This window comes from Peribacillus sp. NPDC097224 (genome assembly GCF_044761985.1).
Taxonomy (GTDB): Bacteria; Bacillota; Bacilli; order Bacillales; family DSM-1321; genus Peribacillus.
On sequence record NZ_JBIWDK010000004.1, the window covers coordinates 115,344 to 173,014 of the forward strand.

General features: G+C 41.8%; 59 protein-coding genes (2 of these 59 cut by a window edge). 19 read left to right on the forward strand and 40 right to left on the reverse strand.

The features are described 5' to 3' along the window. Positions 1-41, reverse strand: the beginning of a protein-coding gene (locus ACIQXR_RS10005) for a cytochrome P450 (RefSeq protein WP_402871661.1). It extends 1,192 nt beyond the left edge of the window; 41 of the gene's 1,233 nt are visible here — the first part of the coding sequence; the start codon lies at positions 39-41; its stop codon lies beyond the left edge, outside the window. A 252-nt stretch (positions 42-293) separates the two neighbouring features. Next, positions 294-1,079 (reverse strand): SDR family oxidoreductase, encoded by a 786-nt coding sequence (locus ACIQXR_RS10010; protein WP_402871666.1) that lies wholly within the window; start codon positions 1,077-1,079, stop codon positions 294-296. Positions 1,080-1,394: 315 nt separating this feature from the next. On the opposite strand from ACIQXR_RS10010, the gene ACIQXR_RS10015 reads away from it, so the two are divergent. After that, positions 1,395-2,294, forward strand: coding sequence for a 3-hydroxyacyl-CoA dehydrogenase (locus ACIQXR_RS10015; RefSeq protein ID WP_402872301.1), 900 nt, complete (start codon positions 1,395-1,397; stop codon positions 2,292-2,294). 102 nt (positions 2,295-2,396) lie between these two features. Here ACIQXR_RS10015 and ACIQXR_RS10020 read toward each other — a convergent pair whose 3' ends face one another. Beyond that, a complete protein-coding gene (locus tag ACIQXR_RS10020) occupies positions 2,397-3,716 on the reverse strand; it encodes a sensor histidine kinase (RefSeq protein ID WP_402871668.1) in 1,320 nt (439 codons plus the stop codon). A gap of 1 nt (position 3,717) precedes the next feature. Next, positions 3,718-4,404 (reverse strand): response regulator transcription factor, encoded by a 687-nt coding sequence (locus tag ACIQXR_RS10025; RefSeq protein ID WP_402871671.1) that lies wholly within the window; start codon positions 4,402-4,404, stop codon positions 3,718-3,720. A gap of 230 nt (positions 4,405-4,634) precedes the next feature. Here ACIQXR_RS10025 and ACIQXR_RS10030 point away from each other — a divergent pair, with 230 nt between their 5' ends. Both ACIQXR_RS10030 and ACIQXR_RS10035 read left to right on the forward strand, forming a co-directional pair. Further along, positions 4,635-4,841, forward strand: coding sequence for a hypothetical protein (locus ACIQXR_RS10030; RefSeq protein WP_402871674.1), 207 nt, complete (start codon positions 4,635-4,637; stop codon positions 4,839-4,841). Positions 4,842-4,875: 34 nt separating this feature from the next. Continuing rightward, a complete protein-coding gene (locus ACIQXR_RS10035) occupies positions 4,876-5,880 on the forward strand; it encodes a DJ-1/PfpI family protein (RefSeq protein WP_402871677.1) in 1,005 nt (334 codons plus the stop codon). Positions 5,881-6,094: 214 nt separating this feature from the next. On the opposite strand, the gene ACIQXR_RS10040 is transcribed toward ACIQXR_RS10035, so the two are convergent. Beyond that, the gene (locus ACIQXR_RS10040) at positions 6,095-6,682 is read right to left on the reverse strand and encodes a TetR/AcrR family transcriptional regulator (protein ID WP_402871680.1); all 588 of its coding nucleotides are present in this window, start codon (positions 6,680-6,682) and stop codon (positions 6,095-6,097) included. A 129-nt stretch (positions 6,683-6,811) separates the two neighbouring features. Here ACIQXR_RS10040 and ACIQXR_RS10045 point away from each other — a divergent pair, with 129 nt between their 5' ends. Next, complete coding sequence (locus tag ACIQXR_RS10045; RefSeq protein WP_402871683.1) at positions 6,812-7,954, forward strand: YhgE/Pip domain-containing protein; 1,143 nt, start codon at positions 6,812-6,814, stop codon at positions 7,952-7,954. A 109-nt stretch (positions 7,955-8,063) separates the two neighbouring features. On the opposite strand, the gene ACIQXR_RS10050 is transcribed toward ACIQXR_RS10045, so the two are convergent. From ACIQXR_RS10050 to ACIQXR_RS10070, 5 genes are all read right to left on the reverse strand, one after another. Beyond that, positions 8,064-8,603 carry a DUF2812 domain-containing protein gene (locus tag ACIQXR_RS10050; RefSeq protein ID WP_402871686.1) on the reverse strand — a complete coding sequence of 180 codons (540 nt, stop codon included), beginning with the start codon at positions 8,601-8,603 and terminating at the stop codon, positions 8,064-8,066. Then, positions 8,600-8,917, reverse strand: a complete 318-nt coding sequence (locus ACIQXR_RS10055; RefSeq protein ID WP_402871689.1) for a PadR family transcriptional regulator — start codon at positions 8,915-8,917, stop codon at positions 8,600-8,602. The genes ACIQXR_RS10050 and ACIQXR_RS10055 overlap by 4 nt, the downstream gene beginning before the upstream one ends. 357 nt (positions 8,918-9,274) lie before the next feature. After that, complete coding sequence (locus ACIQXR_RS10060; RefSeq protein WP_402871692.1) at positions 9,275-10,612, reverse strand: MFS transporter; 1,338 nt, start codon at positions 10,610-10,612, stop codon at positions 9,275-9,277. Next, positions 10,596-12,230, reverse strand: coding sequence for a PEP-utilizing enzyme (locus ACIQXR_RS10065; protein ID WP_402871695.1), 1,635 nt, complete (start codon positions 12,228-12,230; stop codon positions 10,596-10,598). Before ACIQXR_RS10065 ends, ACIQXR_RS10060 begins: the two co-directional genes overlap by 17 nt. Before the next feature lie 22 nt (positions 12,231-12,252). Then, the gene (locus ACIQXR_RS10070) at positions 12,253-13,152 is read right to left on the reverse strand and encodes a PEP/pyruvate-binding domain-containing protein (RefSeq protein WP_402871698.1); all 900 of its coding nucleotides are present in this window, start codon (positions 13,150-13,152) and stop codon (positions 12,253-12,255) included. A 374-nt stretch (positions 13,153-13,526) separates the two neighbouring features. On the opposite strand from ACIQXR_RS10070, the gene ACIQXR_RS10075 reads away from it, so the two are divergent. After that, positions 13,527-14,324, forward strand: coding sequence for an alpha/beta fold hydrolase (locus ACIQXR_RS10075; protein ID WP_402871701.1), 798 nt, complete (start codon positions 13,527-13,529; stop codon positions 14,322-14,324). Between the two features lie 245 nt (positions 14,325-14,569). Here ACIQXR_RS10075 and ACIQXR_RS10080 read toward each other — a convergent pair whose 3' ends face one another. Continuing rightward, on the reverse strand, positions 14,570-15,481 hold the full coding sequence (locus ACIQXR_RS10080; RefSeq protein WP_402871704.1) for a VanW family protein: 912 nt from the start codon (positions 15,479-15,481) through the stop codon (positions 14,570-14,572). A 461-nt stretch (positions 15,482-15,942) separates the two neighbouring features. Between ACIQXR_RS10080 and ACIQXR_RS10085 the strand changes: the two genes are divergently transcribed. Further along, positions 15,943-17,073 (forward strand): YecA family protein, encoded by a 1,131-nt coding sequence (locus ACIQXR_RS10085; RefSeq protein ID WP_402871706.1) that lies wholly within the window; start codon positions 15,943-15,945, stop codon positions 17,071-17,073. A 154-nt stretch (positions 17,074-17,227) separates the two neighbouring features. Here the strand turns inward: ACIQXR_RS10085 and ACIQXR_RS10090 are convergent, their stop codons facing one another. The 7 genes from ACIQXR_RS10090 to ACIQXR_RS10120 all read right to left on the reverse strand — a co-directional run bounded on the left by ACIQXR_RS10090 (position 17,228) and on the right by ACIQXR_RS10120 (position 24,253). After that, a complete protein-coding gene (locus ACIQXR_RS10090; protein ID WP_402871709.1) occupies positions 17,228-19,168 on the reverse strand; it encodes a DNA/RNA helicase domain-containing protein in 1,941 nt (646 codons plus the stop codon). Positions 19,169-19,506: 338 nt separating this feature from the next. Next, entirely contained in the window at positions 19,507-20,040 is a 534-nt protein-coding gene (locus ACIQXR_RS10095; RefSeq protein WP_402871712.1) for a YehS family protein, read from the reverse strand. A gap of 203 nt (positions 20,041-20,243) precedes the next feature. Continuing rightward, positions 20,244-21,305, reverse strand: coding sequence for an LLM class flavin-dependent oxidoreductase (locus ACIQXR_RS10100; protein WP_402871715.1), 1,062 nt, complete (start codon positions 21,303-21,305; stop codon positions 20,244-20,246). Positions 21,306-21,505: 200 nt separating this feature from the next. After that, positions 21,506-22,090: a helix-turn-helix domain-containing protein gene (locus tag ACIQXR_RS10105; RefSeq protein WP_402871718.1), complete on the reverse strand. Its 585-nt coding sequence runs from the start codon at positions 22,088-22,090 to the stop codon at positions 21,506-21,508. Positions 22,091-22,242: 152 nt separating this feature from the next. Further along, entirely contained in the window at positions 22,243-23,001 is a 759-nt protein-coding gene (locus ACIQXR_RS10110; protein ID WP_402871721.1) for an SDR family NAD(P)-dependent oxidoreductase, read from the reverse strand. Between the two features lie 256 nt (positions 23,002-23,257). After that, positions 23,258-23,776 (reverse strand): spermidine/spermine N(1)-acetyltransferase, encoded by a 519-nt coding sequence (gene paiA / locus ACIQXR_RS10115; protein WP_402871724.1) that lies wholly within the window; start codon positions 23,774-23,776, stop codon positions 23,258-23,260. A 24-nt stretch (positions 23,777-23,800) separates the two neighbouring features. Further along, a complete protein-coding gene (locus tag ACIQXR_RS10120) occupies positions 23,801-24,253 on the reverse strand; it encodes a MarR family winged helix-turn-helix transcriptional regulator (RefSeq protein WP_402871729.1) in 453 nt (150 codons plus the stop codon). Between the two features lie 120 nt (positions 24,254-24,373). Here ACIQXR_RS10120 and ACIQXR_RS10125 point away from each other — a divergent pair, with 120 nt between their 5' ends. Then, the gene (locus tag ACIQXR_RS10125; protein WP_402871732.1) at positions 24,374-24,814 is read left to right on the forward strand and encodes a GNAT family N-acetyltransferase; all 441 of its coding nucleotides are present in this window, start codon (positions 24,374-24,376) and stop codon (positions 24,812-24,814) included. A gap of 280 nt (positions 24,815-25,094) precedes the next feature. On the opposite strand, the gene ACIQXR_RS10130 is transcribed toward ACIQXR_RS10125, so the two are convergent. From ACIQXR_RS10130 to ACIQXR_RS10165, 8 genes are all read right to left on the reverse strand, one after another. Further along, positions 25,095-25,760, reverse strand: coding sequence for a hypothetical protein (locus ACIQXR_RS10130; protein WP_402871735.1), 666 nt, complete (start codon positions 25,758-25,760; stop codon positions 25,095-25,097). A 151-nt stretch (positions 25,761-25,911) separates the two neighbouring features. Next, positions 25,912-26,652: a DUF1835 domain-containing protein gene (locus tag ACIQXR_RS10135; RefSeq protein ID WP_403079911.1), complete on the reverse strand. Its 741-nt coding sequence runs from the start codon at positions 26,650-26,652 to the stop codon at positions 25,912-25,914. Between the two features lie 250 nt (positions 26,653-26,902). After that, positions 26,903-27,550, reverse strand: coding sequence for a hypothetical protein (locus ACIQXR_RS10140; RefSeq protein WP_402871740.1), 648 nt, complete (start codon positions 27,548-27,550; stop codon positions 26,903-26,905). A gap of 233 nt (positions 27,551-27,783) precedes the next feature. Then, positions 27,784-28,761, reverse strand: a complete 978-nt coding sequence (locus tag ACIQXR_RS10145) for a tRNA dihydrouridine synthase (protein ID WP_402871742.1) — start codon at positions 28,759-28,761, stop codon at positions 27,784-27,786. A gap of 180 nt (positions 28,762-28,941) precedes the next feature. Further along, positions 28,942-30,324, reverse strand: a complete 1,383-nt coding sequence (gene rlmD / locus ACIQXR_RS10150; RefSeq protein WP_402871745.1) for a 23S rRNA (uracil(1939)-C(5))-methyltransferase RlmD — start codon at positions 30,322-30,324, stop codon at positions 28,942-28,944. After that, entirely contained in the window at positions 30,321-31,205 is an 885-nt protein-coding gene (locus tag ACIQXR_RS10155) for a DNA-3-methyladenine glycosylase family protein (RefSeq protein ID WP_402871748.1), read from the reverse strand. Before ACIQXR_RS10155 ends, rlmD begins: the two co-directional genes overlap by 4 nt. A 123-nt stretch (positions 31,206-31,328) precedes the next feature. Then, complete coding sequence (gene pdaA / locus ACIQXR_RS10160) at positions 31,329-32,114, reverse strand: delta-lactam-biosynthetic de-N-acetylase (protein WP_402871753.1); 786 nt, start codon at positions 32,112-32,114, stop codon at positions 31,329-31,331. 482 nt (positions 32,115-32,596) lie between these two features. Continuing rightward, positions 32,597-32,782: a hypothetical protein gene (locus tag ACIQXR_RS10165; protein ID WP_402871756.1), complete on the reverse strand. Its 186-nt coding sequence runs from the start codon at positions 32,780-32,782 to the stop codon at positions 32,597-32,599. A gap of 114 nt (positions 32,783-32,896) precedes the next feature. On the opposite strand from ACIQXR_RS10165, the gene ACIQXR_RS10170 reads away from it, so the two are divergent. Beyond that, positions 32,897-33,142, forward strand: a complete 246-nt coding sequence (locus tag ACIQXR_RS10170) for a hypothetical protein (RefSeq protein WP_402871759.1) — start codon at positions 32,897-32,899, stop codon at positions 33,140-33,142. A gap of 42 nt (positions 33,143-33,184) precedes the next feature. On the opposite strand, the gene ACIQXR_RS10175 is transcribed toward ACIQXR_RS10170, so the two are convergent. Next, positions 33,185-34,753, reverse strand: a complete 1,569-nt coding sequence (locus tag ACIQXR_RS10175) for a fumarate hydratase (RefSeq protein WP_402871761.1) — start codon at positions 34,751-34,753, stop codon at positions 33,185-33,187. 210 nt (positions 34,754-34,963) lie between these two features. Then, positions 34,964-35,152 (reverse strand): SE1561 family protein, encoded by a 189-nt coding sequence (locus ACIQXR_RS10180; RefSeq protein WP_402871764.1) that lies wholly within the window; start codon positions 35,150-35,152, stop codon positions 34,964-34,966. Between the two features lie 155 nt (positions 35,153-35,307). On the opposite strand from ACIQXR_RS10180, the gene yfkAB reads away from it, so the two are divergent. Next, a complete protein-coding gene (gene yfkAB, locus ACIQXR_RS10185) occupies positions 35,308-36,429 on the forward strand; it encodes a radical SAM/CxCxxxxC motif protein YfkAB (protein WP_402872303.1) in 1,122 nt (373 codons plus the stop codon). A gap of 30 nt (positions 36,430-36,459) precedes the next feature. Here the strand turns inward: yfkAB and ACIQXR_RS10190 are convergent, their stop codons facing one another. Then, positions 36,460-37,263: a YfkD famly protein gene (locus ACIQXR_RS10190; protein WP_402871767.1), complete on the reverse strand. Its 804-nt coding sequence runs from the start codon at positions 37,261-37,263 to the stop codon at positions 36,460-36,462. A gap of 490 nt (positions 37,264-37,753) precedes the next feature. Beyond that, a complete protein-coding gene (gene cax / locus ACIQXR_RS10195; RefSeq protein WP_402871770.1) occupies positions 37,754-38,818 on the reverse strand; it encodes a calcium/proton exchanger in 1,065 nt (354 codons plus the stop codon). 190 nt (positions 38,819-39,008) lie between these two features. On the opposite strand from cax, the gene ACIQXR_RS10200 reads away from it, so the two are divergent. Further along, positions 39,009-40,175: an MFS transporter gene (locus tag ACIQXR_RS10200; RefSeq protein ID WP_402871774.1), complete on the forward strand. Its 1,167-nt coding sequence runs from the start codon at positions 39,009-39,011 to the stop codon at positions 40,173-40,175. Between the two features lie 329 nt (positions 40,176-40,504). Continuing rightward, positions 40,505-42,424: a heavy metal translocating P-type ATPase gene (locus ACIQXR_RS10205; protein WP_402871777.1), complete on the forward strand. Its 1,920-nt coding sequence runs from the start codon at positions 40,505-40,507 to the stop codon at positions 42,422-42,424. A 347-nt stretch (positions 42,425-42,771) separates the two neighbouring features. On the opposite strand, the gene ACIQXR_RS10210 is transcribed toward ACIQXR_RS10205, so the two are convergent. Further along, positions 42,772-43,608 (reverse strand): YihY/virulence factor BrkB family protein, encoded by an 837-nt coding sequence (locus tag ACIQXR_RS10210; RefSeq protein WP_402871780.1) that lies wholly within the window; start codon positions 43,606-43,608, stop codon positions 42,772-42,774. Between the two features lie 16 nt (positions 43,609-43,624). Further along, a complete protein-coding gene (locus ACIQXR_RS10215; RefSeq protein ID WP_402871783.1) occupies positions 43,625-44,026 on the reverse strand; it encodes a YtxH domain-containing protein in 402 nt (133 codons plus the stop codon). 209 nt (positions 44,027-44,235) lie between these two features. Here ACIQXR_RS10215 and ACIQXR_RS10220 point away from each other — a divergent pair, with 209 nt between their 5' ends. The 3 genes from ACIQXR_RS10220 (at position 44,236) to mobB (ending at position 46,338) form a co-directional block, all read left to right on the forward strand. Further along, positions 44,236-44,460, forward strand: a complete 225-nt coding sequence (locus ACIQXR_RS10220; RefSeq protein ID WP_402871786.1) for a DUF1128 domain-containing protein — start codon at positions 44,236-44,238, stop codon at positions 44,458-44,460. A 97-nt stretch (positions 44,461-44,557) separates the two neighbouring features. Continuing rightward, positions 44,558-45,823: a molybdopterin molybdotransferase MoeA gene (locus ACIQXR_RS10225; protein WP_402871788.1), complete on the forward strand. Its 1,266-nt coding sequence runs from the start codon at positions 44,558-44,560 to the stop codon at positions 45,821-45,823. Next, positions 45,820-46,338 carry a molybdopterin-guanine dinucleotide biosynthesis protein B gene (gene mobB / locus ACIQXR_RS10230; protein ID WP_402872306.1) on the forward strand — a complete coding sequence of 173 codons (519 nt, stop codon included), beginning with the start codon at positions 45,820-45,822 and terminating at the stop codon, positions 46,336-46,338. The genes ACIQXR_RS10225 and mobB overlap by 4 nt, the downstream gene beginning before the upstream one ends. 46 nt (positions 46,339-46,384) lie before the next feature. On the opposite strand, the gene map is transcribed toward mobB, so the two are convergent. From map to ACIQXR_RS10270, 8 genes are all read right to left on the reverse strand, one after another. After that, entirely contained in the window at positions 46,385-47,131 is a 747-nt protein-coding gene (gene map / locus ACIQXR_RS10235; RefSeq protein WP_402871791.1) for a type I methionyl aminopeptidase, read from the reverse strand. 111 nt (positions 47,132-47,242) lie between these two features. Then, a complete protein-coding gene (locus tag ACIQXR_RS10240; RefSeq protein ID WP_402871794.1) occupies positions 47,243-47,758 on the reverse strand; it encodes a type 1 glutamine amidotransferase domain-containing protein in 516 nt (171 codons plus the stop codon). A 240-nt stretch (positions 47,759-47,998) separates the two neighbouring features. Continuing rightward, positions 47,999-48,280, reverse strand: coding sequence for a late competence development ComFB family protein (locus ACIQXR_RS10245; protein WP_402871797.1), 282 nt, complete (start codon positions 48,278-48,280; stop codon positions 47,999-48,001). Between the two features lie 45 nt (positions 48,281-48,325). After that, complete coding sequence (gene motB, locus ACIQXR_RS10250; RefSeq protein ID WP_402958915.1) at positions 48,326-49,081, reverse strand: flagellar motor protein MotB; 756 nt, start codon at positions 49,079-49,081, stop codon at positions 48,326-48,328. After that, positions 49,074-49,865, reverse strand: a complete 792-nt coding sequence (gene motA, locus ACIQXR_RS10255; protein ID WP_402871803.1) for a flagellar motor stator protein MotA — start codon at positions 49,863-49,865, stop codon at positions 49,074-49,076. The genes motB and motA overlap by 8 nt, the downstream gene beginning before the upstream one ends. 609 nt (positions 49,866-50,474) lie before the next feature. Then, positions 50,475-51,248 (reverse strand): YibE/F family protein, encoded by a 774-nt coding sequence (locus ACIQXR_RS10260; RefSeq protein ID WP_403079914.1) that lies wholly within the window; start codon positions 51,246-51,248, stop codon positions 50,475-50,477. Beyond that, positions 51,245-52,384, reverse strand: coding sequence for a YibE/F family protein (locus ACIQXR_RS10265; protein WP_403079916.1), 1,140 nt, complete (start codon positions 52,382-52,384; stop codon positions 51,245-51,247). The genes ACIQXR_RS10260 and ACIQXR_RS10265 overlap by 4 nt, the downstream gene beginning before the upstream one ends. Before the next feature lie 170 nt (positions 52,385-52,554). Next, positions 52,555-53,646: an AbrB family transcriptional regulator gene (locus ACIQXR_RS10270; RefSeq protein ID WP_403079917.1), complete on the reverse strand. Its 1,092-nt coding sequence runs from the start codon at positions 53,644-53,646 to the stop codon at positions 52,555-52,557. Between the two features lie 137 nt (positions 53,647-53,783). Here ACIQXR_RS10270 and ACIQXR_RS10275 point away from each other — a divergent pair, with 137 nt between their 5' ends. The 5 genes from ACIQXR_RS10275 to ACIQXR_RS10295 all read left to right on the forward strand — a co-directional run. Continuing rightward, entirely contained in the window at positions 53,784-55,040 is a 1,257-nt protein-coding gene (locus tag ACIQXR_RS10275) for an MDR family MFS transporter (RefSeq protein WP_403079919.1), read from the forward strand. Between the two features lie 87 nt (positions 55,041-55,127). Next, a complete protein-coding gene (gene mreBH, locus ACIQXR_RS10280) occupies positions 55,128-56,132 on the forward strand; it encodes a rod-share determining protein MreBH (RefSeq protein ID WP_402958904.1) in 1,005 nt (334 codons plus the stop codon). A 125-nt stretch (positions 56,133-56,257) separates the two neighbouring features. Beyond that, entirely contained in the window at positions 56,258-56,935 is a 678-nt protein-coding gene (locus tag ACIQXR_RS10285) for a hypothetical protein (protein ID WP_402871819.1), read from the forward strand. A 79-nt stretch (positions 56,936-57,014) separates the two neighbouring features. After that, on the forward strand, positions 57,015-57,578 hold the full coding sequence (locus tag ACIQXR_RS10290) for a tyrosine-type recombinase/integrase (protein ID WP_402871822.1): 564 nt from the start codon (positions 57,015-57,017) through the stop codon (positions 57,576-57,578). A gap of 51 nt (positions 57,579-57,629) precedes the next feature. Beyond that, positions 57,630-57,671 carry the 5' end (the start) of a cation:proton antiporter regulatory subunit gene (locus ACIQXR_RS10295; RefSeq protein WP_402871825.1) on the forward strand. Its footprint extends 456 nt past the window's final position, so only the first 42 of its 498 coding nucleotides appear in the window; its start codon is at positions 57,630-57,632; its stop codon lies off the right edge, out of view.

The window sequence follows — 57,671 nt, forward strand, 5'->3', positions numbered from 1 at the left end:
AAATTCGTAATTTCTTTAATAGGAATCACTTCTTTGTTCATTAAGTCATATTCCTCCTTCAAAACATCTAAAGATTCTCAGCCTTCTACATTTGCACGTATGTTCAGCTTACTCTAAACAGAGTATTTTGAAAAAAGCAATAAGTAATAGGGCATGAAACCCACATTTGAATACCTTTGGTTTTTTTGTAGGTAGTAGGTCTCTTCTATGTGGCGGTACAGGCGTGCCTAAAGACCACATAAAAAAAGCACTCATTTTGAATGGCTCAAAATGAGTGCTTTTTAGTCGTTTCATCAAATCTCCATGTCCCAACGATCCTGTTCGGTTTGCTTCATCTGTTTTTCCGTTTTTTCCGGATAGGCTGTACGGAATTTATGGTGGTCGGCCGGGATGATTTCAATCATCTTCTCGATCATATCTTCCGGATCAAGTTGGTTCTTTAATCCCGCATCCTGTTTCTCCATATCTTCCTTCCGTGTAAAGTTACGTTCCTCATCGAACCACTTCCATTTCTCCTCTGCAGCCCTGTCGTTGAAGCCCGTATTATAGGCACCCGGATTAATGGTCGCCACCTGCACCCCAAATGGCTCAAGCTCATCCTTCAAGGTTAACGCCATACCCTCGATGGCATGTTTGGTTGTCGCATATGGACCTCCGAATGGGGTCGTGATAATTCCGGCCATCGAACTCAAGAACACGATTTTCCCGCTTCCTTTTTTGACCAGCTTCCTTGCTGCGCGTTGGACGGATTCAAGTGTCGCAAATACATTCACTTCGAAAATCGCCCGGAACCGATCCATCGGCACTTCCCCTAGTGCACCGCCTTCGTTGATAGCAGCATTGGCCACAAACACGTCAAAATCATACACATCAATCAGAGCCCTGTCCCGTTCATTCGTGATATCCAATTTGAGCACGTCCATATTCAAGCCTTGCTCCTGTGCTTCTCGCATTAGATCCGTTTTCTGAGATGTGATTTCGGTCGTCGCAATCACGTGGTGCCCTCTCTTCGCTAATCCTAATGCCGTTCCTCTTCCAAGCCCACTGCCTGCTCCCGTGATGAAAATCGTTTTAGTCATCTACTATTCCTCCTATCGATATTCTCTATTATTTCTTCTTCCCCGTTGCTATAGACCTAAACAAAATAACGCTTTTCCCAAGGGCAAAAGACAAATAAGTCAGGGTCTAAAAAAGGGATAACAAGGTTTCCAAAAGGACTTTATTCCCCTTTTTTGTTAAAATTAAATAGAACTTTAGACATGCTTCCGGATTTGTCTTTGCGTTTATTAAGGTCGTTTACGGGAATACTTAAAAACATCAAGGCTATCCCTGCATTTCATTCATGAAAGCTTAAACAAACGAGGATAACTAACGAAAAAGGGGTTTTTACGATGATGAATTACAAAAACATCACAGTTGCCGGAAGCGGCGTTTTAGGAAGTCAGATAGCCTTCCAAACTGCTTATGTAGGAAAATTCAATGTAACGATATATGACATTAACGACGAAGCTTTAGAACGTGCCAAAGAAAGAATCACGAACTTGAAGCCGTATTATAAAGAAGATTTAGGGGCAAAAGACGAAGATTTAAACGTGGCTTATGACCGTCTTACCTTCCACTCTGATCTTGCAAAGGCTGTAGCGGATGCGGATCTTGTGATTGAAGCGATTCCGGAAGTCGTTCAGATTAAAACCGATTTTTATACGGAATTAGGAAGAGTGGCGCCTGAGAAAACCGTTTTTGCAACGAACTCTTCGACATTATTGCCAAGTCAATTTGCGGAAGCGACAGGCCGTCCCGAGAAATTCCTCGCCTTACACTTCGCGAATGAAATTTGGAAAAACAATACCGCTGAAGTCATGAAGCACCCTGGAACAAATGACCAGTACTTTGATGAAGTGATTGAATTCGCAAAAGCAATCGGAATGGTTGCCCTGCCATTACATAAAGAGCAACCCGGCTATATCCTGAACTCTTTATTGGTTCCGTTCTTGGAAGCAGGCCAAGGACTCCTATTGAATGAAGTCGCCGACCCTGCAACCATCGACAAGACATGGATGATTGCAACAGGAGCTCCACTCGGACCTTTCGCCATCTTGGACGTAGTGGGAATCACCACCGCCTATAACATTGCCAATGCCAAGGCTCAAGCAGGCGATCCACATTTCGTGAAATTGGCTAACCTCTTGAAAACGGAATACATCGACAAAGGGAAAACAGGCAGAGCAGCAGGAGAAGGCTTCTACAAGTACCCGAACCCTGCTTTCGCTAAAGCTGATTTCTTAAAAGGTTAATGAACATGAAGGAAAAAGCAGAAGGCGCTTAGGCACCTTCTGCTTTTTCATGGATGATTTGTTTCGATATACCTTCCAGCTGTTTGCGGAAAGCATGCTACACTAAAAATTTCCCAAAGGTAACCAACCATTTAAGATTGCACCACCTTCAGGGTTATTTCCTACTACCAACTCACCACCATGCTGTCTAATGATTCGCTGAGAAATCGTTAAACCTAATCCTGCTCCTCCGGTTGAGCGATTTCTCGATGCTTCCCCACGATATAGTGGTTCAAATACTCGCGGAAGGTCTTCCATAGAGAACCCCTTTCCTGTATCTTGTACCGTAAAGATCACTTGGTTATCCTCTCTATTGCAAGTAATGAATATTTCTCCATTCCTAGGTGTATGCCTTACCGCATTATCTAGCAAGTTATTCAGGGCTCGTTCCAATAAGTGCGAATCACCCTTGATGTAGCAACCCGTTTTTAAATGATCTGTCATGATAGAAATCCCCTTTTGCTGAGCCTGCAGGCGCAGACTTTCTATGGAGTTCTTGAGAACAAGACACAGATCAATCCTGTTTTCAGGCAGATTCACTTCTTGGTATTCCGTCTTAGCAAACGTGAAAAGATCCTCTACTAATCGATCCAACTGCGCCGACTTCTCCTTACATACCGCCAAATACTTTGCTTTCTTTTCAGGTGTATCAGCAATGCCTTGCTCTAAACCATCTAGGTAACCACGCAAAGCAAACAAAGGCGTTCGTAAATCATGTGCAACAGCAGTAATGACAAATCTCCTTTCAGCTTCCAATTCATCCTGTTTCTGAAAAGATTTTTTTAGACTATCTACCATAATAGTAAACCCGTCATGTACCTCATCAATTTCTGAAATCCTTGATGAAGGTAACTGGATATCCAGGTCTCCCTCTCCAATCTGTCGAGCACATAGACCCGTTTTCTCCAAAGGAATGAGAATATATCTTCGCATTGCATAGGTAATGACCAAAATCGCCACGATTAGGCCAGAAATGACTGCAATTATTTGAGTCATTTTTGAATGATCTTGATAGATGACAACCCTTCCAAGCACCTGCCCATCCTGTATGATTGAAAACTGTTCCACGCTCGCAGAGGACGGCCCTCGGTCAGAGTCCGATTGAAAAATCGCCTGATTAGATCCGGATAGTATCGACACGCCCATGTCTGCTTTCTCTAAAAGCCCGCTTAATTGGTCTTGCCAAGCAGGACTTTTCCATTTATCAGTATTTGTTTCAATCAAGTGAGTTATCGCTTCCATATTCTCCTGTTGTGGTTCATCCATTCCAAGATTGAATGACTTTGTTTCAAGAATATGCCCACCTACATAAAACACCCACGGGAAAGTAAGGATAATGAGTAGGCAGAGGATGGTGAAATGACGAATTCGAATGGTTTTCATTTTATTCTCCTTTAAAACGATAGCCTATACCCCATACATTGACTATAAATTTCGGTTCGTTAGGGTCCGCTTCAATTTTCTCCCGAAGTCGACTTAGATGGACACGAATAGTATGTTTGTCCCCAATCCCTTCCCAAAACTTTTCGAGTAATTGCTCGTATGTAAAAACATATTTCGGATGTTCCGCGAATAATTGCAGTAAATCATACTCTTTCGGTGTAAGCGAGATGGGCTGCCCTTCTATAGATACCTCTCTTGTGGATAAATCCAACGAGAGGCGCCCATAATCCAAGACCTTCCCCTTTAACTCTTGCTGAGAACTGGAGCGACGTAATACCGCCTTCACTCTTGCAACAATCTCACCAGGCGAAGCGGTTTTGACTATATAATCATCTCCTCCAAGTGCAAGGCCTCGTATCTTGTCTACATCATCACTAAGCGCACTCAAAAAAAGAATCGGGACGTTGCTTTTCATACGAATCTGCCGACATAACTCAAAACCATTTTGTCCCGGCATCATGATATCAAGGACAAGGCAATCAATTCTACATTGCTTTACCACATCAAGCGCCTGAGTAGTATCATAAGCAAGTTTCACCTGAAATCCCTCATTTATTAAGAAATCCCTCAATAATTCAACAATGCTATGGTCATCGTCCACAACTAAAACGGTATGTACATCCTTCACAAATCTAATTCCCCTCTCTAATTGGCTCCCCTATATACTATCCTTACAATTTGATTCAATTTTATCACTTTTTTGAAAAAGGAAACGTTTTAGGATGGATTGTGATTATTTTGTGATTGTTTCATACCATTTTTTGAGATATTTAACGGTTATTCTATAACTGTGAAACAAACTTCAACTATTGTAATGTTTCGTTCCACAATTCTAATAACTTCGAGGGGGATTTAATAATGGGTGTTGAAGATCAAAGTTATTCATTTTTTCCATTTGGTGCATTGTTCTGTCTTACACTATTTTGTTTTGTAGCCGTTCGCATATTCGCCATACGATCTCGTTATAAGGATTTCAATCAACTTACCCATCTAAAAAAGCTGGTAAGCAAAGGGGAAATGACAGAGGCCGAATACCAAAGATTTAAAGAACTTCTTACTAAATAGGAACATAGGAAATTTAATTTTGGAGGGGAAATGTATGCATATCCAAATTGTATTGTTTGATGGATTTGATTTATTAGACGCTATTGCACCTTATGAAGTGTTTACTGCTGCTGGGATGTACTTGAAAGATGACTTAACCGTAACACTCGTTTCTGCAGAAGGGGAACGAATGGTGACAAGTGGAGTGAATGGTTTACAAATTCAAGCAAGTGGGGAACTGGACGTAACTCGTAAAGGGATCATTCTTATTCCGGGAGCCTTTGGTTCCGTTCATGATACTGGAGCCGAATCGATACCGGTTAGGCTCCAGCAAGCATCTGAAACTAACTTGAGACAATTATTAAAACAAGCCATTGGAAATCCAGATATATTGCTATCCACAGTTTGCGGTGGTTCCCTTATATTGGCCATGAGCGGCTTATTAGAAGGTCGGCATGCCGTTACCCATCACATGGGAATGGGGCTTTTAAGTGCGACGAATGCAATTCCTGTTCATGCTCGAATTGTAGATGATGGGGATATTGTTACTGGCGGTGGCGTTACTTCTGGACTCGATGTTGCCCTTTACCTGGTTGAGCGAGAATTAGGCCCACTTATAGCCCACGCGGTGGAACAGCTGTTTGAGTACGAACGTAGAGGTACAGTTTGGAGAAATGAAGGAAATGTACCGAAAGAAATCCGACAGGAAAATGATATTAAAGTGACAAGTGATGAGTCCGCTATCCCAACTGATTCAAGAGATGACTTCCAAGGCAATTGGGATACCACCATCTCCACACCTATTGGAAAAATCCCGATTTTATTACATGTAACCAATCAAAATGGGAAACTAGTAGGTACAGCAAAGCAAGGAGATGATATTGTCACAATGGACGATCCCGTACTAGAATCGAATCAATTAAAGTGGTCCATGAAAGTGTCTAAGCCCATGCGCCTTAATTTGAATTTCAGCGTTTACGTAGATGGAAACAAAATGATTGGTGAAGCAAAAGCAGGGATGCTCCCTACATCAAAGTTAGTTGGACATCGAGTTGGATAACATGGGGTGATAGGTAGCCTAACCGTTCATATCCCTGAATAACGCTTCCTATTCATATCATACTTGCTATTACTTCTCTTATTACTGGACCCTCCCATAATTAATTCACAGCGGGATTCAGATAATGACTAAACGGCTTGAGCTCTATGAAATTTCAGAGCTCATGTCGTTTTTTTATTTTTTCTCTATTAATTAACTGTCCTTTCGCACCTGGTTATTTCTTTTGAATATAGGAAATGATATCAATATATAATTCGGTCATTTCTTGAGGAGTTTTATCTAAATCATTTTGTACCCATTGCTCGATCAATCCTAAAAAAGCAGACGTAATGAAGGATAGAAAGTAGTCCATGGGCACTTTTACATTGGATGCATGGAAGCTTTCATTTTTCTCTAAATTAACACGCACTTTTTCGGAAAAGGCATCTCGAAATCGAAGGTGGAAACCTGTTCTCCCATGATTGCTTAAAAATATCTTTAGTAAGGGCGCATGCATTTTAATGGAGCTAAATAAGGCAGCCGCTAATTGCTCCTGTCCTTTTTCAAAAGTATGAGTAGGTGAATAGCAAGATTGCAATTCATCAATATGATTGCCTAAGTCCTCAAACAACTGCTGTTCAATCCGATCTAGCAAATCGAACTTATCTTGATAGTGCAAATAAAATGTTCCACGGTTAATTTGTGCCGTTTTCGTAATGTCCCCTACCGTAATTGAATCAAAGGACTTTTCTTCTAAGATATGTATAAACGACGTTTGAATGAGCTGTTTGGTTTTTCGGTTTTTCTCTGCATACGTGCTCATCATCATCACCTCCGTCCTAAAATTGAACAATCTGTTCACTTTTGTTCATTGCTTATATGGTCCTAAAAACTATAAGATATATACATACCACTGAACAACATGTTGAAAATTGAGAAAGGATGATATACATTGAGACTATTTAAAAATAAACTAGCATGGGCTGCTCCCATCGCGGTTATATTAATTATCGCTCTATTTTCGGTAAACTTATTCGCCCAAGGTAACCCGAAAGTAAGAAATTTACCGGTTGCCCTTATTGTCAACGATGAAGGAGCACATGTAGACGCTGTCCAATCAGCCGTTGAACAAATGAGTAAAGGCACGGATGGCGAAGAACCGATGTTAGCTTTTACAAAGGAAAAAGAAGAAAATATTGAAGATCTATTCGATGATAAACAGTACTATGCCGCATTGGTCATTCCTGAAGGCTATAACGATAGCTTACAAAATGCCGTGAAGAATAACAAATCAGCACAGTTGAAAATTTATATTAATCAAGGATATAACATGACGGGTGCTAACTTTGCGAAAACTGCATTAAACGGCTTAGTTACCCAATTAAATAATCAATATTCTACAAATTTCATCAAGCAAATGGATGGTCAACAAATTGATGCAGCCCAAGCAGCTGTATTAGTGAACCCAATCGTTTCCGAAGAAAAAGTGTTTAATGAAATCACAGCCTCAACGGCAAATGGTAGTGCACCAACATTAATGGCCGTACCTGCTTGGGTAGGTGCCTTAATCGGCGGTTTCATCCTATTCTTAGCCATATCAAACATCACTAAGAAAGAAAACTTAACACGCAAACAAACATTACGCTTAATGGGTGGTCAAGTATTATTCGGCGTGATCATCGCCCTATTCTCTGGCTTTACAGTTTCGACATTAGCGTCCATCGCCGGTATTAACATGCCAAGTTACTTACTAGTTGCATTCTTCGTATCGTTTGCAGCATTCTGTTTCTTCCTATTAGTATCAGCCATTACGGCATGGATCGGTAAACCAGCCATCACGTTATTCATGGTTGTCATGCTTCTAGGTATGGGTGTATTAATGACACCACTAGAAATGCTACCCGATTTCTTCGTGAACTTCATACGCCCTTGGGTTCCAATCCGCTTTGCGTCTGAAGGATTACGTGAAATCTTCTACTTCGGTAGTGGCTTCTACACTGGTGGATCGTTCATCACGATTGCAGGAATCGGTATTGTCGGTTTAGTGATTTACCTGCTGTCTATTTTTAAACCAGCACGTAAACAAAACAATTAAAGCAAGAACATGTGAAGTAATCCCTTGATTAAAAGGTTAGGTCTGAGTTCGATATTGCATTGGACTCAGACCTTTTTATTTTCTCTTTGAATTCAATTAATGGGTTAGCTTATTCAAAAAATTGCTGACTTTTCTTCAATGCCCTTTTTCGCTGAATGATTTTTATAATGGGAATGGCGATCAGCAATGCTACGGCAATGTTAAGAATACCTACAGCTGAGTTAAAGAATTCCGGCAGTGATTGATCCCCTAAAACACCTACGTTCACAATACCCGACCATACATTAATAAAAAAGAGTAAAAGGAAAATATTCAACATGCGGGTATAATAGTCGATCCTTGATTGAGTATCTGTATATAGTTCAAACGGACCTTCAGATGCTACCTTTTTCATGTACACCCAGCCACCAAATTCATGAATAATGGTGATCCCACTGTCTTTAAGCAAGTCAAAATAATCCTTCATCTCATTTTTAGACTTTCCCATGATAAACTCATTGCGGTAAAGGAATGCACCAGGCTCTCCCTTTGTAAAGGTGAACCGCCCCAACGAAAACTTCTTTAGGTGCCAACCGTACGCAGCCATCTCATTAATCCACTTTTCTTCTTTTTCGTAATCCAAGTAAAAGCGATACCTTACTTTCTTCACAGCTGGTTCTCCCCTTTCGTAATGAGCAAACCGTTATGATACAACTCATGGAGACGTTTCATTTCATTTTCCACCATCAGCTTCCCAGCATCCGTAATAACATATTCCTTTTTTCGTCCATCCTCATCTAAAGCAACAATCCACTTTCGCTTAACCAATGTCTTAATCGCACCATAAATCGTTCCAGGACCAAGCTCAACACGACCATCGCTAAGTTCGGAAACAAATTGCATAATCCCATAGCCATGCCTTGGTTCATATAAAGATAAAAGGATGTAATAAACACCCTCTGTCAAAGGAGCCTTATCTTCCATCATTCCCCCACCTATCGTCTAACGTTATATCGACTGTTGATACACTTATTGTATCAGCGGCCGATATAACTGTCAATGATATACATATTTAGTTTTTGTTTCCTGATAAGGAGCGTGCGTTTAAGATTCAGGTCAGGGATAAAAGGAAAAATGTTCAATCTACGAAGTAAAACATAGTAGAGGCACGAGACTCCTGCGGGAAACGCGTGTCTACGGGAGACCCCGCAGGCGTTAGCCGAGGAGGCTCGCGGACCGCCCGCGGAAAGCGAGTGCCTGGAGTGGAAATCTACTTCCATATGGAACAAACCAAAAAAAGTAGACAAACCGATTTTCAAGTTTGTCTACTTTCTGCATAAGCTATAAAATGTGTGTGTTTGCATTCTTTTCTTCTTTTTTCACACGGATGAACATGCCTTTCGATACAATCAAGCCTAATATCGAAAATGCAATCAAAATATACATAGTCACTGAGTAATGAATTTGTAAACTGATGATGACAGATGCGGCTATTGAACCGAAGTAGCGAAACATGGAATAAATACCGGAAGCTACCCCTGTTAATTCCTTCGCAACGGATTCAAGAGACGCCGCTTGCATGGAAGGAACGCCCAATCCCGAGCCAATTCCACCTAGAAATAAAATCAAACCCGCAAAGACTATTCCATTGATACTTGGAAGAACAACATATAATACCAATGCCAGACCTAATAAGGCAAAAGATAGCCTAACCGTCATACCCTTTCCCATCTTACCTTCTACATATCCACCTACCCATGATGCAATGGAAATAGCTAAAGAGAATACGAACAAAAGAAGTCCAATCGAACCGATCGAGTATCCCACATCCCTTTCTAACATCATAGGCATGATCAATATCGTACAATACATGATGGCATTGTTCAGTAGGATCGATAGATTTGCACTTGTAAAACTGGCGTCTTTAAAGAGTGAAAAATCGATGATTGGATTGCCATATCGCTTCTCTCTATATACAAATAGAACGAAAGCTAATATGAAGACCAACCATAGCCAACCATTCCTATACCATTCATTTGTCACGATCAGGACAAGAACCGTTAAGAATGTACCTAATAGAATGGATCCTTGAATATCTAATCGAGTATGGATTTTCGGTTCGATATTCGGTAGGTATTTATAGGCAATAAGGAAGGACAAAATCGTAAAGGGAATGTTTATCCAAAAGGTGGCATGCCAACCCCATCCACTAATTAGCATGGCCCCAATGAGTGGGCCGAGTGCCGCCCCAATGGACATCGCAAACCCAAACACACCGAATGCCTTGGTTAACTTTGACTTAGGTGTGATAAGGCGAATGATCGCCGTGCCATTCGGCGTAATCAAAGCCCCGCCCAAAGCTTGAATGCCTCTACCAATGATCAATACCAGTAAATTAGGTGCATAGACACATACTAACGAAGCCACTAGAAATAAAAGCAAGCCGAGTAAGAACAATTTGCGTGTTCCATACATATCCCCGAGTTTTCCTGCTATTGGTTGGGCTACGATCATGATAATGAGATACACCGTCACAATCCAGGAGACATTTGCTACATTCGTCTGAAAGGCGTCCATGATAGTAGATAAACCTATCGTTATCATTGTAGAATTCAACGGGACTAGAAAAGCCCCCGTTAAAATCGCAAGCAAAGGAATATTGTTACTTTTCTTTAACAATGTACACGACTCCATTTGTTCCATCCACACGTACGATATCACCGTCTTCTAACATTTGCGTTGCCACTTTTGTACCTAAAACAGCTGGAAGCTTGTATTCACGGGCAACCGTTCCAGCGTGAGACAGGATTCCTCCTGCATCCGTGACAACAGCACCGGATATAGAAAATAGCACGGTCCATGGTGGGAGTGTTGTTTTACAAACCAGTACATCACCCTTCTGAACTTTAGAAAAATCATTCTGATCCCGAACAATTTTCACCGTACCCGTATGGACTCCTTTTGAGGCCGCATACCCTTTAAAGCTTTTCTCTTGTTCATCCACTTCCGCCGCTCTTGTTCCAAAGATTCTTTCGATAACAGGCGCCGCTTCCTCTTGAGGAGGCACGCCAAATGTTTCAGGAATAGTTTTTTTCGAATCTTGCTCATGTACCGCCTTACGCTCCATGATTTTGGTGGTTATATCTCTTGGATCATTTACCAATTCAACTAACTCATCCAGATATAAAAAGAAAATATCCTGTTTCTCTTCGATTGCTTTTGCTTCAACTAAAAGGGTTCCTACTTCTAGTAGAACAAGTCGAGCTTTGGCAGGAAGCATGGCATCAATGTAGAAGTGATGATCTTCATCAACACCCCAATAGGCTAACGCCCAGTCATGGATCTGCTTGAACCTTGCTTTTGCTTCACTCTCCGGGTACTTCTCTAATAGAGCGGAAACTTTATGTTCGCGTTCCGCTACAACACGTGCAAATTCTTCATCAAAATCGAAGTCCTTCTTCATATATTCCGAAATGACAGCTAAGGCATATTCAGGATTCTCCACCCATGTTTCATCAGAAAACTCATGGGAATTCGCGATGCGCCACCCGTAAATTTCTAAAGTATCTTGGACTTGGTCCAGGAAAGTTTGGCCTTCAGGAGATGCTTTAAGCTCCGTCACTAAATCTTCATTAGGAACGGAAGTAAAACAGTTCGATACTTCAGGGGATCCAATAGTCACCTTCGCAAGCTTCCATAAAACTCGATCCGTTTCTAATGATTTGTTCATCACACCTTCAAGGAGATCATACACATAGGTCGTATTCGTATCACCCGTTAAATTCTTATAGGCATCTTCTAAAAGTAAACCAACAGAGCCTCTAGGCATAACGACCTCGAAGTGAATCTCCCATGCGCGTTTGAAAAATTCAAATAATTCTATAAGGATTCCCTTTGCTTCTGCCAAAGTAAAGCCATTTTTACGGTATTGGTCCAGTGTGTTAAAGTACGGTATTAACTCTTGATTCATATAATTCCAGAATATATCACTTAAGTTTGGCAACAATGCTTCTATAGCCGTTGCATTTTCTTCCAACCGTTTTCCAATATCCCCTTGATAGGAAACGGTATTCTGATAATAGTGAGAATCGGAAATTTTAATTTGGAATTGATGGATTGGAAGTTTCAATGTTTCATAAGCTTTTTTTGTCCCTTCTGTAACGGCTGGTGCCATGTAAGACGCAAACAGGGGGGTTAAAGAACCGGGTAGATGCAATTCATCTAGAAACCAAAATCCATTTTGTTTATCCTCTTCGTTAAGCATTAATTCACTTCGGAAATTTTCAATATTCAACATATTTTTCGCACTCTCCTTATTTCTAAGATGTAATGGGTCTAGATTGAAGAACGAAAATCATGTCATCTTTAATGGCAAACTCTATATCAACAGGAAATTCATAAAATGCCTCTAGTTTACTTGTTACAGACTCTAAAGATAAAATGCTCTCTTCATTAAGACAGTAGGCGTTACTTTCTTCCGACGTAGTTTCCACTTCAATGATTTGATTATTTATAGGCAATATCTTCACTTCTTTAAGACCTAAATCTTTCATAATAGACTTCGTTTCTTTATTCACGATGAAAGTGTCGGGGGTCACAATTCCTGAAACAATGGCTTCACCCAAGCCATAACTCGCATTAATAATGATTTCATTCGTATCTTGAGTAATGGGGTTCAGACTAAAGATCACTCCGGACACATCGGGATACACCATTTGCTGAATTAAAATCCCCATAGGAAACGCATCCAAAGAAATATCTTTTTGTGCAGCATATTCACGAACACGATTGGAGAACAGGGATGCCCAGCACTGTTTGACTGCATAAAGCAATTGTTCTTCCTCACAAACGTTCAAGATTGTCTCATATTGACCTGCGAAGGAAGCGGCCTTTAAATCTTCCGCAGAAGACGACGACCTAACAGCCACTGCCAATTCTTTGGAACCTGTTAGTTCCTTCAACTTTTCATAGGAAGATAATACTTCCTTTTCTATATCTTTCGGAAGAGGCGCCTCCATGAATACATCAATGAATTCCTCTTTATGTACTTGATTATGTAAAGCATTCTCTTTCATAAATCTTTTTAAAGCACCCGCTTTGAGAACAAATCCATTGGGGATATGAACCCCCTCATTTATGATGTTCGCCAAGTGTAATGCTTTAGACCCAACTTCCAGTAGCGATTCTTGGTTAGCTTCTTTCAAAAACACAGTAAACACAAAAAAACAAACCCCTTTTCTTTATTAACACTGTAATGATAGTATAAAATACATAGTATTAATTAACCACTTTATTTATTAAACTCTAATTTAGTATACTTTGCAATCTACAAAAGAATAAATACTCATAAAATACTATCTTTTACAGTGAAACCATTTACTTAATTAAAAGGTTAATTTTTATACTCTACTTTTACTTTTCCTGCGATGAATGTAACTTCTTTTTTATTTTAGCTATGTTAAAGATAAAGGTTGATTTAGAGCATCATGTTCAATTATATGGGTGTAATTGGTTTTTATTTTTTTAAATTTTCGCAAAAAAATAAATATTTTATTATGATACGACAAACTGATAAAAGGCATAGGTGTTTAAGATGAAATATGAAGGAATGTATTATGAAATTAACGGAGAAGGGTACCCAATTGTATTTATACCTGGAGTCGGATCATCTCATACGATGTTCGGCCCTCAAGTTGACTATTTTTCACAAAATTTTCAAACGATCACTCTCGATTTAAGGGGAACAGGTGCTTCCGACGATATGGAACGCGTCAACCCTTGGAAATGTGCGAAGGCCCACGCTATATCGATCATTCAATTGTTGGACCATCTTAAAATCGAACAAGCCATTTTTATGGGTGTCTCTTATGGAGGTATCGTCGCACAAAACGTAGCCTTTATGTTTCCAGAGTATATATCAAAGTTGATTCTTCTGGATACCTATGCCAATATGTTTCCGAAAAACATAAAAGAAGTACAACTTACTCTTTTCGGTGCCGCTGTGGCTCTTTCTTCTTACTTGCCGAAAAAATGGATACGTCCGTTCTTTTCTCATTATAAAGATTGGAACTTGGCCTATGAAGAAATGATGTCCGTGATTGACAATCGAAAAGCTAAAAGTGTCCTAGTCCAAATGCTTGGTTGTTTAGGGATGAATTATCTCCCTAAACTAAAGAATGTTTCCATCCCCATTTTAGGGATCGTTGGCGATTTAGTTCCTATTGTTGTGCAAAAATCAAAGGAAATTACCGACGCAGCTCCCGAAGGCAGGTTAATAGTCGTCAAAAATTCTTTTGATCCAACTAATTTATGTCAACCAACCCTTGTGAACGAAGCAGTTTATTCGTTCATTTACGAAGAAAGTCTAATCAAACAAGAGATTCGTGCCTAAAATTGCTTTTTTAAATTCTAAAATCCGATAAAAAGAACGACCTATGAAAGATGTACCGACAAGGAGGGTTTCTTCTGCCTAGTAGGAACGTGTTTCTTCACTTATTTCTCATAGCCTATTTTCTCTTGTTTTTTCAATTCAACCAGGATTTTAATAGAGCCTTTATTTTGTAGAAGTCTCCGATTCGACCAGTAAAAAAAGCGACTGCTCATCATTCAGCAATCGCTTCCTCGTTGAATTCTTTATCATGGTTTAATTTTTATTTCCTTCGGTAACTGAGATGGAGCCTTAGGAACTTTTTTCTGTTCGTTATTAATCATGTCAGAGGAGTAAAGTGTAACGATCATACTTCCTCCGTATCGTTTTGCCCGAATCAATACAGGCTGGTTATATTTGTTTTGAAAACGAAAATCAGGTCCGTACCAGCTTACGGTCGCATCACGTCCGGGTGGCACATAAGGTACGCGCCTACTATGGGAATAGCGCTGGTCAATCCGGAGACCGGCACGATCGACAGCATTAAATAAGGTGGATGACACCTGACAAATCCCGCCACCAACCCCTTCAGACAATTCACCTCTAACAATAATGGGAGCACTCATGTATCCCTTATCCTTCGTTCTCTTCCCAACAACTTGGTTAAATGAGAACGTCTCATTAGGAAAAACAACGTGATTATCAATGGCTTTTGCCGCAAGTGAGATATTATGTGAACGACTTTTATTGTTAGAATTAAAATAAGTCACGTATTGACCAATCTTCTGGTGCCGAATATGAGCAAGTATTTCACTATCCACCTTAGGATAAACATCCATTTCTGGTGCTTCTATCTTAGAGGGTCCTTTACCAAAGAAATAGGCATAAAACTGCTCCTTAAACGCCTGTCGATACAGTTTGTAACCTACCTGGCCTGGAACGATTCCTCCCTGATCATTAAGCCTCGCATTTATTGGAGCTCTGTATACTTGTTGATCGAGTTTATCGATGAATGTACGTAACTTTTCATCATCAATCATCGGAGTACCAGGAAGAGGCAGTGAAAAGTTTTCACGGTTAACACTAGCTATGGGTTCCCCTTGTTGGGTCACCGTTAAGCTGTCAGAGGGCTCGACGGGTTGAGCAAATAATAAAAGACCAGTTATCCAGATATGTATCATAAGTCGGTATACCTCCCAACCTTAGTATGAACGGAAGGTTGTCCTTTGATGTAATTCTTCCTTTTATATTGTCGGACGTATATGTAGTGACAGGGTACATTAAGCAAAAAAGTTATTTGTTCTAACAGATTCAAAAACACTTATTAATGCTTGCAAGTAAATCCCTCTTGAAGTATATCTATCTCCATTCATTCTATTATTCATCCTATAAAAATTTATTATGTAATAACCTCTAGAAAATTTTCCAATTATATAATATGAATTTCGTAGAACACTTGCCAAAAAAAGATTAACACTATAAATGAAAGTCGTTAAGTTTAATCTGTAAATATGTTTGGTATGCTTCAAGTTCATTGTATTTTTTTCATTACAAGTCTTTGAAGTTTATAAGTACTACCTTAAAAACCTCAAATGATATAAAGTGTAAGATATATGATATTTATTTAAAGGTGGTTTCAATAATGTTCGCACCATTAAAAGAAGCAAAACAATATCAATTTAAACCTTACGAAGAGTGTCCTTGTGAAAGTGGAAAAAAATATAAATTTTGTTGCTATGCTAAAAGTAAAGACTTTAAAATCGATTCTTCTAAATATAGCGCAGCTCGTCTTACTTCTGAGGGGCAGAAATTATTCAGAGATACTGAGTTTAAAATGTGCTTTGGTTTTGATACATCTGAGTGCAGCAAAAATGTTATAGGAGCACACTCTATTCAAAATAATGGAGTGTTAAATACCATTTCTTTTGAAAATCATGTTTACACATTAAGCCTAGAGATTGGTCAAAACTCAATGCTTCCTCAATTAAAATTTATACCTTTAGGTAAAAATAAGGCTAGTATTTTTTCTGGATTCTGTAAAAAACATGATGAAGAATATTTTAAATGTATTGAAGATGAAAAATATGAAGAAACACCTGAACAAAATTATTGGTTTGCATTTAGAGCTTTGTGTTTTGAATTACATAGAAAATTAAGATTAAAAAAAAGTTATTCCATACTTTTTAAAAAGCATGCTCAAGCTACTAAAGTGCCTAGTATATACACAAACTTTTATAACACCGAACTTAATATTAGAGATTCTTGGAAAGAATATGAGAGATTTAAAAATATTTATGTTGAAAAATCATTTGATCAATTAGAATCCTTTGTTAAAGAAGTTCCGTTTAAAGTTGGCTTTACCGCTACTACTTCTGTAGCTGTAGGGATAGATTTGGAGGGAAACATTGCAGCAGATATTTATAATTATGACAAAAATTTGTTCATACCTAGCATGTATATCTCTGTTATTCCCAAAGAAAGTTCAACAATGATTATTATATCAAGATTGAAAGAAGATACTTGTTATGAAAATATATTTTCACAATTAAGAAACAATAAACATGATGAAAAACTCTTTAGATATATCACATTTTGTTTAGCTGAATATAGCGAAAATGTATATTTTTCTCCCTCTGTAATTGACTCCTTAGATGAGAAAACTAAGAATAAAATTAGAAACGCCTTCATGGGTGTAGTAAGCCCTACACCTGAATTAAGGCTTCTAAATCTTATGGATACTACTTCTTTAAATCTATTTGATTTAAGACTTTAATAAAAGTATTTTCTAATATAAATTATTAAACTAAAGTTTTTTATTAAAAAACAGGCATATTCTGGTTTGTTTTGAATATGCCTGTTTACTACTCTTTAAGAAGTAACCTCATTTACTTATGGTAAGGTTCCCCTTACCTAATTCCTAACTTCCATCACTCATACGACCCCTGTTCCTCAGCCACACTCGTCTTCGCTTTGAAAAATTCATTAGGTTGGTACTGTACCTGGATTTCTCTAAGCCGCTTCAGTAAATAGTTTTCCAATTCCTTATCTGTACAGTAGACAAAACACCCTTTTTGCCCTCTGGTTAAAAGCGTCCTATATGTGTTCCGGATAATCTCATCAGCCAGTTGCATCGCTTTCTCCGGCTCTTCTTTCGATAGCTTTTTGATGCCTTTTAAAGAACTGTCGGTTTTGGCTCTCTTTGTAAAATCCGTTTGAATTCTTTCTTCACTGACGTACATGTCATCTCCAATGATTACGCCTACATAATCGAATTCCAGCCCTTGAGATGTATGGATACAGCCCACTTCTTGAACGGAGTTTTCATCTATTGCCCAGCTGTCTGAATTACCGAGGTTCCAGCTCATGCTGAATTGATCTGACAGTTCAATATCATGGATCTGTGAGTTGTTCTTGCCTTCCTTCTTCCAATCCCAGCAATAACCGGCTAACAAACGGGCTTTGTTATTCACCTTATTCAGCCTGAAAATTTCATCCCTCATCTCGACTGGATCACTGTATACACGAAAATCATAGTTGCTACCGATATAGCTTTCATTTGCTGTTTTTCGTATTTGCAGAACATCATCAATCCATGCAAGATATCCATCCGAGCCATTGCACCGGAACTGTGAATCCAATAAGGCAGTCGAGACACTGGCATTATATTGTGCTGCAAATTGTTGAATTGCCTCAATGCTCCCAGCATCCTTTAACGTCACACGCTGGCGCTCATCAATAAAAAAGATGGAGAATTTAGAAGCAGAAATGATTTCCTTCATCTGGTTCTCACCAAGATGATTAAACATCCCGGACTTTTCATTTAAGCGATGCGCCTCGTCCACAATCAAGACATCGAATGTGTTTTCCGGAACATCAATATAACTCCCAGACCCTTTAAAGAGGTTATCAATATGTCCCTTACGAAAATCCTTCTTTAACTTTTTAGCATAGATGGCCCGCGGTGCGGCATTCTTGGTCACATATTGGCAAACCATGTTTTGGGCCGTCAACTCCACTAACAGGTTGATGGCCAACACGGATTTTCCGGTGCCCGGTCCGCCTTTGACGATCAACACTTGCTTTTTATTCGATCTCTGCGCTTCTTTGGCCAGCATCTTTGCTGCTTCGTAGACAACCTTCTGGTCATCAATCATGACGAATTCTTGATTTCCCTTCAACATATTAAGGAGGGAATCCTGCAAAGATTTAGAGGGACGGATCCTGCCATTCTCGATTTTGTATAGGTTTTCCTTATTATCCCCGAATTTAATATGAGTCTTGATGAATTCTCGAAGCTTAGCCGCATCACCTTTTCGAAAAATGGGAGCCTTCTCCACATAATATTGATAGCCTTCATCAATAATAGGATCGTCATCCACTTTAATATAGTTATGCAAATAAGCACATGGATACAACTCCATCTGATTATCTTGGACATTTTCATTGTAGTCCTCAATTAGCGCCGCGTACGACCATGCCTGATAAGATGGGTGAGTGGTTTCCCTCACTCCACCACCAAGGAATGTCTTAACAATCGCTTCTTTTCCATCCACTTTCTCAACATCCTGCCATTGCTTAAGCTCAACAATTACAATAGATTGATTCGTATCATTACTGCCAGATATCAAGAAGTCGACTCGCTTTGATGTATAAGGAATCTTGAACTCTATAGCGACACCAGCGTCATCAGGTATTTCCTTATCTAACAGGACAAGATGCATGTATTTCATCGAATTATCCCAAGATCTTAATTCACTTTTATTAATGCGGCCAACTTTCTCCGCGTAATTATTTACGATATTATCTATTAATTTATCTTCAAAAACATCTTGAAGGAATTCACTTTTAATCGCCTCATATATAATCATCCCTGACACACCTTTTCCCTTGTAGTTCCACAATCTTTTAGCTACTTTATATCATTGTACACTAAGGTTCCAATGCAGAACTTATATGGAAATAAAAAAAAGGCAGAGCTCTTTAATTTTAGGGCCTGCCTTCATTATACGTTTTGATTTGGCTATATTATGTCGTCTGTGCAGAAGACCTTTTATAATGCTCCATGTAAAATACAGTATTGTGTTCTAACACATTTAACCCAAAAAATGTTATACACAAAAAGGCTCAAGCAACAAGAATCTCTCCTCATCACTCAAGCCTTCATCCACATCTTATGCACAACTTGAAACAATCAGATGCGTTTTACTTATCCCCGATACTTCAAAGTTAACCCTTTTAAGAAGTTACGAGCATAACGGTCTCCGCACTGTTTATAATTCCGGTGGCCTTCTTTTCGTAGAATGGCGCCTAATTCCCCTTTGGTTATGTTGACTCCTGCATCTCCCAGGATTTCAATCATATCCTCGCTTGTTAGCGTGAGCGCGATTTTCAATTTCTTCAGCAGGACGTTGTTCACACTTTCCTTGCCAGTTGGTGCCGGGCTCTCTGGTTGTCCCGGTTTTGGCTCTTGTTTGCCTCTTTTGAAAATGATTAGGCCATTCAAGAAGGACTCCATCATCTTGTTATTGCATTTGATTGTATCTTCTTCTTCTTCATATTCGTAAAAATCGACATCATCGTCTTCGTATTCGTCATAGTCGTCTTCTTTTGGCTTGGTCAGCATCTCCATCACTTCTTCTTGTGTCACGTTCACGCCACCAAGTTTGAAAATCTCTACCATATCTTTATTTTTTATATCGAGAGCATATCGTACTCTGATTAAAATATCATGATTATGCATCCATAAACCTCCTATATTCGCACCTATTTCAGTAGCTTCCTCATTATCATTGCCCGAGTAAATTCTTCCAATACTAAAAACGAAGGCAACTGAAAATCCGAGAATCGTTTACAGATTCCCGGATGCTGTAAGTGTACTGTATGTTTTATTATACCTAAAAAAGATGGATCCGACATTAAGTTTGGGTGAATCGCTTTAAAGGCTTACGATTCCTCGCCACCCTCTGCTTCCCATCTCGCAATTTCCTCCCGTACTATCGGAGCCACCTCTTTACCCAGTAGTTCGATGGCTTTCATCACATCATCATGCGGCATCGATCCGACGGGAACGTGCAGCATGAAGCGCGTGATTCCCACGGTTTTACGAAGGTGAATGATTTTTTTCGCCACGGTTTCCGCATCACCTACATACAGGGCACCTTCTAAACTGCGTGCCGAATCGAAGGTTTCACGGGTGTATTCTCCCCACCCACGTTCTCTTCCTAACACGTTCATCGCTTTCTGAGTGGAAGGGAAAAATTTCTCTGCCGCAAGATTGGTGCTCTCGGCAATGAATCCGTGTGAATGGGAAGCAATCGGCAACTTGCTTGGGTCATGCCCCGCCTCTTTGGCCGCCCTTTTATACAGTTGGACGAGCCCAGCAAACTGTCTCGGGCTTCCGCCGATAATCGCAAGAACAAGTGGCAGGCCAAGCATGCCAGCGCGAACAACGGATTGAGGAGTTCCGCCGCTCGCAATCCAAACAGGCAAAGGATCCTGAACAGGAATCGGGTAAACCCCACGATTTTGAATGGAAGGACGATGCTTCCCACTCCATGTCACCTTTTCGGAATGCTGGATTTTCAACAGCAGATCCAACTTCTCATCGAACAATTCATTGTAATCGTCCAAATCATACCCGAATAACGGGAAGGACTCGATGAAAGAGCCCCGGCCCGCCATGATTTCCGCACGTCCATTCGAAATCGCGTCAAGTGTCGAAAATTGCTGGAACACTCGTACGGGATCGTCTGAAGACAGCACCGTCACAGCACTGGTAAGACGGATCCGTTTTGTCCGTGAAGCAGCGGCGGCCAATACGACGGCTGGTGAGGAAGCCGCATAATCCCTCCGATGATGCTCGCCCACTCCATAGACATCCAGCCCCACCTCATCCGCCAATACAATCTCCTCCACTACCTCACGTATACGTTCAGCATGGCTAAGTACCTTACCCGTTTCTACATCCGGCGTCGTTTCAACAAATGTAGTCAACCCAATTTCCATTGCCCTTCCCCCTCTATGTATGGTTTACATACCATATTTCCGTTCTATCATTAAAAAAGATCCTATCATTCATCATACAATATCATGTGAATACTTCTCAAATTTCCAATTCACTTATCCACAGTAAAAAGGCAGCGCCCCTATTAAAGGGCTGACTGCCTGTTGGTAGAACTTTTTTTATAGATTGATTTTTTTTCTCCTTAAATCAACTGATAAAACAACCCATGCTGCGTGCAGTACCAAAGCAACATGCCGTGTTTCCGTTTCGGAATGCGGGTTTGCAGCCCCCATTCCGGATATTGTTTGATAAGTTGGACCTGGTCTCCTGTAGCAAAGGCAATAAATGAAATATAATGCTCTTTGGTCATAGGATGGTTGCTTGAAATGAACCAATCCTCTTCAACCTGTGTAACTTCCAGCTTTTCCTCGTCCGTCGCTTTCTTTGGTACAAGTGCCTCCAACTTTCTTCCACAACAAGAAACAGATGCATTACCGGTGCTTAAGGTAATATTCCCACAAGATGGACACACAAAATAGTTTGACCTTTTCATATTTCCTCCTACAAAATCATTGGAAGCGAGTTCGCCCTCCAGAATATGTTCAATATTCACACCAAGGAGGGAGGACAATTCCGGTAACAGGGAAATATCCGGACACCCTTGGCCACGCTCCCATTTTGAAATGGTCCGATCAGAAAGATTCATCCTGTCAGCCAATTCCTTTTGCGTGAACCCTTTTTCCCTCCGCAATCGTAAAATCAAATGGCCCACTTTGCTAGTATCCATTGATTCACCCCCTACTCATTACATCATAAGAGGTATGACCCATTCCGGCAACAAACGCTCCGTTGAGTTTTCCAGTTTGAGAGGTGAATGCCATATAAGTGAGCATACAAAAAGCCTGTTCCAATCGAAACAGGCTTTTTGCTGATCTATGATTATTTGGTATTAGTAAATCCACCATCAATGCGAATAACTTCTCCATTGATATATTCTGCTTTAGACGTTAATAGGAAGGTTACAAGTTCCGCAACCTCTTCCGGAGTTCCCAATCGTTTTTGAGGAATCCCGCTCGTTGCGTTCTCTTTCATGGCCGGGTTTGCTTCATAGAAAGCCTTGACCATCGGTGTCTCAGTAGGTCCTGGGGCAATCGCATTCACGCGCAAGCCTTCTTTCGCGTATTCAGCCACCATGGACTTAGTTAACCCTGCAATCCCGTGTTTCGTAGCGGAATAAGTGACCACTGAATCTTGTCCGATCACACCGGCACTTGAAGCCGTATTGACAATCGATCCACCGCCATTTTTCACCATGACCTCGGCTACATAACGAACGCCGTACAAAGCACCCATTAAATTGATTTGAACGATTTTTTCGATTTCTTCTACCGCCGTATCCAAGAAGTACTTACCGCTACCAGAGATCCCTGCATTGTTAAAGAAATAATCGATCTTCCCGAATTTCTCCACTGTTTGATCCACATAGTTCTTCACTTCTTCTGCTTTGGAAACATCCGTTTTGATGAAAAAAGAATCGACTCCTAATTTTTTCACCATTTCAACCGTTTCCTTCCCACCCTTTTCATTAACGTCCACTACAACGATATTGACTCCTTCTTCAGCCATTCGAACCGCTGTAGCTTGTCCTAATCCGCTTCCTGCTCCTGTGATTATCGCTACTTTATTCTTAGTTGTCATGAAAAAACCTCCGTTGTAATGAATAAGAACCGGGCAACCGGCACTATTCTCGTATATTTCCTCTTAGGATAAAATACCCTAACTCTCTTATACTTTACCCCGTGGGTATGGTTTAAAACTGTAAATTTTCGGAGGTAGAAACTGCTGAGGTCTTGTCAAAAAAATATTTTAACTGAAAAAACCTGACAGTATACTTGTCAGGTTGAGTGAAAATGACTACTTAGATTTCCTTAACTAATTATATTAAATCATCAATTCACCTAAGTATTTTAGTCATAACAAGATCGGTTTGTTTTTCATCTCCCATGTGAAAGGAATGCTTTCCAGTCTGAGTAAAGCCCATTTTTCCATAAAATTTGATGGCCCCCTCATTTTTTTCCCAAACGCCTAACCAGATTTTCTTCTTACTCTGGTCTTTCGCCATTTCTATTCCTTTATTTATAAGATGATGACCCAATCGCTGCCCTTGAAATTCCTTTCTTATATAAATCCTCTCAATTTCAAGTGACTCATCACCCTCCTTTTCTGTCTGGGCTTCATCGACATTCACCTTTAAATACCCGGCGATTTCTGTCTGACAATAGATAAAAAAGAATTCCGAAGAGGGATTGAATAATTCCGTTTCTAGTTGGTTTAAATTAAAGGCCCCTTCCAAATAAACCTTCATATTTTCGGGGGAATTCAGATCCTTAAAGGTCTCATTAAATGTTTCGCGGCCAATCTCTTGGAGTAGTGGCAAATCTTCAAGGGTACACTTTCGTATATGTATCGTCATTGTAATATTCCGCTCCTCTACTTATCAATAATTTCTCTTGTTTCCCTTTTTCACAAAATCCCAGTCTACCTCTATATTTTTTCTCACTTTTTGAAGAAGAGAAAAAAGGGTTTCCACTTCTTCTTCGGACAATCCAGCTAATGCGACCATATTCGAATATTCATGTTCTCTTCTGATGAAAGGATAAACACTTTCCCCTTTTACAGTTGGAAAAAGCTTTTTGATTTTTTGGTTATGTGTATCCTCTCTCTTTTCAATAAAACCTTGTATCTCCAATTTCTTTATTGCACGAGCTGCCGTGGTTCGGTCTACTTTTATCATTTCTGCTAACCGTTCTTGAATGATTCCTGGATTCTCGCATATGCGCACAAGGTACAAATACTGCCCTTTTGTAAGGTCATATTCTTTAAACTCTATATTGCTTATAGAATCCAAGGCCCTTGCTACCATTCCAATCTCACGAAGAACTTCCTTCATATGTTCAACACCACCAATAACTCGTATTTGCTAATACAAATATTAATAGGATTTTGTTGTATTTGCAACAAAAAATATGTACGATATATGTTGAAACAGTGGAGAAAGGGACGAAGAAAAGTGAAAGTAAAAAAGATAATCGAAGAGAATGACCTAAAACAGGCATTCCATATTAGAAGCAAAGTATTTGTAGAAGAACAAGGCGTCCCATTAGAAGATGAATTCGACGAATTCGATTCACTTGATGGACAATGTGAACACATTTTGGCTTATCATAATGAACTACCAGTAGGTACAGGCAGAATAAGAACCGTTGATGGCTTTGGTAAATTAGAAAGAATTTGCATCTTAAAATCTTACCGTAAATTGGGGTATGGAAAACTAATCATAAAAGCATTAGAAGAAATAGCAGAAAAAAATGAAGTGTCCAAAGTTAAATTGCATGGACAAAAACAGGCAGAAGGCTTTTATGAAAACCTCGGATATCAGACTTCTTCCGATCTATTTATGGAAGACGGTATCCCACATATATTAATGGTGAAGGAATTATCCAGTAAATAGAGACGACCAATACACTGATGGTTTGGGCTAATATGCTTACCGATCGTCATTTGATTTTTTTCATCTTTACATACAAAAAAACCGACAAGAAAAAGACTTGTCAGGTTGATAGATGTCATATAGATTTTACTTTTATTAAGGTAATTATTGTTCATTTTCACAAGAAAATAAGGGTAAGGGCAGTCATACTAACATTAAGCTGCCCCCCTTTTTCATCACATTGATTACTCGCTATATTTAGTTCTTGATCACAACATGCGGCATGAAAGTCTTCCCTCTATTATTTCCTCTTTCTCTTGCCTTTCACAATCAAGATGACGGCCCCGATAATGAAGACAACCATAATTCCCGCCGTAGTGGCGATCGTTTTAACCTTCGGAACAATCACTTCAAACTCGACAGGCGTTTCAGTAGCTGTCGAGATGTCCCAGGATAGGGTATTGCCATTCTCCTCATCGGCATTATTTGAGCCAAAGAGCTTATACGGAAGGGCTACTTCCAGTTTAAGATCCGATTGGTCCAACTTTTGAAGAATGATGGATTGTATGAAGGTGTTGCTGGTTACCTCCCCTATGTACCGGTTAAGCTGGCTTTGTAAATCAACGGATGCCTTCACATCATAGGCTGTATAAAAGAAAGAGTCCTTCTCATCCACGGAAATCTTACTCTCACCTGATCCGTCCTGAGTAGAGCTCAACGCTTCAAGAGAAGGGTAATGTTTATACACCTTGATGGCATTCTCGCCTTGTTCCAGCTTGTAATCCGTCCCTTTCAGTGCCTTTTCAATATAGGGACCGGCCAGCGCATACATATCACCGTCCATGGCTGCTTCAAGCGAGAGATCCGCACTTTTATCTTTATTTATTTCAACCCGCGCTGTGGAATCCACACATCCTGCAAGGATCAATCCCAATAAAGGAATCGTGATCCATTTGATTAACTTCATTCTTGTCCCCCCTGATTTCGATAAAAAAGAGATCCGTTCCTATTCTCTTCCTCAGCTATCCTGTTTTAACCTAACCTTATAAAATCGCATAGCTTCAAGATGACCTTCCGTTTCAAATACCCCTTGTTCAACCAGCTTTTTCAGTCGACATTCAAGCAAGAAACGCATCCCCTACATACTGATCTAAATGCCCCAACACCTCACCAATGAGCCTTGCAGATATCATAAAATCCTTAGTCTTTTGTTGGCCATGTAGCTTTTTGGCATTCTTCATAATAAACTCATCATAATAATCTTCAGGAACGCTCTGAATCCTTCCATTTCTCCATATTCTTAACGTTTCTTGATTATCTGAAAGGAATTGCCACTCTTTTTCTAAATCTTCTCGATCATGGTCAGTACATAACGTTCTTTTACCCTGTTCATATATATATTGAAGCTTTTCAGAGGGAATTTCACCTGTATGAAGTGGTGTATATTTCACCTTTTTCACTTGAAACAGTTCTTCGTACGCTTCTGTCGTGTTAATAAGGCTAATATCCAGATTTTTTTCTTTTAAAAGATAAACAATCAACCTCAATCCTGTCTGTTCATGTGCATTAGAAGAAGTCCAAATGGTTAGATGACTTCCTTCAGGAATAGAATGTATTTGTTGGATCGTCTTTTCAAACTTCTGTTCATAATCGGGACATTCATCAAATTCGTCATGTATGTACGTCTTCATCCACTCAAACCTAGCTTGAATCCCCTTTTCCTCATGCAGCTGCCACACGGGCCCGATTGAAAACATGTCCCAAAAAGAAATAACCTTCTCCCTTTTATCAAGACCCAATTCCCTTAAAAAGAACTTTACATTCCCTGAAGCAGATGCACCGAAAACAATATGTATCATTTGAAAGCCCCCATCTGTTTCTTTACTAATTATATACAACTAAAATTAAACTCAAAGCAATAACAATGATAAAAGCACCAATAGAGTATGGCAATTTCTATTACATTTTCAAGTACTAGTTAAAGGCAGGCAAATCAACTGAAAAAATAACCTGCCTAAAGTAGACAGGTTATTTTAAATGGATATTTGAGTTCCTTACTCTTGGTTCAATTCTTGAAATGATTGAGAAATTGATTTGTGATTCCTGTTCTTATTGCATTATATTAGTGGCCTCTTTATTTTTTCGAAAATTAGCATACTCTTCTTCAAATGACATAAACCAGTAGCCAGAATCGTCCTTGTCACAGATAGCCTTCCTCACTTCCTTTAAGCCATTGGGAGTAAAGCTATATGCATAAACTCTTTGTACATCAAATAGAGCGTCATAATAACGATAGATCATTAGAACATTCGAGTTCTGCACTACGTTCTTTTGAACAATTAATTCATTAAGAGATTCCATTCTGTCTACCGATTCTATGTATTGGATACCTATCACATTATGTGGAATAAACCCTTCTTCTGTATCTGAAAAGAGTTTTTCGATTGTCTCCATATCCTTAGTCCAAATAGACTCCCTTTCTAAATGCAGGGCAAGGTATAAAAAATTTTCTTCATCAACTCTCCCATCGTATTTCCACCATGACAAATCCATCGGTCTTGAACGTCCCATTGTTTTATCAAACTTGGTATCTTCGATAAATGAATCAAATCCCAACATCTCACCTAGATTGGCAAAGTAATCTATTTCGCGTTTCGTAAACATTGAACGGTTATGTAATTTGGCCAGATTCATTCTTCGGTAATTTCGTACATACCCATCAAAAAATTGCATCAGATTAAAGTATTGCTTTTCCATTAAGAATCTTCCTTCCTGATAAAAAAGTTTTGTAACATTCTATTACTATTTTACCATTGCATGTAATTTACTGTAACAAAAATAAACCTTTATAATCAATCACAAAGGTTGGATCCATCCATGCTATTTTTTAATATGGGAGTTCTTGAGAAGGAGTGAGGACAAACTACTATATAAAAAAAGACCCGGATTCGGGAATGTTACTTTACCGAATTCCAGGTCTGATTAAGTTCCTACTGTTCCTCCACCACTTCAGGATGTTCAAAAGCATCAAGCAATGCGCGCACTTCATCTGTTGATTTGGTGTTCATCAATTGGTTTCTCAGTTCACTTGCTCCTCTGAATCCACGGACATAGATTTTGAAAAAGCGAGGTAGGGGCTTGAACGAACGTGGTACGATTTCTGAATATTTATCATGAAGGTCCATATGCAATCTTAAGAGACCAAGCAATTCCCTACTAGTATGCTCTTTCGGTTCTTTTTCAAAGGCAAATGGATTGTGGAAAATGCCGCGTCCGATCATGATTCCATCCACGCCGTATTTACGAGCGAGTTCCAAGCCAGTTTCGCGGTCAGGGATATCTCCATTGATCGTTAGAAGGGTATCGGGTGCCACTTCATCACGAAGTTTCTTGATCTCCGGGATTAGTTCCCAATGAGCGTCCACTTTGCTCATTTCTTTCCTTGTACGTAGATGGATGGAAAGGTTCGCAATGTCTTGTTTCAAGATGTGTGTTAACCAGTCGCGCCATTCGTCCACTTCCGTGTAACCAAGCCTTGTCTTTACACTAACAGGCAATCCGCCTGCTTTTGCTGCTTGGATTAATTCTGCTGCGACTTCGGGACGACAGATCAGGCCACTACCTTTCCCATTTCCTGCTACATTAGGGACAGGACAGCCCATATTGATATCGATTCCCTTAAACCCTTGCTCTGCCATACCAATGCTCATTTCCCTGAAGTTTTCAGGTCTATCTCCCCATATATGGGCAACCATTGGTTGTTCATCTTCCGTAAAGGTCAATCGCCCACGCACACTTTGTCTCCCCTCAGGATGACAATAACTTTCCGAGTTTGTAAACTCTGTAAAAAACACATCGGGTCTGCCAGCTTCAGCCACTACATGGCGAAACACAACATCCGTCACTTCTTCCATTGGTGCCAGTACAAAAAAAGGTCGTGGTAAATCACGCCAAAAATTATCTTTCATCTTTATATCCAAGTCCTCTCATTTAGGGTTACCAGGCTATGTGAACCAGTTTCCCACTATTTTAAAATTTTCTCTGCCTTCTAAAAGTCCAGCCAAGGGCCGCCATGAAAAAGGCCCGGAATTCGGTCATGTTAGTGAACCGAAAACCGAGACTGAATGGGACATCTTTATTTATCTGGATTACTTTTTCAACGTTAATTTCGTGACAACTTCAACATGAGATGTCTGCGGGAACATATCCACAGGCTGCATGGTTTCTACGTTATATAGAGCACTCAATTCATGCAGGTCTTTTGCCAATGTGGATGGGTTACATGATACGTACACAATGGTTTTTGGTTTGACCTTCAGGATCGTTTGCAATAACGATTGGTCCAGGCCGGTTCTTGGTGGATCGACGACTAGTACGTCTGGTTTCCAGCCTTCTCTGATCCAGCGTGGCAGGATGTTTTCAGCTTTTCCTGTTTCGTAGTGCATGTTGGTGCGTTTATGTTTGATGGCGTTTTTCTTGGCGTCTTCGATCGATTCTTTGATGACGTCCATGCCGCGCACTTCTTTTGCATCTTCCGATAACCAAAGTCCGATCGTCCCTACGCCGCAATAAGCGTCGACGACTTTTTCCGTACCGGTTAGGGCTGCCGCTTTTTTCACTTCTTCATACATGCGAACCGTTTGAACCGGGTTCAATTGGAAGAACGTGCGCGCCGATAGTTCATATGATAGGTCACCCAATGTTTCGTTGATGACTTTTTCTCCAGCAAGGTGGATCGTTTTTTCGCCGAAGATCAGCGATGTGTTTTGGTTATTGACGTTTTGAACGACCGATTTCACTTCTGGCAATTGGTCGCGGATTTGTTTAAGCAATTGATCTTTTTGTGGAATCTCTTCCGCTCCCGTTACTAAGACCACTTGCACTTCGCCCGTTTCAAATCCAACGCGTGTGATGATCGTACGGATGACACCTTTTCTTTTTCTCTCATTATAGATCGAGATGTTCAGGTTCTTCAGGATCTTTTTCACCGTACGGGTGATTTTATTCGTTGCCTTATGCTGTACAAGGCAGTTCGGGATATCGATCAATGTATGGGAATTCAAGCCGTAAAGCCCGGCAATCAGCTTGCCATCTTTCTGGCCGACTTGATATTGGCTTTTGTTGCGGTAGTTCCAAGGATCTTCCATGCCGATCGTTTCTTGGATATCCAATGAATCAATTGGGAAGTCCGTATGGCGTTCCATCGCTTGGATGACCATATCGCGTTTTTCGACCAATTGTTGGTCATAGCTTAAATGTTGCAGCTGGCAGCCACCACATTGTTCGTAGACTGGACATGGTGCGGCAATGCGGTGCGGTGATTCTTTCCGGATCGTTTTGATTTTTGCTTCGGAAAAATTGGGCTGAACTTTTGTGATCATCGCAACGATTTCTTCACCAGGAAGGGCACCTGGGACGAAGACGACTTTCTTCTTGAAATAGCCGACTCCCTCTCCGTTGATGCCAAGGCGTTTAATCGTTAAGGGTAAGGTTTGGTTTACTTCTAGGGTTGTATCTTGAAAGTTTGTCATTTCTTTTCACTCCGTTTTTCGATGCTTCTCCACAAATAGAGGGAAGCGTAGCTTAGATATGGGGCCCACTTCACACTGTAGGTTTCCATTTCTTCTTGGGTCGGCTTTTGCGGTAAGCCATATAATTGTTTCAGGGCATTTTGGATGCCAATATCGGCTTTTGGGAAAAGGTTCGGTCGCCCTAAGCCAAATAGCAGGAAGTTTTCCGCCGTCCATCTGCCGATTCCGCGTATTTTTATAAGTGTATCCATAATCTCTTGATCGGATAGCTGGTCCAGCTCATCCACATCAAGGTGGCCATGGACGATTTGCTGAGATAAACCGATGACGTACTCCGCTTTTCGGCCGCTGAATTGAATCGCCCTCAGCTGTTCGACCTGAAGTTGCGCAGTCGTTTCCGGTGTCGGGTAAAACCAGGCACCATCGATTTGGTAGCCAAAAGTTTTAACGAACCGTTCCGTTAATGTATGAGCAAAAGCCAGGTTCAATTGCTGGTGAATGATGCATTTGACGAGGCAACTATAGTAATCGAAGTCAAGGACAATGGCCGTGCCACGGTGCTCTTCGAAAATGTCCCGTAAATCTGACTCCAGGAAGTGCTGGGAAACGGCCGCCAATGGCTCATGCCAGTGAAAAACTTTTTTTAAGCGTTGCAGCGCCTTTGGTTTGTTTTCCTCTGATTGGCCTTTGATGACGAAGACCGGGTCTTCGGTGTCACCGATTGCCTGTACGTGTATAACGGTTGGTACTTTTTCTATATATAATGGAACTTTTACCGTCCTGTTCATAAAATCAACTACTTGAAGTGGGTCTAACGATAATCGTTCGAGTACAAGATCAAAATTATAGGGTCCTTGGACCTCTACTTTTTCCGTCCACACAAGCGATCCATCCTTTTAGCAGTTTTCCAGGTATTATAGCATGTTTTCGAAAATATTACTTGTTATTGAGGATAATGGCAAAAAGCGGAACCTGATTTTCCTAGTCAGGTTCCGCCTTTCATGTTAATACAACATCCTGTTCGGCAGTTGTTTTTCTATCATTAAATCATCCAGGCTTTTGAATGTGTACCCTTGTTTCTCAAGATCCGTCAGAATCGAATCGAGTGCTTCAGCATTATCTTTTGAAACCGTATGCAACAGTAAAATCGCTCCCGGATGGATCTGTTTCATGACTTCATCATGGGCGAAAGCCGCTCCACGCTGTTCGTCGACGACCCAGTCCTTGTAAGCAAGTGACCAAAAAATATGGTAGTAGCCTTCTTGTTGGGCAATTTTCATCGTCCGTTCGTTAAAAACCCCACGCGGCGGCCGTAAATAATTCATCCCTTTTTGCCCCGTCAATTTTTCCGTCGCATCCTTGACCCGAAGTAATTCGGTGCGAATGACTCCGTCTGTCACGCTCGTCATGTCTGGGTGGTTCCATGAATGGTTTCCGACAATATGGCCTTCATTCGCCATCCGGACGACAAGTTCAGGCGCCGTCTTTAAATAATGGCCGGTGACGAAAAAAGCACCCGGTGCCTTATGTTTTTTTAGCACATCTAAAATCTGCGCCGTATAGCCATTTTCATAACCATTATCGAATGTTAGGTAAATATCCTTTTTCGAGGTATCTCCTTTATAAATCGCTTCATATTTAGGCAGCATCTCATTGAAATTTTTACCCGCATCCGCCGGAGTTCCGTTTTTCCCTTTATTGAAGCCCCAATTATAGGACTCTGCAAAAGCCGGGCCCGCCAAAGACCAGAGTATACAGAGAATAGCCGACATCATCGCCATCTTTTTCATTGAATCGTCCCCCATTTTCCTTTTTCTTAGTGTTTGAAACGGAAGGATTTATATGCACGATTTTGTGTGTGGTTGAATTATTCTAGTTTGTGGTTGAATAATTCTTGCTCGTGGTCGAATTATGGCTCGCCGTGGTTGAATTATCTACCCGCGTGGTCGAATTCCTGCACCGGTGGTCAGCTTCAAATGAGGTAAACGTCGATTTATCTCGGTTGACGGTCGAATTATCTCCCTGAAAGTCGAATTCCGCATGCCCACCGTCGAATTAATCGTCTAACAGTCGAATTCCCGCACCGGTGGCCAGCTTCAAATGGGTAAACGTCGATTTATCTCGGTTGACGGTCGAATTATCTCCCTGAAAGTCGAATTCCGCTTGCCCACCGTCGAATTAGTCGTCGTAACAGTCGAATTCCCGCACCGTATGTATAAAATCCTCGCAAAAAAGGGCCTGTCCCAAATTGGGATAGGCCCCCGAAGTCTGTTTATCCTTTAAATAATGCCTGTGCTGCCTGCCAAATGATGGCGATGGCAAAAACAAGGACGATGACGATTCCGATAACGACTAGAAATGTTCCTAGACCGGAGAAAATCGTGCCTGCCACAGGAAGAAGAATGAACGCAAAACCTGTCAACAAGGCGATGAAGTATAGGAAGTAATTGTTCTGCATAAAATCCCCTCCTTTCCCTTCTAATATATGTTCCGTAAATTCCGTTAGTTTGTACTCCTTTCAGGTAATAATCGCCCTTTTTTTCATATACATAAGAAAAGGGGGGCGTATGTCATGCTGGAATGGTTGATTACGATGGGGTTTGTCGGTTGTCTCGCGCTTGGTGCAGGAGTGTTCGTCTATTTTGTGAGAAGCGGGTTTGATTCGAGTGACATTTCACGAATCGATCCCTTTCCAGAACCTGAAACGGAATCTGAGTCTTTTCAAGAATCTGCTTCCATAACGGAACCGGAGCTGGAGTCTGCAACTGAACTAGAACCAGAGTTAACGCCTGATGCCAATCCCAGAAAGGAAGAGTAATTAAAAAGACGCTCAGCCAAATCGGCGAGCGTCTTTTTTCTATTACTTGAATACGGGTTCTTTGAATTGAGACAGTTTGTCCAATGATGATTGTTGAACATCTTTGTGTAGGCTGTTTCCGTGTGAATCCATCGTCACGACGGCAGTGAAGCCTTCGACGTTAAGGTGCCACATGGCTTCAGGAATGCCGAATTCAGTGAAGTTCACGCCTTCGACCGATTTAATGCAGTCTGCGTAGTATTGAGCCGCTCCGCCGATTGCGTTAAGGTAAACGCCGCCATGTTCACTCAGGGCTTCCAACGTTTTTGGTCCCATGCCGCCTTTCCCGATGACCGCGCGGATACCGAAACGTTTCATGATATCGCCTTGGTACGGTTCTTCACGGATACTTGTTGTCGGTCCGGCTGCTTTCACATGCCATTTGCCTTCTTCATCCTTCAGCATAACCGGTCCACAATGGTAGATGATCTGTCCATCAAGGTCGATTGGTGAAGGGTTTTCAGACAAGTGCTTATGGATGGCGTCACGGCCTGTGTACATTCTGCCGTTAATGTGGACGACGTCACCGACTTGAAGCTCACGGATCTGCTCTTCCGTGATTGGTGCTTGAAGCGTGATTTCACGTGGTGCTTCCACGTCTGTTTCGATAGAGACGGCCACTTCTTCACGTGCTGCTTTTTCAGCTTCACGAGCAAAGTCGATTTTCTCGCCTTCTTGATACAACCATTCGTTGATTGCACCTGTTTCCGGGTTTACTTTCACACCTAAGCGGCGGAAAGCCCAACAGTTGTATGCAACAGATACGAAGAAGCTTGCAGGAATGCGATGCATGACGCCGATTTTACAGCCAAGCAATGTCGTTTCGCCGCCGAAGCCCATTGTTCCGATTCCAAGTTCATTCGCTTTTTCCATAATATACTCTTCTAGCTTGCGAAGATCTTCATTCGGGTTCACATCTTCATTGCTACGGAAAAGTTGCGCTTTAGCCAAGTCATATCCGGATGAACGGTCTCCCCCGATACCGACACCGATGAACCCGGCACTGCAGCCTTGACCTTGTGCTTGATAGACAGAATGAAGGATGCATTTACGGATTCCGTCCAAATCACGGCCCGCTTTCCCTAATCCTTCAAGCTCCATTGGTAGGCTATATTGGATATTTTTATTTTCGCAGCCGCCACCTTTCAAGATCAGGCGCACATCAATGTAATCTTCTTCCCATTGATCGAATTTCATGACAGGTAGACCTTCCCCAAGGTTGTCCCCGCTGTTTTTGCCTGTCAAAGAGTCGACAGCATTTGGACGAAGCTTGCCGGCCTTTGTCGCTAAAATAAGGGCATTGCGGATTGCTTCTTTTATTTCAAGTTGGTTCACACCAACAGGAGTTTTTATTTTAAAAGTCGGTAGACCTGTATCCTGGCAAATCGGAGATACATTGTCGTCAGCCATTGTAATATTGTTCGTGATGGTCGCTAGGCTCAATGCTGAACGCGTACCTGCATTTTCACGTTGTTTCGCGCTCTTGACCGCACGACGAACATCCTTTGGAAGATTCGTTGAAGTTTCAACGATAAGACTGTACATGCTTTCTTGGAATTTCTGAATATCCAAATTTCTCTTCCCCCTCTTAATCCCCTAGATATATCACGACAAAAGTAGTCATGACTTGACACCCGTTTTATTATACATCTTCCATAATCTTTCGAAAACAAGTAATTCATTTTCCTTCATAAAAATTGGCATATAAAAAGGGACGACGATTTATCCCGTCATCCCTTTTGAGCATATTCATATTTAAAAAATCATAGTATCCTACAGGTATTATTCTTCTGAACGAGTTTTAAATTGTTGCACTTTATCTTCAAGATCATCTAGCATGCCGATTAGACGGTCGATGTCTTCCAGGTCTGTACTCTCGGGTTCGATATGGTCCAGAACCTCCACGAACATCGTTAGGCGTTCCTTAAGATAGGATAATTGGTCGTTTTTATCTGTAATGGATTTTCCCATGAGGCACTCTCCTTCTGTTCTTCCTTCCATCGTAACGAAAAATGCTCCAAAGTGCAATGGTAAGCTATTGTCCGGGGTTCGCCATTTGACAATTTTTGTTCCCATTGTTCATAATGGGTTAGTGCATTATTACGTAAGGAGTTTTAAACATGTCTATACTGAAGCAAGATCTCTTAACACCAATTACACCCAAGTATGATCCTTGGGAAGCATATATGGACGTCGATCAATATGGAAAGCTCACTCTTACCAATGTGGAATTCACAACCACAACCCTTTGCAACATGCGTTGTGAACATTGTGCAGTCGGTTACACACTGCAACCGAAAGATCCCGATGCTCTTCCTTTGGAATTATTGATTCAGCGCCTTGACGAAATCCCATCGCTCCGCTCGCTAAGCATAACAGGCGGCGAACCGATGCTTTCAAGAAAACAAGTGAAGAATTATGTCTTGCCTCTATTGAAATATGCGCGTAGCCGCGGCGTTCGCACCCAAATGAATTCCAACTTGACGCTTGACTTGGAAAGATATGAAGAAATCATCCCGTACCTCGATGTCCTTCACATTTCACATAACTGGGGAACGATTGATGAATTCATTGATGTCGGCTTTGCCATGATGGATCGTAAACCTACCCGTGAACAGCGGAAGAAATTATTCGATAAAATGATTGAAAATTCCCGTGCCCTTACAAAGGCCGGTGTGTTGGTTTCGGCTGAAACGATGCTGAATAAAAGCACACTGCCCCATCTTGCGCATATCCATAAACAGATTGTCGAGGAAATGGGCTGTCAGCGCCACGAAATCCATCCGATGTACCCTAGTGATTTTGCTTCGGCCCTTGAAACATTATCATTGGAAAAAATGCGCGAAGCCATTCATCATCTGCTTGATATCCGGGACGAAAATGTCTGGATGCTGTTCGGAACGCTACCATTCTATCCTTGTAATGCCCATCCAGAAGACCTTGAACTTTTAAAGCGCCTTTATAGCTCAAAAAAAGTGACGGTTCGCAATGACCCGGATGGACGATCCCGCCTGAACGTCAACATCTTCACCGGGGAGGTCATCGTGACCGACTTCGGCGATGCTCCAACATTGGGGAATATCCAGGATCAGCCACTGACTGAATCGTATGAAACATGGATGAATTCAAAACTGGCCAATGAATTGAATTGCCACTGCCCGGCGGTCAAATGCCTTGGACCTAACGTCCTTGTCAAAAATGCCTACTATCCAAAAGAAGACTTCAAAACGAGAAAGTCCCTTATATAAAAAGAAACTCGCCAAACCGGCGAGTTTTTTTTATCTTGGCTGTTGTGTAACCGTAAAGCTGAAGGATACGTGGTCCTGAACGGGTATCCATGCACCGATGCCTTGCGAGGTGATGTTTTTAATCACAATCGTGCGCTTATTCCCCCTCAAGTTCAGATACACTTCCCCATAGGTGACCTTCCCTTTTTCATTGACGGCAGATGCATAGCTGGATAAATAACCAATCCGGTTGGAAGCAATATTGTATACTTCATCCTTTTTTGTCCCGGCTCCGATGATGGTTTTAAAAGCGAGTGGCAAATTCGTCTTTTCCGTTGCTTTTAGCAGCATCATTTTCTGGACATCTTCAGCCTTTGGAATTTTCGCGGTCAAGCCCCCGGTCACTTCCTTTTGACTTTCTTGGACATAGCGGATCCGGTATGGAACCTCGCCGCCGCGATTATCATAGTAGTTCATGTTGATCTTTTGATACTCCCAATTAGGGGATGTCTCCAACGATTCATAATTCAATGCCCAATGGCCAAGGTAAATCGTCGCTCTATACCCAAAGGCAAGTGGCGCTTTCGCAATCGCTGATTCATTCAGCATATGAATGAGTTCTGGATTTTCAATTTTTATATCCGATGAATCAATCAATTGTTGGGCAAATTTGCTTGCCTGAAGCATTGGCAGATCTTGAGTCGGGTTCGGATACGTATTTTCCTTGGCGACATTTAAAACGGAAGGCGGGATATTCACCTTGTTCCGAGTTTGTTTGTCTTCCGCTCCCACACCTGCATTCGTCTGAATGAAAGCCACTACTGTAATCAATGTGATAAGAATAAGTCGTCTCATGCTGTCGTCTCCTTTAAAGGGTTCCATCTTTTGTTTATAGATTTTGTTTCTATTCAACTTTCTATACATGTTGGGTGGAAGTCTATTTTGTAACATATTTGTAAAGTTCTGAATATTTACTTTTCTTTAAAGATGGAGTATACTTAACCTACCTTATAAAAAGGAGGCGAAAACGTTCATACCTAATACCATTCAGGAGGTATGCTTATCGATTCAATCTACGATGCCCTTTAAAAGGATGACAGAAAACGTATTCGCCACTACTTAAATTCACTATGCGAAAGGACGGTGTAACACTCTAGAATATTTCACAACTTTAACAGAAGTATCTTTTTACTTTAACAGAAGCATGATGAAAGATTTTGGATGAATCTATGGATTGTACTATACCTTTATAAAAATGACTCTGCTACGTCTCAATCACAGCAGAGTCATTTTTGTATGCCTTTTTATGAATAAAAGGCCTCCCGATACGGAAGACCTTCCACGTTTATAATAGATAAAAACCAATTCCCATTATGAAATAAGCGGCCAATAGGGTAAGCCCTTCAAACCAGTTCGTCTCTCCATCATTCGAAATCATGATCATCAAGAGAACAGCGGTCACCATTGAAATCAACTCTGGCAAGGTGAAGACAAGTGGCATATTCGTTGAGAACATTAACGAGATCAACACAAGAACCGGTGCGACGAACATCGCTACCTGCAAGGTCGAACCGACAGCGATCTCGACGGCAACATCCATTTTGTTTTTGTAGGCCATGATGACGGCGGATGCATGCTCAGCCGCATTTCCTACGATGGCCACGATAATGACCCCGATGAATAATTCAGTCCATCCGAAGGTTTCCCCGACTTCACTGAAGGTATGAACCAGTTTTTCCGATACGAAAGCAACTGCAACGGTGGCCAAGGCAAGAACCATGATTGCCTTTTTCTTGCTCCATTCCGGAACTTCCTCTTCATGGGGTTCTTCCCCTTCTCTTTTTTCCGCTGGTTGGTATACACCGCGGTGTGTCACCAATTTAAAGAATAGGGCAGCTAAGTATAATAAAATTAAAATAACGGAAATCCCGACACTTAACGACATCGTGCTTGTTTCGTTCATATTCTGAGAGAACACTTCAGGAATAACAAAAGCGACAACGACGGCAAAAATCAATAATCCTGCGTTATGCCTCGCATCAAATACATTGAATTTCTGACGCTTGTATTTCGTCCCACCGATAAAGAAAGATAGTCCAGCGACCAGCAATAAATTTCCTAAAACCGATCCTGTCAAAGAGGCTAATACGACGCCAATCAACCCAGCCTTTAATGAGAAGATCGAAATGATCAACTCGACGGCGTTACCAAAGGTTGCGTTCAGTAAACCGCCAATCCTCGGTCCCATCACAATCGCCAGGCTTTCTGTCGCCCGGCCCATGAATCCTGCAAGCGCGATTATCGTTAAGCAATAGACGATGAACATCACGACGCTAGGCCAATGGAGAAAAGACCCAATGAACGATAGAGGCACCCCTAATACGACGAGCCCCAAAAATATTTTATCCAAGAAACTTCCCCTCACTTCTCATGTCCATTTTATTATGTAACAAAAGTAATCATACATTTCTTTATTTAAATGAAAAAGATAAATTTTTTCTAAATCCTCTTCATGTCCATATTTACCCGATTTTCTATTGCTTAATCCTCTTCTTTCCATGTAACATCAACTAGTATACATAAAATAGGAGACGAAAAATATGAATCAAAAACTGCTTATTCCTGTATTAATCTTCATGGTCGGCATATCCGGTTTCTCACAAGGTATGCTTCTTCCGATCATCGCCGTCATTTTCGAAAATGATGGACTCAGCTCCTCTTTAAATGGACTGCATGCCGCTTCCCTGTATATTGGAATCCTTTTAATTTCACCTTTTATGGAAGCGCCTCTCCGTAGATTCGGTTATAAACCATTGATTTTGTTTGGTGGATTGACGGTCATTCTCTCGCTTGCCTTATTTCCGCTTTGGAAATCGTTCTGGTTTTGGTTTATATTGCGATTTTTCATTGGAATCGGCGATCATACGTTACACTTTGCGACCCAAACATGGATAACGGCCATTTCGCCCCTGGCGAAAAGGGGCAGGAATATCGCGATATACGGTTTATTTTTCAGCCTTGGCTTCATGATTGGACCGCTTATGACGAAGTTGCTTGATGTGAATCAAGCCTTGCCCTTCATCATCACTTCCATTCTTAGCCTGCTTACGTGGATGTCCGTTTTCCTGATTAAGAACGAAATTCCCGAACACGATGATACCGAAAGTACCTCTTTCCTCGATACGCTCAAGCGATTTTGGAAAGTGAGCCGGATCGCCTGGGTTGCCTTCTTACTGCCATTCACCTTTGGCGTGCTTGAAGCATCTCTTAATAGCAACTTTCCAGTCTTTGCATTGCGTTCCGGCATTAGTCTGACCGCCGTAGCGATTATCATTCCTGCTTTCTCGGCCGGTACATTGCTCACACAGATTCCCTTGGGTATGCTGAGTGATCGCTTCGGTCGGAGGAACATCTTGCTGGTCATTATTTTTTCCGGGTCCCTTATCTTTACTGCGGCTGGGCTTCTTACTCCTTTGGTCAGCGGCCTCTTCTTCTGTTTTTTGTTGGGAGGAATGATGGTAGGATCGACGTTCTCTCTTGGCATCAGCTATATGGCTGATATCCTGCCTCGCCATCTTATGCCGGCCGGAAATTTATTATGCAGCATTTTCTATAGCGTGGGCAGCATCGCCGGTCCCTACTTCGGTGGATTGGCCATCGAACACTTACCAGGCGGAAGCTTTTTCTATCTAATCAGCATCATGCTAGTGCTCATCTTCTTTGCGCTGATGTTTTTCAAAGAAAAACAGTCTGCCACCGGGATCTAATTGTTTTGTAGTATCTTGATTCCCTCTTATATTATTCAGGTTCATTCTCTTTACATATCCTAAAATTAGCTTTTCTGTTTATTTATATTTTTTCCTAGATTAGAATCATTCTTCTTTATTTTTTCCTAATATATGTGTTAAGATAATACTACCATATGAAATAGATGATAAAAAACGCTTAAAAAACGTTGATTTCATCACCAATTCATTGATTGACCCTAAATATCGACCCGAAAGATGACGCTGATTATCTTTCTCAATTAGATATCCTATAAATGATAATTAATATCAGTTACGAACAATAGAGAGAAGATTACAGGAGGAACATAATGACAACAGACACTAAACAATTGACCCAGCCAACTGAATGCAACACCTCTTGGCTCGAGAAAACAAAGCCACATCTTGAACTGATTGCCGCCCTACTAAGCGGTGTATTGATCCTGGTAGGTTGGCTGTTATCTAAAAACGGAATGGAAACACCATCCATCATCATCTATTTGGCCTCCTTTGTGATCGGTGGATATGCAAAAGCAAAGGAAGGCATTGAAGATACCATCGCGGATAAAGAACTGAACGTGGAAATGTTGATGATCTTTGCAGCCATCGGATCCGCCATCATTGGCTACTGGACAGAAGGCGCGATTCTCATCTTCATCTTCGCCTTAAGCGGGGCGCTTGAAACCTACACCATGAATAAAAGCCATAAGGAAATCTCGGCCCTCATGGACCTGCAGCCGGAAGAAGCACTCCGCATCACGAATGGATATGAAGAAATCGTGGCCATTTCTGACTTGACGGTCGGCGATACCATTTTGGTTAAACCAGGTGAAAGAGTGCCATCAGACGGAAAAATCACGGATGGGCGTACGAATCTCGATGAAGCAGCCATCACAGGTGAATCCATCCCCGTCAGTAAATCCATCGACGATGAGGTATTCGCCGGAACCGTGAACCTGCGTGGAACGATCAATGTGGAGATTACGAAGCCAACAAGCGAAACGCTCTTTCAAAAAATCATTACGCTTGTTCAATCGGCCCAAAGTGAAAAGTCCCCTTCCCAACTATTCATCGAACAATTTGAAGGGAAATATGTAAAAATCGTCTTAACCATCGTAGCCTTGATGATGTTCGTTCCTCATTTCGCACTCGGTTGGAGCTGGACCGAAACCTTTTACCGGGCCATGATCTTACTTGTTGTCGCATCACCTTGTGCCCTGGTCGCCTCCATCATGCCGGCCACACTTTCCGCCATTTCGAATGGCGCACGTCATGGCATCTTGTTTAAAGGTGGCGTTCACCTGGAGAACTTAGGTAACCTGAAGGCCATCGCCTTGGATAAAACGGGTACCTTGACGAAAGGAAAACCTGAAGTGACGGATGTCATCATCCGTGAAGATTTGAACGAAGAAGAATTCCTATTCCATATTGCATCGGTTGAAAATTATTCGAACCATCCATTGGCGACTTCCATTGTCCGCTATGCTAAAACAAAGATTGAAAGAGAAATCATCAAACCCGAGGACATGGAAGATATCTCTGGTAACGGCGTGCAAGCCTATTTCAATGGGATCCTTTGGCAAGTCGGAAAAGCCGATTTCGTCGGCCGTAATGAAGCTGAACGATTCCAGAATGGTATTGCACTGACACTGGCTGAACAAGGAAAGACCGTTGTGTATGCAAGAGATGATAAAGGGATTGCCGGCATCCTTACATTGAAAGACGTGGTCCGTGAAGAAACGATTAAAGCCATCGAAGCCTTGAAAGAAGAAGGCATCCATACCATCATGCTGACTGGCGATAGTCACAATACGGCAAAAGCGATTGCCTCCGAAAGCCATATCGATGATTATATTGCGGAATGCCTGCCTGAAACGAAAGTAAATGAAGTGAAAAAACTTAAAGAACAATACGGCACAGTTGCGATGGTCGGAGATGGAATCAATGATGCACCTGCACTAGCTACCGCTTCTGTCGGGATCGCCATGGGTGAAGGAACCGACGTTGCCTTGGAAACGGCAGATGTCGTACTAATGAAGAATGACCTTCCGCGTATTGCGGAAGCCGTTAAGTTATCGAAGAAAATGAATCGAATCATCAAACAGAACGTGATTTTCTCGATTTCGGTCATCATGATTCTGATTTTATCCAACTTCCTGCAATTCCTTGACCTACCATTTGGCGTCATCGGTCATGAAGGAAGTACGATTCTCGTCATCCTAAACAGCTTACGGTTACTAAGGAACTAAAGAAAAGGAAGCCCGACGAAGGCTTCCTTTTTTTGTATTGTATCCTGTAACTAGTTAGTGATAGCCATTCTTTCCATTAGCGGAACCTGACGTTTTGTGGTTCCCTTTTTTGCCTTTATGCTTCCCTTTCTTACTCATGAATGAACCCTCCCCACTTACAAGATGTGTTCATCATTAGTGTGTGTCGAAGGTTCTTGAGCTAGTCCGGTAACTATTGCCGTATGTGGTTGAATGTCGGATTATTCTTCTGAATGTCGAATTATTCATGCTCACCGTCGGATTATCCCGTCCAAAGTCGAAATATCCAGATGAACGTCGGATTCGCCGCCTAAATGGTTCAAGGACGTTCAATCACAACCTGGATCCTTTTTACTGAGGAAAGCATTGATTTCTCCGCCGACGATGATGATGAGCCCGGATAAGTAAAACCAGATCATCAGGACGATGATGCCTCCAAGGCTGCCATATGTAGCTGTATAGTTGCCGAAGTTCTCTACATAGTAAGAAAACAGCAACGAAACGAGTGCCCAGCCAGCCGTGGTGAAAATGGAACCTGGAAGGACCGTCAAACATTTCAACCGCTTGTTTGGCGCCAGCCAATACAACATGGTGAACACAATGAATAATACAATCGTACTGATCACCCAACGGAGGCTATTCCAAATCGACAAAAATTCCTCGGAAAGGCCCATTCCATCGAATAAGAAGATTCCAATCTGCTTTCCGAACACAGGAAGCAATAATGCGACAATAAAAACGAAAATCATCGCAAACGTGAGAAGAATCGACATTCCCCGGGAAATATAAAAGGGGCGGTTTTCTTTTACCCTATAAGCATGGTTAAAGGCTTTAATAATGGCATTCATCCCGTTAGAAGCCGACCAAATAGTCCCGATGACACCAAACGACAATAACGTGCCATTTGTTTGCATCACATCGCCCAAAGTATCCTCGATGATCGTCATGGAATCGTCAGGCGTGTAAGAACGTACCAGATTCAGAATATCCTCCTGAGTAAACGGCAGGTAGGCCAATAAAGTAAAAAGGAAAATAAGTAAGGGAAACAGGGAAAGTAAAAAGTAAAAGGATAGCTGGGCAGCAAGCCCCGTTACCTCATCTATCTGAAGTTGCTTGATAAACTTTCTATAGAAAGACCATTTCAGCCATTCCTTTTTATTGGCCATCCCTTCACCTCAATTTCTAATTTAAAGGACTCCGTCTTTCTGAATCTTGTTTACCAGCCGTCGTGTGCATATCTTCCGAAGTAAAAGCTTCCTTCGTTTCCATGACGACATTGGCAACCTGTGAGGGAATATTCTTCATCTCCTCGACCCTTTTCGAAATGAAGGAGACGTCATTGGAAATCTTCTCGACAGTGGAACGGAATTCCGAAGATGTTTCCTGTACTTGCGTTAACAAGTTAGAAGGATTCTGAATCATTTCCTTCATGCATGTCAAACCATTTTTACTATTGGAGATCACCGTTTTTCTTGTGTTTTTATCAAAAAGACTTACCGCGGCACCGGCCAAAGCCCCAATCAAAACAGCTTGCATAAACTTACTTTTCTTTTCGCTCCTATATTCTTCTCGAACAGAACTCATATATTCTCCTCCTTAGCATATTTTAATTAATGTATATTTCCATTATACTATTTTACTACCTAGTTTTTTTATCTTTTCCCAAACCAGAGCGCTTTAAAACGTTTCCAAGCAGGAAGTCACAAGATATATCTGCATGAATTCCCATTGACTTATAAGGGCAATCATGCAAAGATAAAAATAATTTAGAAATGTGTGGAAGGATGATAGAATTGGATTTATCACAGAATACGGCAGAGAGCGTCGAGTACATGGTTGAAGCAATAAAGGACAAATTAAGAGTAATGAACTTTGGTGCGATAAAATCCACCCATTTCGATATCGAAATGTATGAAGAACTTCATGATATTTATACTTTGGTCATGAAGAAAACGAATTTTAGTGTCCGTGAAATGGAAGCCATTGCAGAAGAACTTGGAAAATTACGCAATAAATAAATCTTTGAAATCCTCCCTTCCTTGTGAGGATTTTTTTATTTTTTTGCTATACTTGAATAACAATACATAGTAACGATTTCAGATAGGAGCGATAAGTATGGTAGAAAGAAGAACACCCATCAAGCTGAGTGAAGCGCTAGATAAGATCATGAAACATGCATTGGAAGGACAAATGGAGATGGTCCCTCTTGAGGACTGCCACTACCGCTATTTGGCGCAGGATATTGTCGCCACAAATGATGTTCCCCACTTCAACCGCTCACCTTATGATGGATTTGCACTACGATCCGCGGATACAGCCGAAGGATCCCTAGATAATCCGCTGGAGTTCGAGGTCATTGAAGAGTTGGCCGCCGGAATGGTCTCGACCATTCCTGTACAGAAAAACCAAGTGGCCCGCATCATGACCGGCGCCCAGATGCCGACGGAATGTGACGCCGTCATCATGCTCGAGCTAACGAAAGAATTTGAAAAAGACGGAAAGAAATATATTTCTTTCAAACGTTCTCTGAAGCATGGCGAAAACGTGTCCATTAAAGGGGAAGACGCGAAGAAAGGCGATATCCTAGTCAAAAAAGGCACGATGATCAATCCTGGCATCATCGGGTTGCTTGCTACTTTCGGGTATGCCGAAGTCCCTGTTGCCAAGAAGCCCGTCGTGGGCCTATTCGCGACTGGATCTGAACTGCTTGATGTCAATGAACCCTTGCAACCTGGAAAAATCCGGAATAGTAACTCTCATGCCATCTCCGCCCAAATCCAAAGAGCAGGTGGGGAAGTCCGTTTCTACGGGAAGCTCAAGGACGAGTTTGACATAAGCTACGAGGCCATTTCCACTGCCTTGGAAGAAGTCGACCTCCTCATCACAACAGGCGGCGTGTCTGTCGGAGATTTTGACCTTCTTCCTGACATCTATAAGAAGCTCGGTGCTGACGTTTTATTCAATAAAGTAGCCATGCGTCCTGGTAGCGTGACGACGGTAGCCGTTCACGAGAACAAGTTTTTATTCGGCTTATCCGGTAATCCATCTGCAAGCTATGTCGGTTTTGAATTGTTTGCCCGGCCAATCATCCGTACCATGCTGTTTTCCGGACAACCGCATTTACGGAAGGAACAAGCTGTGCTGGCTGAAGATTTCCTGAAGGCCAACCCATTCTCCCGCCTCCTTCGTACACGCATGTATTATGAAAACGGACAGCTTCGTGTCGTCCCTAGCGGCGTCGATAAATCGAATATCACCACAAGCCTAGCTGGGGCGAATTCGCTTACGGTACTCCCTGGCGGAACACGCGGATTTAAAACGGGGGATAGCGTGGATGTCCTGCTTCTTGATGATCAAGAAGGATCCATCTGGCCTTGGTGAAACCGTTCCTATTTCAAATAGTCGGGTACCAAAATCGAGGGAAAACGACTTTCATTACCAAACTGATCCAAGAGCTTCGGATAGAAAATCTGGAGACGGCCGTCTTGAAGCATCATGGCCATGGTGGCAAGCCGGACAATACAGGTGAGAAAGATTCCACTAAGCACTTTCAGGCTGGAGCGGCTGCTTCACTCGTGGAAGGAGACGGTTCCATTGAGTTGCTGGGGAATTTCAAATCTGGGGCCACGCTCCCGGAATTGCTTCACTTATTGGAGATTTTCCACCCCGACGTGATTTTGATTGAGGGATATAAGCGGGAGGACTTTCCTAAGGTCATCCTCCTTAAGGAGGATGAGGACTTTTCATTACTGAAACAGCTCACCAATATTCAGGCCGTGGTGGCTTGGCCCGCCTGCCTTGAACAAGCAACAAGCTTGGCAGAGGTTCCCGTGTTCCCACTGGATTCCGAACATTTTGCTGAATGGTTCATCAAGCAGGTAAAAAAACACGAATAAAGGCAAGAGGCATCCTTTAATGAAGGGTGCCTCTTGTTTTTATTGCTTATTGTTCCGTCAGAATTAGCGGGCCATTCTTTGTGATGGCAATCGTGTGCTCGAATTGTGCCGAGTACTTCCCGTCGGCAGTCGAAGCCGTCCATCCATTCGGATCTCGAGTAGCCTTATATGTACCTACGTTCACCATCGGTTCAATCGTGAAGACCATGCCTTCCTTAAGGCGCGGACCTTTATGAGGCAACCCATAATGAGGGACTTGCGGTTCTTCGTGTATGACATTCCCAATTCCGTGGCCGATAAAGTCACGGACGACAGAGAAACCTTCCGCCTCCACATAAGATTGGATGGCATGCCCAATGTCCCCAATACGATTACCAGCGACAGACACTTCAATGGCCTTATATAGGGATTCCTTCGTTACCTCCACTAAATGTTCCGTTTCTTTGGAAACCTTGCCGACTGTATACGTCCAGGCTGAATCCGAAAGTGCCCCATTATAATTCACGACCATATCAATCGTGACGATATCCCCATTCTTCAATGGCTTTTTGCGGGGAAAACCATGACAGATTTCTTCGTTGATGCTTGCACATGTCGCGTATTCATATCCCTTGTAGCCCTTTTGTTCAGGTTTGGCGCCATGTTTCTTCAAGAATCCTTCCACGAATTCTTCGATTTCCCATGTTGTCACACCTGGTGCGATTAGTTTTGCAATTTCCCTATGACAAGCAGCTAAAATCTTCCCTGATTCATGCATCGCTTGAATTTCACGTTCAGACTTTATTACGATCAATCGTTACACTTCCTTTTTTCATTCTTCTTTTATTTTACTGCAAAGATAGAAGTATATGAATCCAAAAACCTTATAAATAAAAAAATCCTGACGGCTGCCAGGATTTTTTTATTATTTTAATAACTTGAGTGATTCCCGATTGAATGCCGGAAGATCATCAGGCGTCCTGCTTGTAACAAGTTGATCGCCGCATACGACGACTTCTTCGTCCAAGTATGTTGCACCTGCATATTCCATATCAACCTTGATGGATGTATACCCTGTTGCATGGCGTCCTTCAAGGGCTTTAGCCGTAATTAACAGCTGTGGTCCATGACAGATGGCAAACACGGGTTTCTTGGCATCCATGAATGCCTTGGTAAACGTTACAAAGCGTTCGTCCGCCCGTAGAATGTCCGGTGAAAAGCCACCTGGGATAAGCAACGCATCAAAGTCTTCCGCTTTCACAGAATCTATGCTCTCATCGATTGTAATTTCAACGTCACCTTGTTTCCCTTTAACCGTTTTGCCTTTTTCCATCTCAATCGTCGTTACCGTGTGACCCGCTTCTTTAAAAGCTTTGACCGGTTCACTATACTCTGAATCCTCAACCATATCAGTTACTACACATGCTATTTTCTTACTCATAAAAAAATTCATCTCCTCAATTTTGATCGAATGAACTTACTTTATTTATATTCCCTGATTGGACAAGATTAAACGCATAAATTGCCCTCTAAATTGAAGTCTCCCCATGATCGTTCCTTATCGAAGACTCTTTTCTTAAAACTTGTTTTTGCAAAAGCACCTCTCATGATAGCACGTACTACTATAATCCTTTTAAATAAAAAAAGATAAGAGTCCTGATCTCTTATCACATGTTGTCGTCTATAGTTGGTGCTTCGGGTACTTGCCCACCACATGAATCGCACTGATAATTCTCTTGTTGATCCATTTCCGGTTTTCTTCTGTATTCAACCTCTCGAATACGATCCTCCGCCCTTCATCCGTCGTTACATAATAAGTGGGAAGGGCGTTCAACGAAATGGTGATGATATCATTCTTGCATTTATTACATGGACAAAATGTTTGATAATCCGTACCGGCCATTAGTATCTGGACCCAAGCGACTACGATTTCTTCCATCACATTAGTAAATTCTCTTTCCATAAAAACTCCTTCGTAAAGAAAAACCTGTCCATTCCAGACAGGTTCTCACTCATTTATCGGGGTACGTGGAACGATCAAAATCTCAACCCGTCGATTTTTAGCCCGGCCTTGTGCCGTCTTATTGGATGCGACCGGCTTGAATTCCCCGTAGCCTTTAGCACTGAACATCTCAGGATCCAAATTCGTATTCTCAAGGAGCAGCTTCATGAAGTTCACTGCACGCATGACGCTTAAATCCCAATTCGAATCATAGCGATACGTCTTGATGGGAACATTGTCGGTGTGGCCGCTTATGACAATCCCCCGAGGCAAGTCCATAACAAGCAGACTCGAAATCTCCTTGGCAATCCTGCGATCTTCAATTCTCACTTCCGATACTCCCGATTCGAACAGCACATTATCCCTGATGGAAATCAACATGCCTTCATCCGTAAGGTTCGTATCAAGCTCGTCCACTAAATCATTTTCCTGAATATAGGCATTAACCCGTTTCTGTACTTCCATAAGTTGTTGTTCCTCGCTCTTACCCTGCCCCTTCGTCCCTTTAATCCCTGTCATTTGTTCAGGGGACGTGGGATTATTACTGGGGGAGTCACTCGGGTATTCCATGAATCCCGTTCCGCTCGTGAACACTTGGTTAAACACATTGGACAATTGTTGGAATTTGACTGCATCCACCGAACTTGATGCAAATAGAACGATGAAAAGAGCCAGAAGCAGCGTCAATATATCCGCATAGGGGACCAACCAAGATTCATCAATATGTTCGTCATGCTTTTGTTTCTTTTTCCGCCTAGCCATCTTCTCTCACATCGCCTTCTAACCACTTTTTACGATCTCCAGCAGGCAAATAAGATGTTAGTTTTTGTTCAATCGTCCTTGGCGCTTCTCCTTCGATGATCGACAAAATCCCTTCAATCATCATTTCCTTGATGCGGACTTCCTGTTGCGATTTCCGTTTCAGCTTATTCGCAAAGGGATGCCATAACACATATCCTGTGTAAATCCCCATAAGGGTCGCAACGAAAGCGGCAGATATCGCATGCCCCAATGCCTCGCTATCAGCCATGTTACCCAATGCCGCAATCAGCCCGATAACAGCACCCAACACGCCAAGCGTCGGGGCATAGGTGCCTGCCTGGCTAAAGATGGCCGCTCCACTGTGGTGACGTTCTTCCATTGCCTCTATTTCTTCAGCCAATATATCTCGAATATAATCAGCACTCTGACCTTCCACTGCAAGGTTCAACCCATTTTTCAAAAAGGTGTTATCCACCTGATCCGATATGGTTTCCAAGGCCAATAACCCTTCTTTCCTGGCGATGACCGCCCATTCGGAAAAGGTTTTAATCAATTCTTCAGGCTTTGTCAGCTTTTGTTCAAGGAAAAGGATCTTCAATATTTTTGGCAATCTTTTCAATTCAGATAAAGGAAAAGCCGTTACGACCGCAGCCACTGTTCCCACAATGATAATCATGATAGCTGCCGGGTTAATCAGCGCCGTTACGCTTACGCCTTTCAGAACCATTCCCACTAAAATAGCCACTATACCAAGAACTATACCTACAACCGATGTTATATCCATCATACTCACCCATTCATATAAAATCTCGTCTGCTCCTTATATCGGATAAAGTTCGGAAAAAGTGAGGATTATTTTACTATTCCGATAGATTGAATGTAAAAATTCTATCTTTTTTCACAAAGTCTCCCTATATTCATCCTTATACAGCAACCATTCTATCGCATATTTCGCAATATAGGGACAATTTATGACAAAAAGGGAAGAAACGGTTATTTTAAACAGTCGTGTTTATCCCTTCCCTTTGGATGAGTTCACTTGTTTCTCCAAAGTTTAGGTACCCATTTGATGCCCTCCGTTCCAATGACACTTCCTACCATCCCCATTATTACGCTGGCAGAAATAATTTTGACCGCGTAAAAAATCCCAGTACCCGTTATGAGATCGATGATTATAAAGTTTTTGATGGATGATCCTTTGATGCTATAGAATACAATTTGATGTTGTTTTTTTGTAGTCAACCAATCACATACTTTCATCTTTTTTTCTATAGGTATGATGAATAAGGATTGTCATATGCCCTTTCTGGAGCCGTAACAACAGCAAAAAGGCCACCCGTTGAGATTGGCGGCCTTCTCCACTCTATTCGTTTTTCATTAGGACCCTAGGAAACTACACGACCTTTACCTTCCCCCTTTTTTTCACTAAGTAGTAAGCCGTTATCAATGCCGTAATAGGAATCACAAGGGCTACACCCGTTCCCGCACAAAATATCGTGATCATTTCAGCACTGAATATTTTCGAATTGACGATTTCTCCAACAGAATAAGCTAAGTCCTTAAACCAGATAAGCAATGCCAGATAGCCACCAAAGAAAGCAAAGAACAATGTATTCGTACTGGTTCCCAGGATGTCCCTCCCAATGCTCATTCCAAATTTAAATAAATCTTTCCTGGTGCTGGATGGATGGTGGAGAAACATTTCCCGCATGGGAGACGAAATGGCCATGGCTGTGTCGATAATGGCGCCAATCGTACTCATGATAATGACTGAAACGCCTACCTTCAAAAAGTCCACACCTATATAAAGGGAAAAGATGCTAAGCTCTTCTATTTCTTCTTCACCAAACCCCTGGATCATCGCACGTTCCGTCACCACGACGATAAAGAAGAGGACGATGACAATCGTGATGATCGTAGAAACGAAGGCTGTCTTGGTCGTACTGTTTACTTCATTAATAAAGAACAAAGTGATATAACTAATCACCGTACATGCAATCAATGTGACGATATACGGATCATTATGTGGATTTTTCATAAAGAAGATGGCAAAAAGCAACACACCAAAGTTCAAGAATAAAGCAAAAAATGAACGTGCCCCTTTTTTACCACCGATCGAGATCATCAAGATAAATAATATGCCTGCTAGTAATACCAATACATTCATGTTCTTCCCTTCCTTCGATTAACGAAATAGATCGAAATATATAAACCTATCGGAATCGTTAACACGATGCCAATCCCCCCGGCAAGGGCACGGGCCAATTCTAATGATAGGTTCATGGAAAGGGTGAATCCCAACGTGGAAGCATTCTTCAAATACAAAAGAATCACGGGGATGGAACCGCTTATGTAAGCAAAAAACAAAATATTCGTCATGGTTCCCATAATATCTTTCCCTATTTCCAATCCAGAGGCTTTCAGGGCTTTTACGGATATGTCATTATTCTTTTCATACAACCCAAAGATCGAAGAAGACATGGTAATCCCTATATCCATCACAGCTCCTAACGATCCGATAAACAAGCCTGCATAAAACACCATTTTATAAGGCCTGGTGAGAAATTGCATTTCTTCATATCGGAGGCCATTTTCTCCCGTTACCCACATAGCAAGATAGGTAATGAACAACGAGGAAAAAGTCCCTATGAGCGTCGCAATGATGGCTGCGTATGTCTTTTCATTAAAACCGTTAACGAGTAAGAGGGAAAGGACCGTAAATAGTATGATCGCTATGCCGCATATCCAGACCAAACTGATGCCTGATGTACTCATATAAAAGTCCAGGGCATAGGACAACAAAACGGCATTGACCACCAAACTTATAACGGAAAGCAGCCCCTGCTTTTGACCAACGATCAGGAGGGTAAAAATAAACACCCATGCCACAATCACCACATATTTATCACGTTTGACATCTTTAATCGTTCCGGCTAATTCCGGGCCCTCTCCATCTTTTGCATCGATCGAAACGAATAAATCATTTCCAACTTTGTATTCTTGATCATAGGCACCAGATGAGGAATATTCATTCTTTAACGTAATAAGCTGCCCTTTTTCTTCTCCATTTTGCAATTGGGCTACGATACTCTGTGTAAATAGCCGATCTTCATTGAGATACATGTCATCCATTTCCGTTGTACTTTCCAGATTTGTCTTGATGACTTTGGCTATAGGGCCTTCGTAGAAAGAATAATTGTGAGTCACAAAGAAAACGGAAGCGACAAAACAAAGGGCAATGATGATGTACACCCAAACTTTCTTGTAACCGATTTTTTTAACTGTATTTGTGATAATGTTCAAAAAAAAACCTCCATATATCAGGTGGCCAAAAGGAAAGATGGCGGCAGGTTTGGCTGACTACATCCTACCTTACCAGTATGTAATTTTTTTATCTTATCATGAAGACATGACGTTTACGAAATTAAAACCAATGGATGATAACTTGAGGCAGACGGAAAAGACGGGAGCCGTCACTCCCGCCTTTTCTGTCTGCCCTGTCTCCGATCCAGCACTTTGATGAGTGGAGACACTAAAAACAAGATGAATAAAATCCTGAATAAGTGAAAGCTTGTGACCACGGATACATCAACGGAAACGGACATGGCCGTGACCGCCATTTCTGCCACACCACCGGGGGCCATGCTTAAAAACAATTCATTGGCCGGCAAGGATAGGACTGGTGAAAAGTAAGCCGCAAGATAGTAACAAAAACCGATTAGCAAAACATTACTCACGAAAACCACCGCGAACATCTTCCTGAAAAGCCGTGGATTATCGACTTTCAATGTGAATCCCAGATGGGCACCAATCAGAACCTGGGACAAGTTCAACCAGAAGCCAGGAATATGTGGTGCTTCAGATCCTGTCAAATTGAACAGAGCCGCCGCAATGAGTGGGCCTAAAAGGAAAGGAAGTGGGAAATGAACCTTTATGGCTATGAAAATGAATAACGCCAGAGCTGCAATCAGTAGGAGTGCCAAGGTCCCGTCATAATCAAACATAAAGAACGGCCCTTTTGCCATCGTCGTCGTTGCTTCGGAATCCACGGACATGACATGGGTGACGAGCCAAGGTACGATCGATATGACGAGAATGACCCGAAGCGTCTGCATGAAGCCGACAACCGTTTCGTCACTATCTTTCATTTCCTCGCTCAGGATCACCATCTGAGACAGGCCTCCCGGGAAGCTTCCAAGAAGCGAGGTGCTCATCGATAGGTTCATTCTTTTTCCTACGAACAAGCCTGTTACTACGGTGAACAAAATCAGCACAACCGTGGTAAACAGCATGACGGGCAAATATTCGCTCATTTCATGTAACGATCGTTTCGTAAATGAACTGCCCAGTTGTAAGCCGAGGATGATCAGTCCTGTGCTCCTTAGCGTTCTCGACCACAACATCGAGTGTCCCCATTTGATTTTTGCGATCATCACCACAAATAACGGTCCGAGCATCCATGGTAAATAGATGCCAAGTTTGTCGAACAGGTACCCTCCTAGAAACGCCAGTAAAGCTGTGAAAGTCATTCTTAAACTCTTATGATCCGATATGAATGTCTTCAATTCCATAACCTTCTTATCTATAAAAATTCCACTTACATAGTACCATAACTTATTTGACGGAATTTATCCCTTGTCTTGTCTTCATTTCAAACTCAGAGTATGATGGGGAAAATAACAGAAAGTATGGGAATTCTACTATGCGTTTACGAGATTGGGATACGAACTTAAAGATTCGCCTTGCCGGGGAATCTGTCGTCAATATATCATTTTGGATGTTTTTTCCGTTCCTTGCGATTTACTTCTCCGAATCGTTCGGGAAAACAACTGCTGGATTACTGCTGATTTTCTCGCAGTTTTTTGCGGTTGTGGCCAATTTATTCGGGGGATATTGTGCTGATCGATTCGGAAGAAAGCGGATGATGGTCATTTCCACCTTCGGCCAAGGCATTGCCTACATATTCTTTGCATGGGCGAGCTCCCCTTGGCTGGATTCGCCCAGCATCGGGTTTATCAGCTTCACCGCCGTCAGCATATTCAGCGCCTTTTATAACCCTGCCAGCCAGGCAATGGTCGCTGATGTGATTCCAGAAAAAGACCGCAGTGGCGTCTTCGCCGTATTTTATACATCCATCAATATTGCCGTGGTCATAGGTCCGATTTTGGGAGGGATTTTTTATGCGACCCACCGTTTCGAACTGTTAGCCCTTGCTGCCATCATCAATATCCTGTTAGGTTTCATCCTGCAAACATGGGTCAAAGAAACGGCTCTCCTATCCATTCAGGAAAAGGGATCAGGAAAAAGGGTTAACGGATTCTCTTTTTTACTGAACCAACTACGAGACTATCAAGTCATTTTCCGTGATAAGGTGTTTCTACTTTTCATCATCGCAGGCGTTTTGGTCTATCAAACGTTCATGCAGCTCGACCTTTTGTTCCCTGTCTATATTAATGAAATGGTCGATCCGCAGTCCATATTTTCGATCACACTACAGGAAGAGCAGATTTTCGGATTCTTGCTTGCGGAAAATGGATTATTCGTGGCCCTCTTAACCATCACCGTCACGAAATGGGCATCCATGTATAAAGAAAGAAATATATTCATAATCTCTTCTCTGATATACAGTTTTTCCATGATTTTATTTGGCGCGACCCAATGGGTTTGGGGATTATTCATCGCCATCGCCCTATTTTCCATCGCCGAGCTATTAACGGCCGGCATCCAGCAAGGATTTGTGTCGAAATTGGCCCCAGCACATATGCGTGGCCAGTATTTCGCTGCATCAAGCTTACGTTTCACCATTGGCAGGATGCTTGCCCCACTAGCCATACCGATGACAGGGTGGATTGGATATAATGGGACATTCCTCATGATCAGTATCCTGGCCGTCTTGAGTGCCGTTCTATATTTCATCATGTTTTCCCTGTATGAAAAGACGAAAGTCCAGATTCCATAATCTAACTCCATTTCCTACCCCCATAAACTTACCATTAGAGGTAGAATCATTATATAGGGGTCAAAACTCTTATGGAGGGGTGACTAGATGTTAAATACAGAAATTGGTATAGACTTAGGAACGGCAAATACACTCGTTTACAGTAAAAACAAAGGAATCATATTCAATGAGCCATCTGTAGTGGCCATAGATATAGTGACTAATAAAGTGTTGGCAGTCGGCCTGGAAGCGAAGAATATGATTGGGAAGACACCTGGCCATATCGTCGCCATCCGCCCATTGAAAGACGGGGTCATTGCGGATTTCGATGTGACCGCACAAATGCTTAAGGAAATCATGAAAAAAGCTAGCAAGGCGATCGGCTTATCGATCCGTAAACCGAATGTGGTCGTATGTACGCCATCCGGTTCCACATCCGTTGAAAGAAGGGCCATTCAGGATGCGGTTAAAAATTGCGGAGCCAAACAGGTTCATCTGATCGAAGAGCCCGTTGCTGCTGCCATAGGAGCTGGACTTCCTGTAGAAGAACCGGTCGCGAATGTCATCGTCGACATTGGTGGCGGTACGACTGAGGTAGCGATCATCTCGTATGGTGGAGTCGTTTCATGTAATTCGGTCCGTATCGGTGGCGATCAACTGGATGAGGATATCTGTCAATATGTAAGAAAAAAACATAACATATTGATTGGGGAACGAACTGCCGAACAAATAAAAATGGAAATCGGCTACGCGCTCATCGACCATTCTCCATTGACCATGGAAGTCAGGGGGCGTGACCTCGTGACGGGTCTTCCGAAGCCCATTACGATTACGTCCTTGGAAGTTCAGGAAGCCATTCAAGAATCCTTGCTTCATATTTTAGAAGCCATCCGTTCCACGTTGGAAGAATGCCCTCCTGAATTAAGTGGGGACATCGTCGACCAAGGCGTGGTCCTTTCCGGGGGCGGAGCCTTGCTTAGCGGGATGCAGGATTGGTTGATGAAAGAACTCATCGTGCCCGTCGAGCTTGCCGATAGTCCGCTTGAATCTGTTGCCATTGGGACAGGCCGTTCACTCGAGATCATTACCAAATTACAAAAAGCCGTTTATTGATAGTATGCGAGAGGGAATCCTTATTAGGGGGTTCCCTCTTTTTCATGCCTAAAAAGCTATTTAGCCCTGCCAGATATATTTCTTTTCCATTCAGTAAAGAATACATAAAAAAAGGAGGACAGAATTTGGATACTTTTCTTTACTTCTTCTATCTTGCCGGATATGTGGCCCTTTTCATTTGGGGAATCACCCTCGCTAATAAATACGGATGGCTCTCTGCTTCCAACGTTCTCTTACTCGTGATTTTCGGGCTAATCGTGGATAACACCCTGCTCGCACTCGGACGGTATATCGGAACGGGGCACTTTCTGGAATCAATCAGCTATGCCCGCTTTTGGGGACATGCCCTCTTCACGCCCACATTAGTTCTCTTTGCTTGGGATTCCCTGAAAAAGGCCGACATCGCGTGGGCCCAAAGAAAACTTGCCAAGTATATCAGTTGCGTATTGGTGATCGCCCTAATATGCTTTGAATTATTCACTGAAACGCTTGGGCTTAAACTGGAGGCCGATTGGAAGTATGGGGTTTTAAGTTATACCAGTTCAGAGCCGACGAGCGGACCGCCCATCATGGTATTGATCATCTCCCTCGTACTGATTATTTCGGGGTTCTTGATCTGGCGAAAACAAAAATGGATATGGTATTTGCTAGGTACGGTCATCATGACCATCGGTAGCGCCGTTCCTCTCCCCATCAAAAGCGATGCGTACATGAACGGATTTGAACTCATCCTCCTGATTTCACTACTTGCCACGAAGCATTTTCAAGACCATGAAGGGCAACGCCAAAAAACAGAGTTTTAGTAACAAGCATCATCGGATGCAATGTAACATAACTTGTGTTATAATATAATTAAGTTACATTGGTAAGAGGAGAAGAATTATGGAATATGTAGAAGCCTTTAAGGATGTCAATGAAATCAGCAAGATCAAAAGTTACTTGCGATCTCACTCCAGCCGCGATTATTTGTTATTTGTTTTAGGGATCAATACGGGAATGAAAATCAATGAGATGTTGGAAGTGACCGTGGCAAGCGTTCTCGATGAAACGGGAAAAGTTAAAGAGTTTTATGAGCAACGCTTGGAAAATGACGAGGTCACTCAAATCTATTTGAATCAGAAAGTCCGGACAGCTTTACAAGAATACATCAAAGACTCGAAAGTGATGGAAGGCCAATTTTTGTTTTTATCACCTAAGACAAAAAAACCGATCACACGCCAACAGGCACACCGGATCATCCATGATGCGGTGGAAGGTGCCGGATTGATTGGTAAGTATGGGGCCAGTTCAATGCGTAAGACATTTGGATATCACGCCTATAAGCAAGGGGTCTCCCTCGCCTTGATCCAAAAGCATTACCATCATTCTAGTCCATCCGAGACACTGAAGTACATTGGCATCTCCAAGGAGAGTAAATTCAAGACGATCATCGACGTGAATTTATAGCATATTTCTATCTTTTGTAATCTCAAACCACCATTTTAAGGAGGAATTCAAGTGAAAATTAGAGAAAGCGAACTTCCTGGTATAGGCCAGAAA

Bases quoted from the DNA above. Each gene is read 5' to 3' on its own strand.
- ACIQXR_RS10105 (WP_402871718.1), bottom strand. From the start codon at position 22,090: ATGGATACTAGCAAAGTGGGCCATTTGATTTTACGATTGCGGAGGGAA.
- ACIQXR_RS10245 (WP_402871797.1), bottom strand. From the start codon at position 48,280: ATGGAAAGAGAATTTACTAATGTGATGGAAGAAATCGTAGTCGCTTGG.
- ACIQXR_RS10225 (WP_402871788.1), top strand. From the start codon at position 44,558: ATGGTAGAAAGAAGAACACCCATCAAGCTGAGTGAAGCGCTAGATAAG.
- ACIQXR_RS10010 (WP_402871666.1), bottom strand. From the start codon at position 1,079: ATGACTAAAACGATTTTCATCACGGGAGCAGGCAGTGGGCTTGGAAGA.
- ACIQXR_RS10145 (WP_402871742.1), bottom strand. From the start codon at position 28,761: ATGAAAGATAATTTTTGGCGTGATTTACCACGACCTTTTTTTGTACTG.
- ACIQXR_RS10290 (WP_402871822.1), top strand. From the start codon at position 57,015: ATGGAATATGTAGAAGCCTTTAAGGATGTCAATGAAATCAGCAAGATC.
- ACIQXR_RS10260 (WP_403079914.1), bottom strand. From the start codon at position 51,248: ATGAATGTATTGGTATTACTAGCAGGCATATTATTTATCTTGATGATC.
- pdaA (WP_402871753.1), bottom strand. From the start codon at position 32,114: ATGAAAAAGATGGCGATGATGTCGGCTATTCTCTGTATACTCTGGTCT.
- ACIQXR_RS10090 (WP_402871709.1), bottom strand. From the start codon at position 19,168: ATGATTATATATGAGGCGATTAAAAGTGAATTCCTTCAAGATGTTTTT.
- motB (WP_402958915.1), bottom strand. From the start codon at position 49,081: ATGGCTAGGCGGAAAAAGAAACAAAAGCATGACGAACATATTGATGAA.
- ACIQXR_RS10075 (WP_402871701.1), top strand. From the start codon at position 13,527: ATGAAATATGAAGGAATGTATTATGAAATTAACGGAGAAGGGTACCCA.
- ACIQXR_RS10040 (WP_402871680.1), bottom strand. From the start codon at position 6,682: ATGAGCACGTATGCAGAGAAAAACCGAAAAACCAAACAGCTCATTCAA.
- ACIQXR_RS10065 (WP_402871695.1), bottom strand. From the start codon at position 12,230: ATGTTGAATATTGAAAATTTCCGAAGTGAATTAATGCTTAACGAAGAG.
- ACIQXR_RS10030 (WP_402871674.1), top strand. From the start codon at position 4,635: ATGGGTGTTGAAGATCAAAGTTATTCATTTTTTCCATTTGGTGCATTG.
- ACIQXR_RS10085 (WP_402871706.1), top strand. From the start codon at position 15,943: ATGTTCGCACCATTAAAAGAAGCAAAACAATATCAATTTAAACCTTAC.
- mreBH (WP_402958904.1), top strand. From the start codon at position 55,128: ATGTTAAATACAGAAATTGGTATAGACTTAGGAACGGCAAATACACTC.
- ACIQXR_RS10210 (WP_402871780.1), bottom strand. From the start codon at position 43,608: ATGGCCAATAAAAAGGAATGGCTGAAATGGTCTTTCTATAGAAAGTTT.
- ACIQXR_RS10200 (WP_402871774.1), top strand. From the start codon at position 39,009: ATGAATCAAAAACTGCTTATTCCTGTATTAATCTTCATGGTCGGCATA.
- ACIQXR_RS10215 (WP_402871783.1), bottom strand. From the start codon at position 44,026: ATGAGTTCTGTTCGAGAAGAATATAGGAGCGAAAAGAAAAGTAAGTTT.
- ACIQXR_RS10165 (WP_402871756.1), bottom strand. From the start codon at position 32,782: ATGCAGAACAATTACTTCCTATACTTCATCGCCTTGTTGACAGGTTTT.
- ACIQXR_RS10240 (WP_402871794.1), bottom strand. From the start codon at position 47,758: ATGAGTAAGAAAATAGCATGTGTAGTAACTGATATGGTTGAGGATTCA.
- ACIQXR_RS10015 (WP_402872301.1), top strand. From the start codon at position 1,395: ATGAATTACAAAAACATCACAGTTGCCGGAAGCGGCGTTTTAGGAAGT.
- ACIQXR_RS10170 (WP_402871759.1), top strand. From the start codon at position 32,897: ATGCTGGAATGGTTGATTACGATGGGGTTTGTCGGTTGTCTCGCGCTT.
- ACIQXR_RS10020 (WP_402871668.1), bottom strand. From the start codon at position 3,716: ATGAAAACCATTCGAATTCGTCATTTCACCATCCTCTGCCTACTCATT.
- ACIQXR_RS10095 (WP_402871712.1), bottom strand. From the start codon at position 20,040: ATGCATAATCATGATATTTTAATCAGAGTACGATATGCTCTCGATATA.
- ACIQXR_RS10190 (WP_402871767.1), bottom strand. From the start codon at position 37,263: ATGAGACGACTTATTCTTATCACATTGATTACAGTAGTGGCTTTCATT.
- ACIQXR_RS10205 (WP_402871777.1), top strand. From the start codon at position 40,505: ATGACAACAGACACTAAACAATTGACCCAGCCAACTGAATGCAACACC.
- paiA (WP_402871724.1), bottom strand. From the start codon at position 23,776: ATGACGATACATATACGAAAGTGTACCCTTGAAGATTTGCCACTACTC.
- ACIQXR_RS10140 (WP_402871740.1), bottom strand. From the start codon at position 27,550: ATGGAAAAGCAATACTTTAATCTGATGCAATTTTTTGATGGGTATGTA.
- rlmD (WP_402871745.1), bottom strand. From the start codon at position 30,324: ATGACAAACTTTCAAGATACAACCCTAGAAGTAAACCAAACCTTACCC.
- ACIQXR_RS10080 (WP_402871704.1), bottom strand. From the start codon at position 15,481: ATGATACATATCTGGATAACTGGTCTTTTATTATTTGCTCAACCCGTC.
- ACIQXR_RS10180 (WP_402871764.1), bottom strand. From the start codon at position 35,152: ATGGGAAAATCCATTACAGATAAAAACGACCAATTATCCTATCTTAAG.
- ACIQXR_RS10110 (WP_402871721.1), bottom strand. From the start codon at position 23,001: ATGACAACTAAGAATAAAGTAGCGATAATCACAGGAGCAGGAAGCGGA.
- ACIQXR_RS10035 (WP_402871677.1), top strand. From the start codon at position 4,876: ATGCATATCCAAATTGTATTGTTTGATGGATTTGATTTATTAGACGCT.
- ACIQXR_RS10120 (WP_402871729.1), bottom strand. From the start codon at position 24,253: ATGAAGGAAGTTCTTCGTGAGATTGGAATGGTAGCAAGGGCCTTGGAT.
- ACIQXR_RS10055 (WP_402871689.1), bottom strand. From the start codon at position 8,917: ATGGAAGATAAGGCTCCTTTGACAGAGGGTGTTTATTACATCCTTTTA.
- ACIQXR_RS10275 (WP_403079919.1), top strand. From the start codon at position 53,784: ATGCGTTTACGAGATTGGGATACGAACTTAAAGATTCGCCTTGCCGGG.
- ACIQXR_RS10135 (WP_403079911.1), bottom strand. From the start codon at position 26,652: ATGATACATATTGTTTTCGGTGCATCTGCTTCAGGGAATGTAAAGTTC.
- ACIQXR_RS10130 (WP_402871735.1), bottom strand. From the start codon at position 25,760: ATGAAGTTAATCAAATGGATCACGATTCCTTTATTGGGATTGATCCTT.
- motA (WP_402871803.1), bottom strand. From the start codon at position 49,865: ATGGATATAACATCGGTTGTAGGTATAGTTCTTGGTATAGTGGCTATT.
- ACIQXR_RS10100 (WP_402871715.1), bottom strand. From the start codon at position 21,305: ATGGAAATTGGGTTGACTACATTTGTTGAAACGACGCCGGATGTAGAA.